57 protein-coding genes and 1 pseudogene (2 of these 58 only partly in view) are annotated in these 57,671 nt (G+C 34.3%); 30 read left to right on the top strand and 28 right to left on the bottom strand.

Features of this window, described 5'->3' with window-relative positions; translation table 11 throughout:
- On the bottom strand, positions 1–340 hold the 5' portion of the coding sequence (locus FLP_RS23360; protein WP_065451883.1) for a PSP1 domain-containing protein. It extends 1,004 nt beyond the left edge of the window; the window shows 340 of its 1,344 coding nt (coding positions 1–340); the start codon lies at positions 338–340; its stop codon lies off the left edge, out of view.
- A 369-nt stretch (positions 341–709) separates the two neighbouring features.
- Between FLP_RS23360 and FLP_RS23355 the strand changes: the two genes are divergently transcribed.
- From FLP_RS23355 to FLP_RS23335, 5 genes are read left to right on the top strand one after another with little or no spacing between them, the layout of a single operon-like run.
- On the top strand, positions 710–1,891 hold the full coding sequence (locus FLP_RS23355) for an ankyrin repeat domain-containing protein (RefSeq protein WP_065451882.1): 1,182 nt from the start codon (positions 710–712) through the stop codon (positions 1,889–1,891).
- A 30-nt stretch (positions 1,892–1,921) separates the two neighbouring features.
- Positions 1,922–3,265 carry an ankyrin repeat domain-containing protein gene (locus FLP_RS23350; protein ID WP_065451881.1) on the top strand — a complete coding sequence of 448 codons (1,344 nt, stop codon included), beginning with the start codon at positions 1,922–1,924 and terminating at the stop codon, positions 3,263–3,265.
- 20 nt (positions 3,266–3,285) lie between these two features.
- Positions 3,286–3,828 carry a BAR domain-containing protein gene (locus tag FLP_RS23345; protein WP_065451880.1) on the top strand — a complete coding sequence of 181 codons (543 nt, stop codon included), beginning with the start codon at positions 3,286–3,288 and terminating at the stop codon, positions 3,826–3,828.
- Positions 3,829–3,869: 41 nt separating this feature from the next.
- Positions 3,870–4,253, top strand: coding sequence for a hypothetical protein (locus FLP_RS23340; RefSeq protein WP_065451879.1), 384 nt, complete (start codon positions 3,870–3,872; stop codon positions 4,251–4,253).
- A gap of 30 nt (positions 4,254–4,283) precedes the next feature.
- A complete protein-coding gene (locus FLP_RS23335; RefSeq protein WP_065451878.1) occupies positions 4,284–5,327 on the top strand; it encodes an XAC2610-related protein in 1,044 nt (347 codons plus the stop codon).
- 68 nt (positions 5,328–5,395) lie between these two features.
- Here FLP_RS23335 and FLP_RS23330 read toward each other — a convergent pair whose 3' ends face one another.
- The 11 genes and pseudogenes from FLP_RS23330 to FLP_RS23280 form a co-directional block, all read right to left on the bottom strand.
- On the bottom strand, positions 5,396–5,626 hold the full coding sequence (locus tag FLP_RS23330) for a ferredoxin (RefSeq protein ID WP_065451877.1): 231 nt from the start codon (positions 5,624–5,626) through the stop codon (positions 5,396–5,398).
- Positions 5,626–6,867 (bottom strand): peptidase U32 family protein, encoded by a 1,242-nt coding sequence (locus FLP_RS23325; RefSeq protein ID WP_065451876.1) that lies wholly within the window; start codon positions 6,865–6,867, stop codon positions 5,626–5,628. Before FLP_RS23325 ends, FLP_RS23330 begins: the two co-directional genes overlap by 1 nt.
- Positions 6,868–7,224: 357 nt before the next feature.
- Positions 7,225–7,658, bottom strand: a pseudogene (gene tnpA / locus FLP_RS23320) (IS200/IS605 family transposase).
- 24 nt (positions 7,659–7,682) lie between these two features.
- A complete protein-coding gene (gene trhO, locus FLP_RS23315; RefSeq protein WP_065451875.1) occupies positions 7,683–9,041 on the bottom strand; it encodes an oxygen-dependent tRNA uridine(34) hydroxylase TrhO in 1,359 nt (452 codons plus the stop codon).
- Between the two features lie 245 nt (positions 9,042–9,286).
- Positions 9,287–9,697 (bottom strand): BrxA/BrxB family bacilliredoxin, encoded by a 411-nt coding sequence (locus FLP_RS23310; RefSeq protein ID WP_026982321.1) that lies wholly within the window; start codon positions 9,695–9,697, stop codon positions 9,287–9,289.
- 103 nt (positions 9,698–9,800) lie between these two features.
- Positions 9,801–10,592: a tetratricopeptide repeat protein gene (locus FLP_RS23305; RefSeq protein WP_065451874.1), complete on the bottom strand. Its 792-nt coding sequence runs from the start codon at positions 10,590–10,592 to the stop codon at positions 9,801–9,803.
- 6 nt (positions 10,593–10,598) lie between these two features.
- The gene (locus FLP_RS23300) at positions 10,599–11,804 is read right to left on the bottom strand and encodes a lycopene cyclase family protein (protein ID WP_065451873.1); all 1,206 of its coding nucleotides are present in this window, start codon (positions 11,802–11,804) and stop codon (positions 10,599–10,601) included.
- An 18-nt stretch (positions 11,805–11,822) separates the two neighbouring features.
- Positions 11,823–12,287 (bottom strand): thioredoxin family protein, encoded by a 465-nt coding sequence (locus FLP_RS23295; protein WP_065451872.1) that lies wholly within the window; start codon positions 12,285–12,287, stop codon positions 11,823–11,825.
- A 198-nt stretch (positions 12,288–12,485) separates the two neighbouring features.
- A complete protein-coding gene (locus FLP_RS23290) occupies positions 12,486–14,747 on the bottom strand; it encodes a TonB-dependent receptor (protein ID WP_065452022.1) in 2,262 nt (753 codons plus the stop codon).
- 236 nt (positions 14,748–14,983) lie between these two features.
- Complete coding sequence (locus FLP_RS23285; RefSeq protein WP_065451871.1) at positions 14,984–15,895, bottom strand: NAD(P)/FAD-dependent oxidoreductase; 912 nt, start codon at positions 15,893–15,895, stop codon at positions 14,984–14,986.
- Positions 15,896–15,905: 10 nt separating this feature from the next.
- Entirely contained in the window at positions 15,906–16,259 is a 354-nt protein-coding gene (locus FLP_RS23280) for a MerC family mercury resistance protein (RefSeq protein ID WP_065451870.1), read from the bottom strand.
- A 93-nt stretch (positions 16,260–16,352) separates the two neighbouring features.
- On the opposite strand from FLP_RS23280, the gene FLP_RS23275 reads away from it, so the two are divergent.
- The 3 genes from FLP_RS23275 to FLP_RS23265 all read left to right on the top strand — a co-directional run bounded on the left by FLP_RS23275 (position 16,353) and on the right by FLP_RS23265 (position 19,442).
- Complete coding sequence (locus FLP_RS23275) at positions 16,353–16,745, top strand: Fur family transcriptional regulator (RefSeq protein ID WP_065451869.1); 393 nt, start codon at positions 16,353–16,355, stop codon at positions 16,743–16,745.
- A gap of 74 nt (positions 16,746–16,819) precedes the next feature.
- Positions 16,820–18,688, top strand: coding sequence for an Nramp family divalent metal transporter (locus tag FLP_RS23270; protein ID WP_065451868.1), 1,869 nt, complete (start codon positions 16,820–16,822; stop codon positions 18,686–18,688).
- 100 nt (positions 18,689–18,788) lie between these two features.
- The gene (locus FLP_RS23265; protein ID WP_065451867.1) at positions 18,789–19,442 is read left to right on the top strand and encodes a metal-dependent transcriptional regulator; all 654 of its coding nucleotides are present in this window, start codon (positions 18,789–18,791) and stop codon (positions 19,440–19,442) included.
- A gap of 174 nt (positions 19,443–19,616) precedes the next feature.
- Here FLP_RS23265 and FLP_RS23260 read toward each other — a convergent pair whose 3' ends face one another.
- From FLP_RS23260 to FLP_RS23230, 7 genes are all read right to left on the bottom strand, one after another.
- Positions 19,617–20,015 carry a hypothetical protein gene (locus FLP_RS23260; protein ID WP_065451866.1) on the bottom strand — a complete coding sequence of 133 codons (399 nt, stop codon included), beginning with the start codon at positions 20,013–20,015 and terminating at the stop codon, positions 19,617–19,619.
- A 179-nt stretch (positions 20,016–20,194) separates the two neighbouring features.
- Entirely contained in the window at positions 20,195–20,977 is a 783-nt protein-coding gene (locus FLP_RS23255) for an enoyl-CoA hydratase/isomerase family protein (protein ID WP_065451865.1), read from the bottom strand.
- Between the two features lie 10 nt (positions 20,978–20,987).
- Positions 20,988–22,403 carry an ATP-binding protein gene (locus FLP_RS23250; protein WP_078006672.1) on the bottom strand — a complete coding sequence of 472 codons (1,416 nt, stop codon included), beginning with the start codon at positions 22,401–22,403 and terminating at the stop codon, positions 20,988–20,990.
- Between the two features lie 131 nt (positions 22,404–22,534).
- Positions 22,535–23,083, bottom strand: a complete 549-nt coding sequence (locus FLP_RS23245; protein ID WP_065451863.1) for a CopD family protein — start codon at positions 23,081–23,083, stop codon at positions 22,535–22,537.
- An 88-nt stretch (positions 23,084–23,171) separates the two neighbouring features.
- Complete coding sequence (gene hemH / locus FLP_RS23240) at positions 23,172–24,185, bottom strand: ferrochelatase (RefSeq protein WP_065451862.1); 1,014 nt, start codon at positions 24,183–24,185, stop codon at positions 23,172–23,174.
- Positions 24,186–24,329: 144 nt separating this feature from the next.
- Positions 24,330–24,707: a hypothetical protein gene (locus FLP_RS23235; protein ID WP_065451861.1), complete on the bottom strand. Its 378-nt coding sequence runs from the start codon at positions 24,705–24,707 to the stop codon at positions 24,330–24,332.
- Positions 24,708–24,734: 27 nt separating this feature from the next.
- Positions 24,735–25,607 carry a helix-turn-helix domain-containing protein gene (locus tag FLP_RS23230; protein ID WP_056247889.1) on the bottom strand — a complete coding sequence of 291 codons (873 nt, stop codon included), beginning with the start codon at positions 25,605–25,607 and terminating at the stop codon, positions 24,735–24,737.
- Positions 25,608–25,834: 227 nt separating this feature from the next.
- Between FLP_RS23230 and hemA the strand changes: the two genes are divergently transcribed.
- From hemA to FLP_RS23170, 11 genes are all read left to right on the top strand, one after another.
- A complete protein-coding gene (gene hemA / locus FLP_RS23225; RefSeq protein ID WP_065451860.1) occupies positions 25,835–27,085 on the top strand; it encodes a glutamyl-tRNA reductase in 1,251 nt (416 codons plus the stop codon).
- Positions 27,086–27,190: 105 nt separating this feature from the next.
- Complete coding sequence (gene hemC / locus FLP_RS23220; protein WP_065451859.1) at positions 27,191–28,114, top strand: hydroxymethylbilane synthase; 924 nt, start codon at positions 27,191–27,193, stop codon at positions 28,112–28,114.
- Positions 28,114–28,788, top strand: a complete 675-nt coding sequence (locus FLP_RS23215) for a uroporphyrinogen-III synthase (protein ID WP_065451858.1) — start codon at positions 28,114–28,116, stop codon at positions 28,786–28,788. The genes hemC and FLP_RS23215 overlap by 1 nt, the downstream gene beginning before the upstream one ends.
- Before the next feature lie 122 nt (positions 28,789–28,910).
- Positions 28,911–29,936 (top strand): uroporphyrinogen decarboxylase, encoded by a 1,026-nt coding sequence (gene hemE, locus FLP_RS23210; protein ID WP_065451857.1) that lies wholly within the window; start codon positions 28,911–28,913, stop codon positions 29,934–29,936.
- 86 nt (positions 29,937–30,022) lie between these two features.
- A complete protein-coding gene (locus FLP_RS23205; RefSeq protein ID WP_065451856.1) occupies positions 30,023–30,718 on the top strand; it encodes a hypothetical protein in 696 nt (231 codons plus the stop codon).
- Between the two features lie 6 nt (positions 30,719–30,724).
- Complete coding sequence (locus FLP_RS23200) at positions 30,725–31,108, top strand: hypothetical protein (protein ID WP_065451855.1); 384 nt, start codon at positions 30,725–30,727, stop codon at positions 31,106–31,108.
- Complete coding sequence (locus FLP_RS23195; protein ID WP_065451854.1) at positions 31,105–31,650, top strand: GNAT family N-acetyltransferase; 546 nt, start codon at positions 31,105–31,107, stop codon at positions 31,648–31,650. Before FLP_RS23200 ends, FLP_RS23195 begins: the two co-directional genes overlap by 4 nt.
- A 133-nt stretch (positions 31,651–31,783) precedes the next feature.
- Positions 31,784–32,686 (top strand): oxygen-dependent coproporphyrinogen oxidase, encoded by a 903-nt coding sequence (hemF, locus tag FLP_RS23190; protein WP_065451853.1) that lies wholly within the window; start codon positions 31,784–31,786, stop codon positions 32,684–32,686.
- A gap of 603 nt (positions 32,687–33,289) precedes the next feature.
- Complete coding sequence (gene tnpA, locus FLP_RS23180) at positions 33,290–33,748, top strand: IS200/IS605 family transposase (RefSeq protein WP_065451851.1); 459 nt, start codon at positions 33,290–33,292, stop codon at positions 33,746–33,748.
- Between the two features lie 313 nt (positions 33,749–34,061).
- Complete coding sequence (locus FLP_RS23175; RefSeq protein ID WP_065451850.1) at positions 34,062–35,000, top strand: DUF4421 family protein; 939 nt, start codon at positions 34,062–34,064, stop codon at positions 34,998–35,000.
- A 27-nt stretch (positions 35,001–35,027) separates the two neighbouring features.
- Complete coding sequence (locus FLP_RS23170) at positions 35,028–35,930, top strand: fructose bisphosphate aldolase (protein WP_065451849.1); 903 nt, start codon at positions 35,028–35,030, stop codon at positions 35,928–35,930.
- A gap of 75 nt (positions 35,931–36,005) precedes the next feature.
- Here the strand turns inward: FLP_RS23170 and FLP_RS23165 are convergent, their stop codons facing one another.
- Both FLP_RS23165 and FLP_RS23160 read right to left on the bottom strand, forming a co-directional pair.
- Positions 36,006–37,835 (bottom strand): hypothetical protein, encoded by a 1,830-nt coding sequence (locus FLP_RS23165; protein ID WP_065451848.1) that lies wholly within the window; start codon positions 37,833–37,835, stop codon positions 36,006–36,008.
- A gap of 3 nt (positions 37,836–37,838) precedes the next feature.
- Complete coding sequence (locus FLP_RS23160) at positions 37,839–38,471, bottom strand: hypothetical protein (RefSeq protein ID WP_065451847.1); 633 nt, start codon at positions 38,469–38,471, stop codon at positions 37,839–37,841.
- Between the two features lie 340 nt (positions 38,472–38,811).
- On the opposite strand from FLP_RS23160, the gene hemB reads away from it, so the two are divergent.
- From hemB to FLP_RS23145, 3 genes are all read left to right on the top strand, one after another.
- Positions 38,812–39,804: a porphobilinogen synthase gene (gene hemB / locus FLP_RS23155; protein WP_065451846.1), complete on the top strand. Its 993-nt coding sequence runs from the start codon at positions 38,812–38,814 to the stop codon at positions 39,802–39,804.
- A 2-nt stretch (positions 39,805–39,806) separates the two neighbouring features.
- Positions 39,807–40,208: a c-type cytochrome gene (locus FLP_RS23150; protein WP_065451845.1), complete on the top strand. Its 402-nt coding sequence runs from the start codon at positions 39,807–39,809 to the stop codon at positions 40,206–40,208.
- A 75-nt stretch (positions 40,209–40,283) separates the two neighbouring features.
- A complete protein-coding gene (locus FLP_RS23145; protein WP_065451844.1) occupies positions 40,284–40,733 on the top strand; it encodes a GyrI-like domain-containing protein in 450 nt (149 codons plus the stop codon).
- A gap of 650 nt (positions 40,734–41,383) precedes the next feature.
- Here the strand turns inward: FLP_RS23145 and FLP_RS23140 are convergent.
- Both FLP_RS23140 and FLP_RS23135 read right to left on the bottom strand, forming a co-directional pair.
- Positions 41,384–43,444: a M13 family metallopeptidase gene (locus FLP_RS23140; RefSeq protein WP_065451843.1), complete on the bottom strand. Its 2,061-nt coding sequence runs from the start codon at positions 43,442–43,444 to the stop codon at positions 41,384–41,386.
- A gap of 202 nt (positions 43,445–43,646) precedes the next feature.
- On the bottom strand, positions 43,647–45,707 hold the full coding sequence (locus FLP_RS23135; RefSeq protein ID WP_065451842.1) for a M13 family metallopeptidase: 2,061 nt from the start codon (positions 45,705–45,707) through the stop codon (positions 43,647–43,649).
- Positions 45,708–45,910: 203 nt separating this feature from the next.
- Between FLP_RS23135 and FLP_RS23130 the strand changes: the two genes are divergently transcribed.
- From FLP_RS23130 to FLP_RS25195, 5 genes are all read left to right on the top strand, one after another.
- Entirely contained in the window at positions 45,911–46,837 is a 927-nt protein-coding gene (locus tag FLP_RS23130; protein WP_065451841.1) for a DMT family transporter, read from the top strand.
- Between the two features lie 275 nt (positions 46,838–47,112).
- Positions 47,113–47,778 carry an SCO family protein gene (locus tag FLP_RS23125; protein ID WP_065451840.1) on the top strand — a complete coding sequence of 222 codons (666 nt, stop codon included), beginning with the start codon at positions 47,113–47,115 and terminating at the stop codon, positions 47,776–47,778.
- A 104-nt stretch (positions 47,779–47,882) separates the two neighbouring features.
- The gene (locus FLP_RS23120) at positions 47,883–48,122 is read left to right on the top strand and encodes a FeoA family protein (RefSeq protein WP_017495803.1); all 240 of its coding nucleotides are present in this window, start codon (positions 47,883–47,885) and stop codon (positions 48,120–48,122) included.
- Positions 48,122–50,221, top strand: coding sequence for a ferrous iron transport protein B (feoB, locus tag FLP_RS23115; protein WP_065451839.1), 2,100 nt, complete (start codon positions 48,122–48,124; stop codon positions 50,219–50,221). Before FLP_RS23120 ends, feoB begins: the two co-directional genes overlap by 1 nt.
- A gap of 6 nt (positions 50,222–50,227) precedes the next feature.
- A complete protein-coding gene (locus FLP_RS25195; protein WP_078006651.1) occupies positions 50,228–50,350 on the top strand; it encodes a FeoB-associated Cys-rich membrane protein in 123 nt (40 codons plus the stop codon).
- A 316-nt stretch (positions 50,351–50,666) separates the two neighbouring features.
- Here FLP_RS25195 and FLP_RS23110 read toward each other — a convergent pair whose 3' ends face one another.
- The 3 genes from FLP_RS23110 to FLP_RS23100 all read right to left on the bottom strand — a co-directional run bounded on the left by FLP_RS23110 (position 50,667) and on the right by FLP_RS23100 (position 53,363).
- Complete coding sequence (locus FLP_RS23110; RefSeq protein WP_065452021.1) at positions 50,667–51,320, bottom strand: HD domain-containing protein; 654 nt, start codon at positions 51,318–51,320, stop codon at positions 50,667–50,669.
- 256 nt (positions 51,321–51,576) lie between these two features.
- On the bottom strand, positions 51,577–52,569 hold the full coding sequence (locus FLP_RS23105) for an acyl-ACP desaturase (protein ID WP_065451838.1): 993 nt from the start codon (positions 52,567–52,569) through the stop codon (positions 51,577–51,579).
- 53 nt (positions 52,570–52,622) lie between these two features.
- The gene (locus FLP_RS23100) at positions 52,623–53,363 is read right to left on the bottom strand and encodes a lysophospholipid acyltransferase family protein (protein WP_065451837.1); all 741 of its coding nucleotides are present in this window, start codon (positions 53,361–53,363) and stop codon (positions 52,623–52,625) included.
- 272 nt (positions 53,364–53,635) lie between these two features.
- On the opposite strand from FLP_RS23100, the gene rnpA reads away from it, so the two are divergent.
- The 3 genes from rnpA to FLP_RS23085 all read left to right on the top strand — a co-directional run bounded on the left by rnpA (position 53,636) and on the right by FLP_RS23085 (position 56,586).
- Entirely contained in the window at positions 53,636–54,040 is a 405-nt protein-coding gene (gene rnpA, locus FLP_RS23095; RefSeq protein WP_065451836.1) for a ribonuclease P protein component, read from the top strand.
- Between the two features lie 81 nt (positions 54,041–54,121).
- The gene (locus FLP_RS23090) at positions 54,122–54,946 is read left to right on the top strand and encodes a DUF4349 domain-containing protein (RefSeq protein WP_065451835.1); all 825 of its coding nucleotides are present in this window, start codon (positions 54,122–54,124) and stop codon (positions 54,944–54,946) included.
- 2 nt (positions 54,947–54,948) lie between these two features.
- On the top strand, positions 54,949–56,586 hold the full coding sequence (locus FLP_RS23085; protein WP_065451834.1) for a S41 family peptidase: 1,638 nt from the start codon (positions 54,949–54,951) through the stop codon (positions 56,584–56,586).
- 242 nt (positions 56,587–56,828) lie between these two features.
- Here the strand turns inward: FLP_RS23085 and FLP_RS23080 are convergent, their stop codons facing one another.
- Together FLP_RS23080 and FLP_RS23075 are read right to left on the bottom strand one after the other, a co-directional pair.
- Complete coding sequence (locus FLP_RS23080) at positions 56,829–57,386, bottom strand: TlpA family protein disulfide reductase (protein WP_065451833.1); 558 nt, start codon at positions 57,384–57,386, stop codon at positions 56,829–56,831.
- A 157-nt stretch (positions 57,387–57,543) separates the two neighbouring features.
- Positions 57,544–57,671, bottom strand: partial view of a GNAT family N-acetyltransferase gene (locus tag FLP_RS23075; protein WP_065451832.1) — the end only. The gene runs 319 nt beyond the window's last position; only the last 128 of its 447 coding nucleotides appear in the window; the start codon falls outside the window, past its right edge — the gene reads right to left on this strand; the stop codon is at positions 57,544–57,546.

Raw genomic sequence — 57,671 nt, 5'->3', positions numbered from 1 at the left:
CTTCGTTACTTTCGTGGTTAACACCTTTTTTCTTCATTTGAATTTTTACCAATTCGCCTGTCAGAGTAACAATACCAATATCATGTCCCGGTGAAGCAACAGTCGCTACAATATCACCAATACTTAAAGTTAATTTTTCTGAATTTCTAAAAAATTCCTTGCGTCCGTTTTTAAAACGAACCTCAACACAGTCAAAAATAGCCTCTCCATTAGACGGACTCATGTTCGCGAGCCAGTCAAAAACCGTCAGTTTATTGCAGCTATCGGTGCCGCAAGTCCCATTATTTTTACAACCTTTTGGCGCACCGCCATCTGAGGTTGAACAACTTGTACATGCCATAATTATATATGTAGTGTTGCAAAAAAGCAACTTAAGTTCATAAATGTTTGATCGGTAAAGATAGTATTTTTTTTAGTTTGCTTTTTATGGATAAAATCTAAAGGCTTGTTAAATAAAAAAAAACGCTTTTTCTTGTGATAAATAGCTTTTTAGAGAACATTTCCCAGTTAAATATGACTACAATTACAGCTGCAACCTCCTTTAAAAAAAAACTTATTCTTGTTATTTTATGTCTTAAAGCGCACTTCAAATTTAGTTTTTTAAACTATATTCCAATTTTTCACTTTTTTAATCGTTATACTTTTTTTCCAAAAAAACACACACGAATAATAATTTAAGTTTTATCTTTCATTTATTAATTTTTTTAATATGTCTACACAAAACAAAATAGAAGAATACATTTTTCAAGGAAATTTGGATGCTGCCAGAGAATCTCTTAAAAACGGGGAATCATTTTCTGAACAATACCTCAAAAACAATTTTTCTCAAATAACCTCCATAATATGTAACGCAAAAGCAATTGATTTAGCAGAGGCTCTAATAAATGCCGGTTTTATTGAAACCGATATCTATGAAATGGACAGTTTTGACAAATCTATTTTTAGTACTATTACCCGAAATTTAAAGGATGACGAAGAATCACTTTCTTTTTTTAAAGAATTAATGTCAAAAATAGACAATCTTAATGATGAAATAAGCGATCAGACTTTACTGCGATACTTTCTTGAGAAAGGTACTCCTCCAAAAATCATAAAAATTTTGATTGATGATTTTGGAGCTGATACTCAGTATAAAAACAACGCTGGAGAAAACCTTATTTACTCGGTTATAAATACATATGGTCTAGAAACAGAGAAAACAAAAGACTATATTTCTTTGCTTATTGAAAATGGTGTTGATATTAACGAAAAAAACATTGTTGGAACTACTCCACTAATGTGTGCCGTCAAAAAAAGCAAAAAAGAACTTTTACCTTTTTTACTTGAAAATGGTGCCGATGCCAACGAAACAGACAATCTTAACAATACTGCTTTTTATTATGCTGTCGCAGAACAGTGTTCTTATGAAATGTATGATCTTTTAGCCGCTGCTGCCACGCCTGATTTTAGTATCATTAACAAAGACCAAAGAACCTTATTTACAGAATTCATTCGATCAATGTCGGATTCTGAAAGCAGCTTAAAATTTCTGGAACGATTATTATCAGATGGTGCCGATCTAAATTTCTGTGCGCAATATTACGGAAAACAAAAATCAGGATTGGATTATCTCGCAGAAAAAAAAGCCGGAATTCTAAAATTTGCATTAGACAATTCGTCAATTGACATCAATGAACAAGACAATGAAGGCAACACTTTATTGCATAAAGTGTGTCTTTTTGATGTAAATTATGATGCCGAAGCTGCAAAAGAAACTTATAGAAAAGTAAAATTATTACTTGAAAACGGTGCCGATAAAGACATTACGAACGACAAAGATGAAACAGCCCTTATGATTGCTTCCGGAGATAACCTGAAAATAAAAACGGTCGAACTTTTAATGAAATCCTAATAACAAAATTTACATAAAAAACAGCAAGATATGTCAATGTCATTTATAATTGCCTGCGAAAACGGCAACAGAAAGATAGCCGAATTACTGCTTCAGAATAAAGAAGTTGATGTAAAATATACCGACGAAAAAGGGAGAACAGCTTTGCATTACGCCGCTCACAGAGGATATTTGGATATTGTAAAAATACTCTGTGAAGATGGTGCAGATATAAATTACGAAGATCATGACGGAGAAACTCCACTGTATTTTGCCTGCCTGCAAAAACAGAAACAAACTGCTTTGTATCTTTTAGAAAATGGCGCGGAAACTACTAAAAATGACAAATACGGAAATAGTCTTTTGCATTTAGTTGTTCAGACCGCGCAAATCGAAATTGCAACAAAGTTGCTTGAAGCAGGAATTGATGTTAATTTACTGAATAACAATGGAGAAACTCCAATTTTATTGGCTTCGACAAAATTAAACAGAGAAATTATTCAACTGCTTTTAGATAAGGGTGCTGATATTAATGTCACCGATAAACAAGGAAACACACCTTTACTGCATGCCTGTTATACTAAATCGATCCCGATGGTGACAATGCTTCTGGATAATGGTGCAAATATTAATCATACGAATCATGCGGGAGAAAATGCACTTTTAATTGCTTGTTATGAAACGAACAGAATGCTTGCTAAACTTTTAGTAGAAAGAGGTGCTGATGTATTCACATCCAACAATAACGGCTATTCTCCTATTTGGTACGCTTGCGCGAATAATCAGAAGGAAATTGTCTCTTTATTTTTAGAAAATGGAGTGGATGTTAACTACAGCAAACCTTTGGATAGCGACACTTCTTCTATGAATGATTATCTTGATTGGATTGTTAGTGCTACAAATATTGCTAATGAATCTAGTTTTACACTTAACAGCAGTTATACTTATGGTGGAGAAAGCCTTCTACATGTTGCTACAAAAAAAGGCAATTTAAGCATGGTAAAATTGTTAATCGAAGCCGGTGCAAATATCAATATTCAGGATGAATCCGGGAACACACCTTTGCATTACACTGCAGCCAATGGAAAAAAAGATGTTGTTAAATATTTACTTGAAAATAAGGCAGACGCTTCTATCGTAAATATAAAAGAACAAAAGGCAATTGATTATTCGAATGTAAAAGGCTTTAATGAAATTACAGAATTGATTTTGAAATATGCTCCATCCGGAACCATAGTAACTCCAATTTATAAAGAAGAACCACAAAAAACAGATTCAGTAAGTTCTATCGAAGGAAAGAAAAAGGCATTATTAGATTTGAAAGAACTTTTGGATGCGGGAATTTTAACTTCTGAAGAATTTGAGGCCGAGAAAAGTAAAATTTTAAAAGGATAAATAACAAACAAACTTAAAAAATGAAAAAGACATTAAATAATTCCATCATATTATTAGTACTAATCGTTACAAGTATATTTTTAACCTCTTGTACAAACCTTTCCCCAGAAAAAACTTTTGAAGTAGCCGCGCTAAATTCGAATTTATTATCCCGTTTTGGAAGCAAGGATATTAATTTTAAGTTAGAATCTGAACCACAGATTTATGATGAAACTCAAAAAAAAATGATTCCATCTTCATATTACGATTATTTTAAATTTGATATTACCAATTTAGAAACTCAATTTAAAAAAATTAAAGAAATAAAGGAAGATGATGACAATCGGGAACTTCTTCAGGCATCAAAAGATTTATTCTCTTATGCAATTACTAAAGAAAAAGAAGGCTATCTGCCAATTGCGAAAATGAAGGATGAAAAAGCATCACCTGAACAAATAGAAAAAGCAATTGCAGATTTTGACGCCGCAACTCAAAGTGAAATTGATAATAAGTTTACAAAATTGATGAATGTCGCAAAAGCATATGTCGCAAAGCATAACATCAATGCTAAAATCGGCATTTAATAAGAAAGTTTCAAAGACAAAACAATCCCTATTTTGTAATAATGCAAAATAGGGATTGTTTTTCATCTGAAAATGAAGATGACGGAGTTTATTTTGCGCCGGACCTAGGCGTTGAAATAATCAAAGGAAAACTTTTTATACATTATGCCCACGGAAGATATGGATATTGGAGATATCTGTTTAGACTTCAAAATTCAGATCTTGAACTTATTGGCTACGATTCAAGCAGCAATCACGGACCTACAGTACTTACAGAAACGAGTATAAATTTTTTAACCAGAAGAAAAATAGTAAATGAAAACACAAACCCGAATATCGATAAACCTGAGATATTTGAAAAGAAGGAAGCAAAAATCAATAAAACAAAACTATTCAAATTATCTGAAATAGAAGATTTTGATAAGCTTGAAGTTTCAGAAGACTAAATAGAAAATCATTTACATAATATACCAAATATGAAACTAAAAACTTCTTTACTCCTTTTTGTTTGCGTAGCATTTTATAGTGCAAACGCTCAAAAAGCTTATATTATAAACGATTTCATGAAAGGCTATACTTTGTATTTTGCGCAACAAACCGTAAAGTCTGAAATAAGAGAATATTATAAAATTACAGAAAATCAAAGTAAAAAAATTGTACTCGAATATGGTGCAAAAGAATTGTCTAAACATCAAATAAGCAAAACAGCCAGGACAGTTGCATTTAAAAGCATTACGGACAAAAATATTCGTGTATTAGGCGATGTGAATTTTGATGGCAGGCCTGATGTTGTTATTCATGAAACCGAAGCGATAGATGATGGGTGTTATACTCCGCAGGCAACAGCACACATTTATGTTAATACCCCAACCTCTTTTATATCCAGTCAAAGTATTAGCGATGTTTATAATGGTGCCAATTGTATGCGCGGAGGCTCATTTGACATTGACACTAAAAACAAGCGACTTATCACAACGAGTCTTGGAGGAGCTGCTCTTCATGGCATCGAACACTATAGTGTTTCTGGCACCGAAGCCAAACTTTTGTCAAGCTTTGAAGAAGACGGATTTACTCAGACGCCTTTTTATAAAATAACAGGAAAGAAATGGGAAAAGAACAAATATGTCCCTTTTGCTTCTTTATCTGTTTACGAACCTGACTTGGATAAATTGCTTGTCTTTGATACAAAAAATCATAAAGGACGTATACTACTTTTTAAAGTAGATAACGTTTTATATTATGCTTTCCGACAAAATGATGAATACAAATTTGTTTCTTTTGCACATCCGGTGAGTCCGGAAAAAGCAAATAAAGCAGTATTCAAATTTAGAAAACAAAGTACCGGTAACGAATTGGAGTTTAACAGCGGTAATATTAAATATACAATATACGAAACGCCAAATTCAGTTGGAATTAAGATTAATGTAAACGGAAAAATATCTGACTGGCAAGGTATGGGCAAAAAAGGAACTTTGTATTCTTTGGCAAATGCTAAGTTTGTAAATCTTGTTAAAGAATAATTAGCTTGAAAAAAAACAAGAAGAGCCACAAATAATGTGGCTCTTTCAATTTATAATAAGCAAATAATCTAAGTCTCTTTAACTGTAATAATCTTTACCGGACAAGCTTTCGCAGCCAATTCAAAACTTTCAACGATTGTATGATTATTAGATTTCAATGTAAAAAATCCTTTTGCATCTTTCGAGTGAATCAATACCGATTTTCCGTCTTTTTTCGACATTTGAAAATGCACCGGATCCATTTCGACGCAATAATTACAGCCAATACATTTGTCTCTTTGTAAAGTTACGATAACCATTATGCTTCAACGATTTTATATAATTTATCAGACATTCTAATTCTAAAAGGTAATTTAAAAGTACAATCGTCACCTTTTGTAGCCTTTTCAGAAACCAAATCATTTACCATCATTTCGTCAATGATCATTTCCTGTGCTCCGGTACTTGGACCAGTAACTAAAATTTTATCTCCAATTTTAATATCGTAAGCTTCAATTGTAAATTGTCCCACTTCAGCTTTTGGGAAATAGTGTGTTCCTTTTCCAACATAAACCTTCTTCTGCGTTGCTGCAGATCCCGGAATATCACTCCACTCTCCTAATTCCTGACCTAAATAATAACCTGACCAAAAGCCGCGATTATAAACGGTGTTCAAAGCTTCCATCCAAACCGAAACCTTTTCTTTAGAGAATGTATTATCATAATAGGCATCAATAGCCTGACGATACGTTTTGATAACGGTTGCTACATATTCTGGCGCACGGCCACGTCCTTCGATTTTTAGAACCTGAATTCCAGAATCTATTACCTGATCTAAGAAATCCAGTGTACACAAATCTTTTGGCGACATCATATATTCGTTGTCCAATTCGATTTCAAAACCGGTTTCCTGATCGATCACTGTATATTTTTTGCGGCAATTTTGTTTACACGCACCACGATTAGCAGATGAATTATGCGAATGCAAACTCAAATAGCATTTACCCGAAACCGCCATACACAAAGCACCATGCCCGAAAATTTCGATTTCTACTAAATTTCCGCTTGGGCCTTTTATTTGTTCTTTCTCAATTTGACCTGTAATGCTTTTTACCTGACGCAAACTCAATTCACGGCTTAAAACCATGGTATCAGCAAACAAGCTATAGAATTTGATGGTTTCAATGTTTGTTACGTTCACTTGGGTCGAAATATGAACCTCCATACCAATTGTTCTTGCCATAGCAATCACTGCCTGATCTGAGGCAATTACAGCTGTAATACTGGCTTCTTTGGCTTTGTTCAGCAATGTTTTTACGACAGATAAATCATGGTCGTAAATTATGGTGTTTAAAGTAAGATAGCTTCGAACGTTTTTAGCTTCACAACGATTGGCGATTTCCTGCAAATCATCCATAGTGAAATTCACCGTTGAACGCGCGCGCATGTTAAGTTGTTCTACGCCAAAATAAACAGAATCCGCCCCATTATCTAAAGCCGCCTGAAGTGAATCAAAGCTCCCGGCAGGAGCCATAAGTTCGATTTTGTTGTTTGTTGTCATTTTTATTTATATTGTATTCCAATGGTTAAACCATTGATTATGTTATTTTGGTATGAATATTAATTGTGTTCCTGCGGTTGAAACTGCAGGCTATGTTTTTCATTTGTATGTGTGGTATTTCAAATATAACCCGTGGTTTCAACCACTGGGAACGTTCTGATGACTATCAATCTACACGATACAATAATCGTTATAGATATACATTGTTTCCCTGCGGTTGAAACCGCAGGCTATGTTTTTCCTCTTTATGTGTGGTATTTCAAATATAGCCCGTGGTTTCAACCACGGGGAACGTATTGATGTATTTTCATCGTACTCCAAATCTTTTTAGGTTAAACCAGACACACCAATAAAGATTCATTTCTCTCCCAATCCATGCAATTTTACAAAATCATCAAATTCATCTTGTCCATTTTTCTTAAGGTGATGGTGCTTTTGATTTTTAATGTAATTATAAACCACCTCTAACTGAGACTCACTAACTGAATAAGCCGTAAATCCTGTGTGCCAGGCAAATTTCTCAAGGATAAGTTCTTGTCTATTATAAAATGAGAAGAACTTCCTTTTATTTGCTTTACAATATCTGTGATAGTTTTTTGTGGATTTTGTATAAATAAAACATGCAGATGATCGGGCATTCCGTTTAGGATTCTAACAGGGCAACCGAGATCAATTAACTCTTCATAAATGAAATCATACAATTTTTTCTCAATTGAATCATCAATTAATTCCTGACGATTTTTAGTTGCCCAAATGTCATGAATCCATAGTTTGGTAAAGGATTGTGAAATCAATAAATTAGCATAAAATTTTTGCTAATTTACAATTTTATACAATTTATCTGACAAACGAATACGGAATGGAACCTCAAAAGTAACTCGATCTCCAATTTTAGCAGTAGTGGCTTGTGCTTCGTTGACGATCATTTTTTCTAAAATCAATTCCTGATTTCCTGTAGTAGGTCCTGAAATTAAGATTTTATCACCAGTATTTAATTCGTGGTTTTCTATAGTAAAAAGACCAACTTGCGCTTTTACATAATAGTGTTCCGCTTTACCAAGAAGTACTTTCTTTACTTTTATTTTTTGACGAATGTCTAGTGGCTTTTCGGCTGTAGCCAAAGAAGTATTGGGTAGTTCACCAGAATGTTTAAATTTCAAACTATCTGATTTTCCTTTTCTAAAAACTTTATTTCCAACTTGTTTTCCGGTTCTTAAACGAACCTGATCAACAAGAGGCATATGTATGATATCCAGACATTCTGTAGAACAGCAGTTTTCCATTGCAGCCTTACATTCATCACATTGGATAAACAACAAATGACAGCCGTCGTTTTCGCAATTGGTGTGATTGTCGCAAGGTTTGCCGCATTGATGACATTGAGAGATAATATCATCGGTGATTCTTTCGCCAAGACGATTATCGAATACGAAGTTTTTTCCAATAAATTTACTTTCAATACCTTCTGCTTCAATTTGTTTGGCGTAATTAATGATTCCGCCTTCTAACTGAAAAACATTTTTAAAGCCTTGGTGTTTAAAATACGCACTAGCTTTTTCGCAACGAATTCCTCCGGTACAATACATTACAAGATTTTTATCTTCTTTATGGTTCTGAAGCTGGTCGTTGATTATAGGTAAACTTTCTCTAAACGTTTCAACGTCTGGTGTGATGGCACCTTTAAAATGCCCTACTTCACTTTCGTAGTGATTTCTAAAATCTACTACAATTGTATTGGGATCATCAAGGATTTCATTGAATTCTTTGGCTTTCAGGTGAACTCCTATATCGGTTACATCAAAAGTTTCATCGTTTAAACCGTCAGCAACGATTTTATCACGAACTTTAATTGTCAATTTTAAAAAGGAATGATCATCATGTTCTACAGCTTCGTTCAATCGTATGCCTTTCATGAAATCATAAACTTCAAGAGTGGCTCTAAAAGCTTCCAAATTATCTTCAGGAATACTCATTTGAGCATTTATTCCTTCGGTAGCAACGTAAATTCGGCCTAAAGCATCGAGCTTATTCCAGGCTAAAAATAAATCATCGCGAAATTTTTTGGGATCTTGAATTTTGGCATACGCATAGAAAGACAACGTTAGTCGTTGTTTACCGGCATCATCGATCATGATGGCTCTTTCTTCTGCGCTTAAAGTGTTGTACAGTTGCATGCTATAAACAGTTTTTAAGTTTAGAAATTATTTTTTGAGGTGCAAAGGTATGAAAAAGCTTCAAAGGTGCAAGGGTTCTGAGATACTAAGTTGCTAAGGTTCTAAGCTTTTTAAATGGAATTAGTAAAAAACAAAAAAGCACTAAATTAATAGTGCTTTTTAAAATCTTTGTACCTCTGTAACCTTTGTCGCTCTGAACCTAAACCTTAGAACCTCAGCAACTCAGAACCTTAGCAACTTAAAAATTAACAAAATTCGTTAAACGCGTCTTGCAAGTTCTCAGCGATTAATTCAGCTGGGCGACCTTCGATGTGGTGACGCTCTAACATGTGAACCAATTCTCCGTTTTTGAACAAAGCCATAGATGGCGATGATGGAGGAAAAGGAAACATATGTTGTCTTGCAGCATCTACAGCTTCTTTGTCTACACCTGCAAAAACAGTAATTAAGTGATCTGGTTTTTTAGCTCCTTCTAAACTCATTTTTGCTCCCGGACGTGCGTTTCTTGCAGCACAACCACAAACAGAGTTTACAACAACTAAAGTGGTACCTTCGGCTTTGATAGCGTTATCTACAGCGTCAGCACTATGTAAATCTTGAAAACCAGCAGCAGTCAATTCAGCTTGCATTGGTTTTACCATTTCTTCTGGATACATATCTCTTTATTTTAAATTTTACTTTTGATCTGCAAAGTTACGAAGTTTAGCGGCAACTAGTTAATTTGAAGTATAAAGTTTTGTTATAGTTCGATTGAAAAAATCAAAACCTTACCTGATAAGGATAAGTCTCATATACTGTATTATCTTCATTAATTGAAAAACCCTTTGCAGCATCTGTTTTTGCCGATTCAATTAGCGCTTTAACTTCCTCTCTTTGCTTTCCTTGCTTAAGCCAGCAAATGGCTTTATAAAATTTCGCGTCCGAAAATTCCGGATAGATTTTTAAAGCTTTATCAAAAATGACAATCGCTTCATCCCATTTTTTAAGTTCATACTTAGCAATTCCTTGATAGAAATATGCCGTTGGATGTTCTAATTGCTGTCTGTTTTTATAAATATCATTTACATAATCGTCAAAAAGTTGCTCTGCTTTTGCATAATCGTTCAGCTGCAGATAGCAAAGCCCCATATAAAAACTATAGGTATGATCCATTCTATATCCGTTTCCATAAAGTTTAATGCATTCTTCTAAATCTGTGATAGCGTCTTTGTAATTTTTTGAGAAAATACATTTCATAAAACCTCTATAAGGCAGCCACTCTTTCTTGTCGTATAAAACAGCTTTATCGAGATACTGCATTCCGACTTCGTACTTTTTGCATTTAAAATAAGGCATTGCTTTTTGCTGCCATAAATAAGCAACAGTGCTGTCTTTTTTGAGACCCTGATCCAGACAAGACTGCCACTCGCTCATTTCAATATTATAATTATGCTTCTCTGCACAATTGGTCAAAAACTCTTCGACTATTGCATCATGTGCTTTGTTTGTAGAAACTTGCCCAAAAGATAAAAGAGTAAAAAAGAAGCTAAATCCTAAAGTAATATTTTTCAAAGGTTATTATTTTGTGTTAAATTTATTTGAAAGAAAAATCACTCTAAATAACGCTTTTATAAATGGTATTTTAGGACACTTTAAAATAACTTTAACATCCTCAAAAAATGTAGTTTCCTCATCCAGAAATTTAAAAATCAAAGCGGGATTTCCTTTTTTAAACATTGATGAAAAAATAGAACTTCCCAATTCGTTATGGCGATGCAGAATATCTAAAAGCAATAAATCATAAAACCAAAATCTGTTTTTTTTATGAAATTTTGACATCTTGAGCGATTCCGAAGTTTGTGAAGAAGAATTTTTATTAACCAAAAATGCCACCAGTTCAGAAGATTTTTTATCTGAATTTCTAAAGGTATAGCCAGTACTTGCCTTTGTCCATCCGCCGGCAGTGCCAATATTCAGCACGCGTTTGGTGTTTTTTTTCCAAAAAGGGAAACAAGTCATCGGAATACTTCCCTGCTCCTTTTCTATAATTTCATATTGATCAGCTCCAACATTTCTCAAATAGATTTGAATCTCATTTTCGTATTCTTCTTTAGAAAGAAGATTTTCAGAAAACAATGTATATTCCACCAAAGCTTCGGTTTTAGAAATAGGCAAAACATACATAAAACGCGTATTTCCTCTTTGCTCCACCGAAAAATCCATAAAAGTTGCTTGTTCCGGATTGAAGATTTCAGTTTCGCTTTTTATAAACCAACCTGTAAAATGCTGTTGTAAAACTGGATATGTAGTTTGACTTTCGGCGAAAGCATTTGTATAAATACTATTGAATAAATAATCGCAAGTATATCGATTGTCCTCGGTTCCAACAAAAACATGGGTTTCGAGTTCGTTGATATCGGTTACTTTTTCGTTTAAAAAAGTAATATTTTGATGTTTCGAAAGTTCATCAAAAATAAAATTATAAAAGTCTAATCCCCGAATTTGATTGTAGTGATAAGGTTTAAGTACTAAATCACGCTTGAAATTTTCATTGGCAAATAAAGCCGAATCCCATTTTTTTGAAATAACGGATTTCCATAACGTTTCCTCTTTTGCCCAAAAACACCAGGTTCTGTCATTGGTCTTTTTTGCATCTTCATCTAATAACAAAATAGATTGACCAGAGAATTTTCCGAACAATGCCATTTTGTAAACGGTCATCAAAGCAGATAAACCTGTTCCGGTAAAAATATAATTGAAGTGTGGGATTTGTGAAGAAGCCATTTTCAAAAATAAGAAATTTTATTCTTTCAATTTTTCTAAAAGCACTTTAAAATCCTTTGGGTTAAGATAACTATTGTATTGTAAGATAATCTCTCGTTTTTCATTCAAAACACACAAAACCGGATATACAATCTGGTTGTTCATGGTTCCTAATTGCAAAGCCAGTTCATGAACGCCAACATTATTTCCTGATGGTTTGTATTTAAAAGTTTGATTATTAAAAGTAATATCTCGTTTTTCCTCGGCATTAAAATCCACAAAATAAAAATCAGAATTTAGTTTTTGGATAATATCCTGATTTTTGAAAGTCGTATTTTTCATTCTTTGGCAAAACTGACACCAATCGGTATGAATGAAAACGATTATTTTTCTCTTTTGAATTTGCTGCAAACTGTCTACTTCCACAAAAGATCTGGTTTTAAGTTGACAGAATCCAATTGAAGTTACTCCGAAGAAGATTATAAGTAAAATTAGCTTTTTCATTTGTTTTTGTTTTTTTTGCCACAGATTGCTCAGATTAAAAGGATTTTTTTGCCACGAATTACACTAATTTTCTCGAATTTAATTCGCGATAATTAATAGTGTCAATTTTACTTTTTTTATTGCATAGATTATAAAGTCAATAGTATAATAATAAAAATCAGTGTAAATCCGTTTGATCAGCGTTATCTGTGTGCCATTTTACCTCAAAGTATATCGCAACCCAAAAAAACCTCGAATTGTCTGGTTTTGACCGTAAACATAAGTGGTATCAAAAGTCAAACCGTACGGATTATCCGGTGTAACCATCACTTTTCCGGCAGCATCGTATTGCACGTTTTTATCGAAAGGATCATTGGTTCTTGAAATCAAAAACGGATTATTTCGCTTTGGTGTAAAGTTCAATAGATTTTTTACTCCGCCATACAATTCAAAATTCTTCCATCCAAAATACGTAAACTGAATATTCTGAATACTATACCAAGGCGAGTTGGGATCCCTAGGATCTAAATCGCTCAACAAAGGCAATTTCATTGGGCTGTAAAGATTTCCGGTGTAATCCAGTGACAAATTCCACGGTTCTATTTTATAAGAAATGCTCCAGGTTCCGGTAAATTTTTCGGTTAAAAAAGGTCTTTCCGAAATTCCGTCCTGAACATTTTTATTATCTAAAACCGTCGCTCCCAGAATGAATTTTAATCCGTTGGTGAAATTCAAATCAACATTGGTACTAATTCCCTGACTTATCGCATAACCATCAATATTATCGTAAATGATTTTGTTGGGATCTGTTTCGTAATCTGAAATGATTTTATTGCTGAAACGGGTATAAAAAGCCGTCGTTTCAATTCCCATAAAAGTTCCATTTCCGAAATTGATTTTCTGAATATAATTCAAATTTACGTTTACAGATTTCTCAGGTTTTAAGTCATTCTGAATCACAACATCCCGCGAACCTGTCAAAGCAGCGTGATCTTCTGTAAATAAATTCACAACCCTAAATCCGGTTCCTGCGTTTAATCGAAAAATCGTGTTTTCATTTGCTTTGAACCGATACGCAAATCTTGGTGTAAAAATCGAACCGTGAATCGAATTATAATCGTAACGCGCGCCTAACAACACCTGACTTTTTGATGAAAACGTTATTTCATCCTGAACAAATATTCCAGGCAACCAGGTACTTTCGGCCTCCTTTGTGGCCGGAGTATTATCATCATAATACGAATATCGAGTAGCAATTCCTGCAAGTAAATCATTGCTTCCTATTTTTTTATCCCAAGTCAGCTGTAAAAAACCAATTTTCTGATTGGCGATATAAGAGGTTGTTCCGTAACGGCTGTCCTGATAATGCACGTTTCCAGAGAACGAAAGCATCAGTTTTTCTTCAAATGGCAATTGATAACTTCCTATCAATTCTGCCCTTTTGGTATAAATACTTTCACCGTAAATTTCGTCACCACCACGATATTTTTTATCCCAACGCACATCTCCACCCCAACGATCTTCGTACATTCCGCGTGCTGCAATTGTAAATAAACGATTATTCTCTCTTTGAAAATTCCACTTATTAAAAACCGAAATTCTTTGCGAAAGCGTCACATCTGTAAATCCGTCTTTGTCTTTATCGACAACCTGATTGTAATCGAAATAATTGATGCCTAAAAGTGTCGAGGCCTTTTTGGTTGGATTGAATTTCATCCCCAAATCGACATTGGTTTCTAAATAGGAAGTCGTAAAAACATCTGCCGAAAACAAAGGTGCATTCGTTGGATTTTTAGTAATAATGTTGATTAATCCTCCCACAGCTTCACTTCCGTAAAGAGAAGATGCCGGACCTTTTACAATTTCAATTCTTTCGACCAAAGAATTAGGAATACCGGACAGGCCATAAACTGTCGAAAGACTGCTCACGATTGGCATTCCGTCAATTAAAACCAAAGTATAAGGGCCTTCCAGTCCATTAATATGAATATCGCCCGTATTACAAACACCACAATTAAGCTGTGGCCGAACTCCGTTGATGTTTTGAAGTGCTTCGTAAATACTTGGAGTGGGATTCTTTTTGAAGAAAACAGGAGAATACACCTCAACAGGAACGGCACTTTCTAATCGTTTAACGGCTTTTAAAGTTCCGGAAACTACGACTTCATTCAGCTGGTTTTCATTATCGGTTAATTCAAAATCATAAGATTGAAAGGAATCTTTAATAACTTCTATTTTCTTCTTTATAGTTTGAAAACCTACTTGAGAAACCTGAAGGGTATAATTGCCAACCGCAACATTTTCTAATGTATAATATCCTAGACTATCTGTGATTGTTTTATGTTTTGTTCCCGTTAAATGAACATTCACCAACTGTAATTTATGGCCTTCGCCCGAAATATATCCAGAAATAGTAGAAGTTTCTTGTGCGAACGAAATCTGCAAACTAAACAAAAGCAATATCAAAAATAGTTTTTTCATCATTATAAAATTAAATTTAGACAAAACTAAAAATTATATTTCATAAATAACGATTTTAAATTTAGAAATTTATAACTTTTATCATGTCAATATGTTATATTTTACTAAAGCGAAACTATAGACTACTATTATTTAATTTTTTAAATCTCGCAAAGCCGCAAAGCCGCAAAGTATTTTATTTTACGTTTTTAAATTAAACTTGCGCCTTCACGGCTTTGCGAGAGATTTTCGATGCATCAATTAAAATCCTCTTCGATAAGATCTTTATTAATTACCGCGCCCGCAAAGGAACCTGTAGAAACTGCAATCGCCACAGATCGCATTTGTGTAGTGCAATCGCCGCTTGCGTATACGCCTTCCACATTTGTTTTTTGCATAAAATCAACTTTTAGCAAACCTTGTTCATTAATTTCACAACCTAAATCTTGTGGCAAATGACAATGCTGTTCAAAAGGCGGTCTCGCATAAATGGCTTTCACGGCAACTTTTTCATGATTTTTAAAAATGATGTTATTAATAGATCCGTTTGTATGTTCGAAAGAGTCTATTTCTTCTTCAAAAATTGATACACCGTACTTTTTAAGGATTTTAGTTTGTTCCAAAGTCAAAGTCGACTTTCCGTTGGTGCACAATCGCAGGTCTTTTGTCCAGTTCGAAATGAGTTTTGCATAATCAAATCCCATTTCGCCATTGGCAATAATGGCTGTCTTTTCATTTTTAACTTCATAGCCATGACAATAGGGACAATGCAAAACCGAAATCCCCCAACATTCATCAAAACCTTTAATTTCAGGAAATATATCTTTAACTCCAGTTGCAAATAAAATTTTTCTGGCAGTAAAAAATTTTCCGGACTGGGTTTCTATTTCAAATCCGGATTCTGTTTTAATGACATTGATGGCAAGTCCGTTATAAAATTCTACTGTATTGTAAAATTCTACCTGCGTTTTGGCTTTCGCCGAAATTACGGCGGGTTTTTCACCATCTTGTGTTATAAAGTTATGCGAATGTGGTGTTTGTCTGTTGCAGGGCAAACCACTATCAATAACCAAAACCTGACGTAAAGAACGCCCCAAACTCATTGCTGCAGAAAGTCCGCTATAGCTGCCGCCGATAATGATAACATCGTATTTATTATTTTCGATCATAATTATATATTTAATGATTACTATTTTTATGCATTTTATAATTTAATAGATGCCCGATGATCATTCCGATACCTCCAATAAAAATCAGATCGAGATGAATATCAAGAAAAAGTTCCGTTAAAACACTAATCCAGATTAACGCCATCGAAATAATCAGGATAGCAGATATCAAAAGACTGGATTTTTTAATAATTTTGAGAATTGCAAACAATCCTATTGTTGCAAAAAGCAAATCAATAATTGGGTTATGACTTAAGCCTAATGGCAAAATGGTTAAAAGCGGAAAAACCAGACAATGAACCAAACAAATGGTTGCACTTGAAATTCCTAAAATATCGTAAAAAGGTGTGGTAGATTTCTTCATTTTCAGTACATTTGCTTAATGCAATTTTGTTGCAAATATATCAATTAATTTCAATTGCAACAATGTTGCGATAATATTTTTAATTCCATAAAAATGAAAACAACAAGAAATACAGCAGCAAAGACAGCCGTTTTAGAGATTTTTGGCAAATCGAAAACCGCACTATCTCATGCAGAAATTCAAAAACAAACAGGAGATTTATGCGATCGAGTTACTATTTACAGAATCTTAGAGCGATTGGTTAATGACGACATTATACATAAAATTGTGAATCTTGACGGAACCGTAAAATATGCAAAATGTCATCATCACGCTCAACGCGTACACATTCATAATCATGCCCATTTTAGCTGCGAAAAGTGCCTGGAAATAACATGTCTTGAAAATGTAAAACCTAGCTATATCATTCCGCACAATTATAAAGTGAATGATATAAACTTTACATTGTCAGGATTATGCCCAAATTGTTTAAATTCTAACAACTAATATTTAGACTTGTCTAAAAATATTGTTGCGAGAATGTAATTTTTCTATATATTTGTTCAAACAACATTTTTACAATGGGTAAATCTTTAGAAGAAGTTCACCAATCGGTCGCAACACAACATAAAAAAACAGGTTTCAGAAAAATATTAGCCTTTTTAGGCCCGGCATATTTAGTAAGTGTAGGATATATGGATCCTGGAAACTGGGCAACAGATATTGCCGGAGGTAGTCAGTTTGGATATTCTTTACTTTGGGTTTTATTAATGAGTAACCTGATGGCTTTGCTGTTGCAGAGCTTAAGTGCCCGACTCGGAATTGTAACACAACGCGATTTAGCTCAGGCTTCGAGAGAAACCTATTCAAAATTCATCAACTACATTTTGTACTTTTTGGCCGAAATTGCCATTGCGGCATGTGATCTTGCCGAAGTATTAGGAATGGCAATTGGTATTAATTTACTTTTTGATATTCCGCTGATCGAAGGTGTTTTGATCACCGTGTTAGATACATTCTTATTGCTTTTCTTAATCAATAAGGGAATCCGAAAAATGGAAGCTTTTATTATTGTATTGGTCGCTATTATTGGTTTCTCTTTCATTTTCGAAATGATCTTCGCAGAACCGGAACTTGATAAAGTATTTTACGGACTTATTCCGTCAATGCCTAATTCTGCTGCTTTGTATATCGCTATCGGGATCATTGGTGCAACGGTAATGCCTCACAACTTATATTTACATTCTTCTTTGGTGCAAACCCGAAAATTCGACCGAACTCCGGCCGGAATTAAACAGGCTTTGAAATACAATCTTATCGATTCGACAATCGCTTTGAACCTCGCTTTCTTTGTAAATGCTGCCATTTTAATTTTGGCTGCAGCCACATTTTACAAAAACGGAATGTTTGAAGTTGCCGAAATTCAGGATGCGCATCAGTTTCTTGAACCGTTGTTGGGAACAAAATGGGCGCCTATTTTATTTGCCGTCGCCTTAATTGCCGCAGGACAAAGTTCGACCGTAACCGGAACTTTAGCCGGACAAATTGTAATGGAAGGGTATTTGAATTTAAGGATTCAGCCTTGGGTTCGACGTATAATCACCCGCTTAATAGCTATTGTTCCGGCCGTAGTCGTGATTTTAATTTATGGAGATGGCGTAACCGGAAAATTACTAATTCTGAGCCAGGTCATTTTGAGTTTACAATTAGGATTTGCGATTATTCCGTTGATCCACTTTGTGAGTGACAAATCTAAAATGAAAGGTTTCCATATTTCAAGAACCACACAAATTGCTGCCTGGATTATTGCTTTGATTATCGTTTCGCTAAATGCAAAATTGGTTTACGACGAAATTACTTCATGGCTAGACAATTCAAGTCATCCACTTATTCTTTGGTTTACCGTGGTTCCGCTTGCTTTTGCCTTCCTTGCTTTGTTATTGTATATCATCGCAAAACCTTTTATCGCAAGAGCAAAATCGAATATCGAGAATCATTCGCCTCATCATTTAAAGTTGGTTTACACACCAAAAGAAAGTTACGGCAAGAAAAACATAGCCATTTCTGTCGATTTTTCGAAAGCCGATGAAGCTGCACTGAACAATGCCTTTGAATTGGGCGGAATCGACGCGCAATACACCTTAATTCATATTGTAGAAACAGTTGGTGCCTTAATGTACGGACAACATGTAGACGATCACGAAACTACCATAGACGAAAAATTGTTATTAGAATATAAAGAGATGCTTTCGCAGAAGGGCTTCAGGATCGCAACAGAACTTGGTTTTGGAAAACCTAACACCGTGATTCCGAAGATTATTAATGCAGGAAGTTTTGATATTTTAGTCATGGGAACCCACGGCCACACTGGATTAAAAGATATTTTATTTGGTACAACCGTAGACAAATTGAGACATAAAATTTCAATACCTTTGTTGATTGTTAAATAAAGCTTCTGGGATACTAAGTTGCTAAGTTTCTAAGATTTTTTCTTAAAGAATCTTAACTTAGAAACTTAGTATCTCAAAAACTTAGAAACTTAGAAAAAAAATGACTTTCTCAGAAGAAAATTATCTAAAATCGATATATCATCTTACTACTTCTAACGATGCAGAAGTAAGCACGAACGCTATTGCGGAAATGATGGAGACTAAAGCTTCATCGGTTACGGATATGCTTAAAAAGCTTTCTGAGAAAGATTTAGTAAATTATAAAAAATACCAGGGTGTTTCTTTGACCGAAAATGGAAAACTCGCCGCTAAAATGATTGTTCGAAAACATCGTTTATGGGAAGTGTTTTTGGTTGAAAAATTGAATTTCTCCTGGGATGAAGTGCATGATATTGCAGAACAACTGGAACACATCAAATCTGAACAATTGATTAATCGTTTGGATGATTTTCTTGGAAATCCTACCGAAGATCCACACGGCGATCCAATTCCGGACGCGAACGGAAGAATCGTTAAAATCGAAAAACACTTGCTTTCTGAATTAACAGAGAATCAAACGGGAGTTTGTGTGGGTGTAAAAGATACTTCATCTGAATTTTTGAAATATCTCGACAAACAAGGAATTGCTTTGGGTTCGCAGATTGAACTTTTATCTAAAGAATCTTTTGATTTATCTGTTAAGATTAAAATCGATGGTCGTGAATTGTCTATTTCGAATAAAATTGCTTCTAATTTGTTTGTGAAGCTGGTTTAGGGTAGTTATTCCGCAGAGATTCGCGAAGGTTTTTCACAGAGGAACGCGAAGGACTGATTTTTTTCGTTTGTCAGACTGAGCGAAGTCGAAGTCTCGCAAAGTGATTCAGCGAACCGGGCTTCGACTTCGCTCAGCCTGACAAACTGAATGCTATAGCTTCAATATTAGTAAAACCTAAACAATCCCCTTTTCTATCATTTCTAACATCACAGGCGAAGCATTTTTAAACGTTGGTTCTTGTTCGATAATACTTCCTGCATTTTTCTTGTTTACTTTAAAAGTCACATCATTATCTGTGGTAAATAACAAAGCGGTCAAAAACGGATTTTTGATGTAAGTTCCCAAAACCAATAAAGCCTCGTCTAAAGTATGAGTACTTTCGATTTCTTCGGTTTTATAACGGGTTGTTAAGGCGATCGAATAGGTATTGTCTTCGTTTATCGCCAAACGGAAATAGATATTTTTAATCTCGGTATCACCGATAGTTTTTGCCAGCGTTAGTTTGGCAAAAGTTCCGGCTTTGATGCTTTCTTTGACATGTTCACAAAAAAGAGCAAATATTGGTTCGTACATTTTTTTAAGGTTCTAAGGTTCTGAAATGCTAAGTAACTGAGTTTTTAATTACGTTGAGCCGCTTTGTGTTGTTTTACCACAGAGTTGCACAAAGATTTCGCAAAGTTACACAAAGCTTTGTATTAAACTTTTTCTTTGTGACTCTCTGTGAAATCTTTGTGCAACTCTGTGGTACAATTTTATTTTCCTGTAAATTCAGCTTTGCGTTTTTCTAAAAATGCTGTTGTTCCTTCTTTAAAATCCTGAGTTCCAAAACACTTTCCGAATGACTTTATTTCAGTTTCAAAACCATCTTTACCGTCTTTATAATTGGCGTTAATAGCTTTTATGGCTTTATTGATGGCAAATGGAGCATTTTTTATGATTTTTTGGGCTATTGTTTTGGTAAAAATCAAAAGTTCAGCTTGTGGCACTACATGATTTACTAAACCGTATTGTTTGGCTTCTTCGGCAGAAATCATGGCTGCCGTCATGATCATTTCCATTGCGCGTCCCTTGCCTACTAATTGTGGCAAACGCTGTGTTCCTCCGTAACCTGGAATCAAGCCTAAAGTTACTTCAGGCAATCCCATTTTTGCGTTATCCGAAGCTACTCTAAAATGGCACGCCATTGCTAATTCTAATCCGCCACCAAGAGCAAAACCGTTTACGGCAGCAATTACTGGTTTCTTTAAGTTTTCGATAAAATCAAAAAGTGATTCTTGTCCTTCGGAGGCTAATTGGGCTCCTTCAACAATAGTATAATTGGCAAATTCTGAGATATCAGCTCCTGCAACAAATGCTTTTTCGCCAAATCCTGTCAGTATAATGACACGAACGTCATCGTTTTTGCCTAATAATTTAATGGCTTTACTCAAGTCGCTGATAGTAGCTTTGTTTAAAGCATTTAACTTTGTAGGTCTATTAATGGTTACGGTTGCAATTTTGTCTTCAATCGAGATTAAAAGATTTTCGTAGTTCATGACGGTGAGTTTATGAGTTTGTAATAGGTAGAGAAACTCTAAATGTGGTTCCTTTTCCGTATGTTGATTCAAAGGTAATTGTTCCTTTGTAATTTTCGATAATGTTTTTTATAATTCCGAGGCCAAGTCCCATTCCGCTTGTTTTGGTGGTAAATTTTGGTTCGAAAATCCTGCTGGTGTCTTGTTTTTGAATTCCAACTCCGTTGTCTTTTACGGCGATTTCAACATTATTGTTTCTGCGTTTTACAGTTACAACAATCGATTTATGAAACTGACTTTCCGGAATAGCCTGCGTTGCATTTTTAACGAGATTCGTAATAACGCGAATCAATTGCGTACGATCCATTTTTGAGATGATTTCTTCTTCTTCGCTTTCGAAAACAATATAATCTTCGTTAAAAATATCCAGGGCCAATTCAACAACCTCAACCACATTTAAGGTTTCGTTTTGCTGTGCCGGCATCGAGGCAAAGTTCGAAAATGCCGAAGCCACCGCCGTCATGGTATCTATTTGCTGAATTAAAGTTTCAGAATAATCGTTTAATTTTTGTTTTACATCCGGCGCTGTCGGGTCAAACTTGCGTTGAAAACTCTGCACCGTCAAACGCATCGGCGTAAGCGGATTCTTGATTTCGTGTGCGACTTGTTTGGCCATTTCGCGCCAGGCTTCTTCGCGCTCGCTTTGGGCTAGTTTTATGGCACTGGTTTCCAATTTATCGACCATTCCATTATACGCCTTTATAAGGAAATTAACCTCTTTACTATTCGCTTCTAAAACAATTTTCTCATTTTTCTGATCCAGATTGGTTTCTTCTAAACGATCTGAAATGGTTTTCAATGATTTTGTGATATAAGTAGAAAGGAAATAGGCCAATGCAAAAGCCACAACTAGCATAAACGAGTAAACCTGACTTAAACGAATCAGGAAAGTATTCAATTCGTTGTCATAATAGCCGTCGTCTTCCAGATACGGAAGATTCAAAATTCCAAGCGGTTTGAATTTTTCGTCTTTGATTAAACTGTAAGAAGATCGGTTTTTGACTCCGTCTATGGTTTTGATATCTACAAAACGCTTTTCGATAGAAGAACGCACCAGTTTTAGGATATATTCCGGAATTGGCGGCGCTACTTTATCTACCGCAAAGGATTCTTTTGAAGATTTTAATAATTTCCCCCCAAGGCTGTAAATATTGATTTCGATTTTGTGAATTTGGGCCAGTTCGTGAATTTTATCTTTGAAAATAAGATCCAGATTCCCTGTTTTTAAAGGATATGTTGTCGTAGAAAGTACATAATTGATATGCTCTTTTACAGCATTTTCTTTGCGCTCAAGACGTTCCTGATGGTACTCTTTGGCTTCATTCTTAAACTGAATAATAGAAATGGAAGCCAATAAAAAAGATGCTACAACTATCAATACAATCATCGAAAGGAAAATCCTGACACGCAATGAAAGCATCGACATTTTGAAGTTATTCAGCATATTTTTTAGTATTCAGTCTCAGTATTCAGTCTCAGTCTCAGCATAAAACTGAAAACTGAGACTGTGACTGAAAACTATTTTCTCTCTCGTATTCTTTTGTAAAATCGGAAACCCAGCATTATTAAAACTGAAAATAAAATGATTCCAATTACACCGAAAATCCAGTTGATGGCACTTTTTAAAATTACTAAAAAAACCACTGCAAAAAGTATTATCGTTGCGCCTTCATTCCATAAACGCATAAAATTGTTGGAATATTTTACCTCATTATTTTGTAATTGCCTGAAAATCTGATGGCATTTTAAATGATATAAATATAATAAGAACACAAAAACCAATTTAACGTGCATCCAAGGCATTTTAAGCCAGCCTTGTCCTAAGTCTGTAAAAAACAACATCCAAAACGCAAAAATACTCGCCAAAATTGCTGATGGCCAAGTAATAATATACCATAAACGGTACGTCATTATTTTGTATTGCGCTTGTAAAATCTCTTTTTCAGGAGAAGGTTTTTCATTGGCTTCGATTTGGTAAACAAACAAACGCACAATATAAAACAAACCCGCAAACCAGGTTATTACAAAAATAAGATGCAATGATTTTAAGTAGTTATAGTATTCCATGCTTTTTGTTTCAAGTTTGAAGTTTCAAGTTTTTTTTAAAGTTGATTTTCACTCAACAATCTTTTTTCTTTACTCTTTACTCTATTTTCTATTTAGCCCATTCGTTAATCCAATTTCCAACAGTTTCACACCATTCATCATCGTCATTCAAACACGGAATTGCCAAGAATTTCTCTCCTCCGTTTTTTTCAAAATCTTCTTTGGCACGCATGGCGATTTCCTCAAGAGTTTCTAAACAATCAGATACGAAAGCAGGTGTTACAACTGCAAGATTCCTGATTCCTTTACCTGGCATTTTATCGATTTCAACATCGGTATAAGGCTCTAACCATTTATCTCCCGCCAAACGCGACTGAAAAGTCAGGCTGTACTTATCTTCAGGAAGTCCTAATAATTTCACGACTTGTTTTGTGGTTTCATAACATTGATGACGGTAACAGAAATCGTGTGCCGGCGAAGGTGTATTACAGCAAGAACCATCAATTTTACAATGTGATTTGGTTACATCGGTTTTACGAATATGACGTTCCGGGATTCCGTGGTACGAGAATAATAAATGATCATAATCAAAACCTACTAAATGTTTCTGAATCGAATCGGCTAAATTCTTGATGTAGTCCGGTTTGTTATAAAACGCAGGAACATCTGTAAAAGTCATTTGTGGAAATTTCTTTTTACGAATTTCTTCTGCTTTTACTAAAATAGTCAAAGTCGAAGCCATTGCATATTGCGGATACAAAGGGAAAAGCAACACTTCGGTAACGCCTTTATCGTGCAGTTCCTGAAGTCCTTTTTCGATTGTCATACTTCCGTAACGCATAGAAAGTGCCACCGGAACATTTACCAGAGGTTGTACTTTTTTCTGCATTCTTTCTGAAAGTACTACCAAAGGAGAACCTTCTTCCCACCAGATTTTTTTGTACGCATGAGCTGATTCTTCCGGTCTTTTTCTTAAAATAATTCCACGAACTAACAAAGCTCTTAATAAATACGGAACATCAATCACGTATTTATCCATTAAAAATTCGTCTAAATACGGTTTTACATCTTTTGGTTCCGGACTTTCTGGAGATCCTAAGTTTACTAATAATACGCCTTTCATTTATTCTTTGCTTTAGGCTTTAAGCGCTAGGCTTTAAGCATTTAATTTGTTTTTAAAAATTTCGTCAAAAGTATTCTTTGTTCTTTTTTAGAAATATGATAATTATTATTTTTTATTTATTGTTGAATATCTAAAATTGATTTGTTAGAAATTTTCATGCAGAAATTCTGTTCTTATAAATTCAATAGATTGTTTATAATAATCGTTATTATCCCAGTCTCCAATTTCAATTTGAGTTTTCCAATTATTTAAACAGATCACTTCACAATCAGGTTCTAATTGAATAGAGAAGAGAATATTTCCGTCATTATAAATCGCATAACTATCTTCAAGTTGAGCACCAAAAACATATTTTTCAGTACTTTTTGTTGCTTTGTAGTATTTTAAATATTTGAAAACTTGAGGCAATTCCTTTTTAATTAGATTATAAATATCTTTACCAAATCGATTATAACGCATTAATACTTCGTCAAATTTTTCTTCTACGTATTCTTGGTGATCACCTAATATTTCAGTTTCCATTATTATTGACACTTTTAAATAATTGATTTACACATTCGTATTAATTGACATCAAATACTTCTTTGGAGTTGTAGCAAATTTCTTTTTGAAAGCCGCTATAAAGTGACTTCCTGTGCTGTATCCAATTTTCAATCCAACTTCGTTTACATTATAAGATCCGCTGTCGAGAAGTTTGCGGGCGAAATCCATTTTGTAATCAAACAGGAAACCATAAACCGTGTCGCCGTAAATTTGTTTGAAACCCATTTTGAGTTTCTTCAAATTCAAACCAATTTCGTCTGCTAATTCCTGTAATCCTGGAGGTTCGGCCATATTGGCTATGATAATTTCTTTGGCTTTTCGGATTTTTAGAACGTTATCTTCATCAATCAAAAACGGACATTGTTCTGCGTTTGGATCTTCTGTTCTGTTGAAATACAAACTCAACAATTCGTATCCTTTTCCTTTATAATAAAGATTTTTTATGGATGGATGTAAGTTATAATGAAATAGCTGACTCAAAACTATCGCCATCGACGGACTTATATTTCCTTCGTTATAATATTTTTTGTCCTTATTATCAGGACTTAAAAAAGTAATATAATCTGCTTCCGCAGAAAACAAAGCGTGAAATTTCTTGATGGATACAATAACAGAAATGACCCATGAATTTGGAGCGAGTTCTAAATTCAGCGGTAATTCTTTCTGTGGATTGTACAAAAGCAATGATTTTTCTTCTTTTAAATCTAAAGCATAACTGCCCTGATTGAACAAGAATTTAGCATTCCCTTTTATCCCGAAATGAAACTGTATCAGGCCACTACCCACTTCGTGTTGTCCGAAAAAGGGCTCTGAACTGTCATTTTGAAAACGAATAAGCGTAAAGTCGTCTTCAATTTTAATAATTTCCTGAGAACTCATAGCGATATTTTTTTAGTACAAAAATCAAGATAATTACAATTTCTTATTTAGAATCACTCTAAACAAATCATTTCTAATCAATTGATTTTGCTACAAAAATACTTCTTTTTGCATAAAAACAGCCGTTTAGAAACAAAAAATCACGCAGCGATACAAAAAGTACTTTCAGCGTTACTTTTATAAAGACTATAGTGATAATTTTGTTGCACTTTTATGAAAGTGAATTTATGGAAAACAATAACGTACCTAAACATCTTTATTTTTACTCAGTTGGTCTGAGTTATAAAAAAGCCGATGCTGAGGTAAGAGGTAAATTTAGTTTGGATGCAATTGCAAAAACGCGTTTGCTTGAACAGGCTAAAGAAGAAGGAATAGAAAGTTTAATTGTAACTTCAACCTGCAACAGAACCGAGATCTACGGTTTTGCAGAACATCCATTTCAATTGATAAAACTAATTTGTGATAACAGCAACGGTTCAGTCGATGCTTTTCAGAAAGTTGGTTTTGTTTACAAAAATCAGGAAGCCATTAATCATATGTTTCGCGTAGGAACTGGTTTAGATAGTCAGATCTTGGGCGATTTTGAGATTATTTCTCAAATCAAGACGAGTTTTGCACATTCAAAATCTATGGGTTTAGCGAATGCTTTCTTAGAAAGATTGGTAAACGCTGTAATTCAGGCGAGCAAAAAAATCAAAAACGAAACTGAAATTAGCTCAGGCGCAACATCGGTTTCTTTTGCATCTGTACAATACATTCTTAAAAATGTAGAAGATATTGGCAATAAAAATATTTTACTTTTCGGAACAGGAAAAATCGGAAGAAATACTTGCGAAAATCTTGTAAAACATACTAAAAACGAACATATTACTTTAATCAACAGAACGAAAGACAAAGCTGAGAAATTGGCCGGAAAACTAAATTTGATTGTTAAAGATTATTCGGAGTTACACTTAGAACTTCAAAAAGCAGATGTTGTGGTTGTCGCAACCGGAGCTCAAAACCCAACGGTTGACAAAGCAATTTTGAATCTAAAAAAACCTTTATTGATTTTAGATTTATCGATTCCTAAAAACGTAAACGAAAACGTTGAGGAATTAGAAGGCGTTACCTTAATTCACATGGATTATTTGTCTCAATTGACAGATGAAACTCTTGAAAACAGAAAATTACACATTCCGGCTGCCGAAGCGATTATCGAAGAAGTAAAAGAGGAATTTGTTACCTGGACAAAAGGAAGAAAATTTGCTCCAACTATAAATGCTTTAAAAGAAAAACTGAATGCTATTAAAGTTTCAGAATTAGATTTTCAAAGCAGAAAAATTGCTGATTTTAATGAAGCTCAGGCGGAAATCATCAGCAACAGAATCATTCAGAAAATCACTACTCATTTTGCCAATCATTTAAAAGACGACGATACCATGGTCGATGAAAGCATCGAATGGATCGAAAAAGTCTTTAAAATAAAAGCATCTTAAAAATAAATTTTCCACCATATAAGTCATATAAGTTCATTTAACAGAGTTATTTACGCAGTGCTTAAATTTACTTATATGACTTATATGGTGAAGAAATAATAAAAAATGGCTGAAAAAACAATCAGAATTGGAACTCGCGATAGCGAACTAGCACTTTGGCAAGCACATACTGTCGAAAAAAAACTAAATGATTTAGGTTATAAAACCTCGATTGTTGCAGTAAAATCTACAGGCGACATTATTCTTGACAAACCGCTTTACGAACTCGGTATCACCGGAATTTTTACGAAAACTTTGGATATAGCTATGATTAATGGCGATATTGATATTGCTGTTCATTCTATGAAAGATGTTCCAACAGCTTTACCAAAAGGTATTGTTCAGGCGGCAGTTTTAGAAAGAGCCAATGTTTTGGATATTTTAGTTCATAAAGGAAATCCTGACTTTGCGAATCCAAGTACTATTGCAACCGGAAGTTTACGTCGTCAGGCACAATGGTTCAATAAATACCCTAATCATACCGTAGTTGATTTACGTGGAAATGTAAACACTCGTATGCAAAAACTTGAAGACAATAACTGGGACGGAGCTGTTTTTGCTGCTGCTGGTTTAGAGCGCATTAACCTAAAACCTGGCAACTATATCAATTTAGATTGGATGATTCCGGCACCGGCGCAAGGAGCAATGCTTGTTGTAGCAATGGAAAACGACAATTATACACTAGATGCACTTTCGCAATTAAACCATATCGAAACTGAAATTTGTACCTATATCGAACGTCAGTTTTTGAGAACCTTAGAAGGTGGTTGTACGGCGCCAATTGGGGCTTTGGTAACTTATAATGAAGACGAAGATACTTTGCATTTTCAAGGTGTTTTACTTTCGATTGATGGAAAACAAAAACTTGAAATCGATAAAAAGGTCGATATTGCCGAATGGAAAAAGCTAGGTTTCTTCGCAGCTCAGGAAATCTTAAACAATGGAGGAGCAGAATTGATGGCATCTATTAAAGAATCTTTAAAAAAATAATGAGTAAATCAATTCAAATATTATCTACAAAAAAGCTATCGGGCGAACAAAAACAGGCATTGGTAAAAGCCAATATTGAAGTTGTCGAAGCTGATTTCATTCAAACCCAAAATAAATCTTTCGAATTAAAAGACCTCAACGAAAATCTGATTTTCACGAGTCAGAATGCGGTTCATAGTGTTTTAGCTGATCCGAAATCTGAAGCACTGAAAAGTAAAAATGTATTTTGCGTGGGATTAAAAACCAAGATTCTTTTATCAGAAAATGGTTTTAATGTTGTGGCTTACACCGGTTATGCAGCAGATTTAGCCGAAATCATCACTTTAATTTACCGCAACGAAAGCTTCACCTTTTTTAGCGGAAACTTACGTAGAGAAACATTACCAAAAGCGTTAAAAGATGCTGATGTAAAACTGAACGAAATTCAGGTTTACGATACCTCATTAACGCCACAGAAAATAAAAACTGCCGTTGACGGAATCTTATTTTTTAGTCCTTCCGGCGTTGAAAGTTATTTGAAAGACAATACAATTAAGAAAGAAAAGTGTTTTTGCATTGGAGAAACCACTGCAGAAGCTTTACATAAAATTACAAAAAACATCATCATTGCAGATCAGCCAACGGTTGAAGACGTAATCGAAGATGTAATTGTTGAATACAGCAATAAGCTTTAAGCCTTAGGCCATAAGCACAAAAATTTATATAGCAATACGCTTTAGGCTTTAAGCCGTAAGCAAATAATAAAACAGAAAACAACGCTTAAAGCCTAAAGCTTAAAGCCTAAAGCAACAAAAAAATGTTAAAAAACGACCTATTTTTAAAAGCATTAAAAGGAGAAACGGTTCAACGTCCCCCAGTATGGATGATGCGTCAAGCCGGAAGATATTTACCGGAATTTATCGCTTTGCGTGATAAATATGATTTCTTTACCCGTTGTCAAACTCCTGAGTTAGCAGCAGAAATTACAGTTCAGCCTATTCGCAGAATTGCACCGGATGCAGCTATTTTATTCTCGGATATTTTGGTTGTTCCGCAAGCAATGGGAATCGAAGTTTTGATGAAAGAGAATTTTGGTCCATTTATACCAAATCCAATTCGTTCAATGGCAGATGTTCACAGAGTTTATGTTCCGGATATTCAGGAAACTTTAGGTTATGTAATGGATGCCATTAAATTGACTAAAGAAATGCTGAACGACGAAGTGCCATTAATTGGTTTTGCTGGTTCGCCCTGGACCATTTTCTGTTATGCTGTTGAAGGAAAAGGTTCTAAAAGTTTTGATACTGCAAAAGGTTTCGCTTTCTCAAACCCTGCTGCAGCGCATACTTTATTACAAAAAATTACAGATACTACCATTTTATATCTTAAAGAAAAAGTAAAAGCGGGAGTTGATGCCGTTCAGATTTTTGATTCCTGGGGAGGAATGCTTTCTCCGGTTGATTATCAGGAATTTTCATGGAAATACATCAACCAAATTGTTGAGGCTTTGGCAGATCATGCTCCGGTTATTGTTTTCGGAAAAGGATGCTGGTTTGCTCTTGGTGAAATGGGAAAAAGTAGAGCTTCGGCATTGGGTGTAGACTGGACTTGTTCGCCTAGAAATGCGCGTTATTTGTCTGGTGGAAACATTACTTTACAAGGAAATTTTGACCCTTCAAGATTGCTTTCTCCAATTCCTACCATCAAAAAAATGGTTCATGAAATGATCGACGAGTTCGGAAAAGATAAATATGTTGTAAATTTAGGTCACGGAATTTTACCAAATATCCCTGTAGACCACGCAAAAGCGTTTATCGACGCCGTTAAGGAATACGGAAACTAAACAGAGTATTCAGTTTCAGTCGCAGTTTTCAGTCTACTTTTAAGCTGAAAACTGAGACTGAGACTGAAAACTAAAAAAAACCTTAGATGTTCGCAAACCTAAACTTCAGCAGAAACTCGCCCTTTTCTTTTGTAGAATATGCATTTCAGGCGTATTATGCGACTGTGTTTTTGATGGTTTGGCTGCATCCGGAAGAACATCCGGTGAGTCTTATAAATGATTTGGCTGTTCTAATGGCTTTCGAATTTATCATGGTGCATTCAGGAGTTTTTATGGCGGTTATGCCTAAAAAATTATCGCTTTTTGTGTTTTTTCCCATGTACGGATTGTTTGCACTGGCTTTTCATCATTCTGTCATTAATACCAATATTTTATATATTTATTTGCTAACGGTTTTAAACCGGATGCGATTTGCTTTTTCTGATCTCAGTCCGGAAGTTCGGGCTATGCAAATGGGTAAATCTGCTGCGAAAGCAATGTTTTATTTCTTTTTGATTTTTGCAGTTTGTTTTGGAAATAGTATAATTCCGCAATTTGGATTAACCGAAGAATTTTTAGAAAAATCCAAGTATTTTGACACTGTAAAATCAAGCGGATTGTTTATAGAAAAGCCGTATGTACCAATATGTATGGGCTTCATATATTACTCTTTGCCGGTTTTATATTTTATTTATAGAACTATCAAAAGTTTTGGAAGAAATAACAATGATACTTTTCAGCAAGAAAAATTAATTTTCAGCAAAACAACCTATAGTCAGAAGTTTAAGTCGGATAAAAGATAAAAAATCATGCTCAACAAAGGTTTAAGAGACGAAGAAAGTATTAGAATAGAGAACACTCTCAGAACTTTACATGCGTTAATTTTTGTTCCAAAGTTTTGGAATGCCGAAGATACGAGTCTTATAGATGAACAGCTAAAGAATTTTGGTTTAAGCCTGGAAAGAACAATTGAAATTCCTGAAGAAGAACTGATTCTTCTTTTACAACAATGTCATCTTGACTGGAATCAACAAGAACAATTTGCAGATATTTTAATAGGATTGTCACAAGAAAAACAATTTGATTTTTTAGGAAAAGCACTTGCTATTTACCAATATATACAAAAAGAAAGCAAAGTTTTTTCTTTTGGAATAAATACTAAAATTGCTTCGGCCAAAAATAAAAAGCCATGAGTTTTATTGATTGGAAAATAGACCGAATTGAAGATGTTTTGCCTAAAGAATTTTATAATTTAATAGATAAAAACAGCAATTATATTGGAAAAACTTTCCCGGTAACTCTTGCCAATTCAGATTCATTAAAAAAAGCAGAAGATTTTCTGGAAATCAGCCGTAATAAAGAAAAAACCAAGGAAGGTTTTTATTTTTACGCAAGAGATATCCAAACCAACAATTTAATTGGTTATCTATGTGTAAAAACCATTGATTACCGCATTTCAAAATGTGAATTAGGTTATTTTGTTGATGAAGATTATCAGGGAAAAGGAATAACATCAAAAATGGTTCTGGATGCACTTGCATTTTGTTTCAACGAATTGAAGATGAATAAGGTTTTTATCTGTACTTCAGAAATTAATTTAGCAAGCCAGCGAATTGCATTAAAACATAATTTTAAACAAGAAGGAATTTTGCGGGACGAATTTAGAAATGGTGACGGCGAACTGCAAAACACTGTTTATTTCGGATTACTCAAATCAGAATATAATAAAACATAGATTTCTTAAAAACATGTCGAATAAGTTGGTTAAAAATTGTAACTAACTGCAAATTTTAAGAAAAAACAGGTAAAAAAGTAGTCAATAAATTAAATGCTATTGATTATTTGGAAAACAAAAAAGAATTGGAACAATGAAAGATAAATTTTACGCCTACATACAAAAATTACAAGACCAGATTTGTGCCGGATTAGAAGCTGTTGACGGAACTACAAAATTCCGTGAAGATCTTTGGAAACGACCTGAAGGCGGAGGCGGAAGAACCAGAGTTATTGAAAACGGAAATGTTTTTGAAAAAGGCGGTGTCAACATTTCGGCCGTTCACGGAAAATTACCGGAAGCCATGCAAAAGATGTTTGGCGTTGGTGAAGCCGATTTTTTTGCCTGCGGATTAAGTTTGGTTTTACACCCAAAGAATCCAATGACTCCAACGGTTCATGCCAATTGGCGTTATTTTGAAATGTATGACGAACAAGGAAAAGTAATCGAACAATGGTTTGGCGGCGGACAGGATTTAACGCCTTATTATTTGTTTGAAGAAGATGCCAAACACTTTCATCAAACCTGTAAAACAGCTTGCGACAAACACAATCCGGAGTTTTATCCGAAATATAAAAAACAATGCGACGCTTATTTCTGGAATGCACATAGAAAAGAAGCCCGCGGAATTGGCGGTTTATTTTTTGATTATTGCAAAGCAAATGAGCAAATGTCGATGGAAGACTGGTTCAACTTTGTAACCGAAGTTGGTGATAGTTTCTTAGAAGCTTATGTGCCGATTGTAGAAAGAAGAAAAAACCTGGAATATACTCCTGAAAACAGAAATTGGCAGGAAATCCGTCGTGGTCGTTATGTTGAATTTAATTTGGTTCATGACAAAGGCACTTTATTCGGTTTAAAAACCAACGGAAGAATCGAAAGTATTTTGATGAGTTTACCTCCTCATGTACAATGGGTTTACGATCATCATGCAGAAGCAGGAAGTGATGAAGAGAAATTAGTAAATGTATTAGAAAATCCTGTGGACTGGATTTAATACAATTAAAACTTATAGTGGCAATCTTTTGATAGAGGTTTTGTAAATTTATTTTATTGAAAAATTATTAAATAATATGTCGCTCCTATGGAGCTCGAATGTAATAACTAATGTTTTTCTATAAATATTACGCTTCTCCAAAGCTATTAAAAATTGTAATAGTAAGTTTATTGAAAAATCCCGACGGGACGATATTTATAAAACTATAATTCCGTTTCGTTGGAGCTATAAAAATTACAGTAGTAACTTTATTGAAAAATCCCACCAGAACGATATATTTATAGAAACTATAAGTATTCCGTTTCGTTGGAGCTATAAAAATTACAGTAGTAACTTTATTGAAAAGTCCCACCAGAACGATATATTTATAGAAACTATAAGTATTCCGTTTCGTTGGAGCTATAAAAATTACAGTAGTAACTTTATTGAAAATTCCCACCAGAACGATATATTTATAAAAACTATAAGTATTCGGTTTCGTTGGAACTATAAAAATTAGGTAGTAACTTTGTTGAAAAGTCCCAGCGGGACGATATATTTATAGAAACATATGGGTTTATTCTATTGAACCCCAGCGGGGTGACATATAAATCAAAACTTAATATGGCAAACACCTATTCTCAATTATATATTCATATTGTATTTGCGGTAAAAGGCAGGCAAAACTTAATCGCAACGGTTTGGAAAGATGAAATCTATAAAGTTATCACAGGAATCATCACCAATAAACAACAGAAACTCATTGCTATTAACGGAATGCCTGATCATATCCACATCTTAATCGGATTAAAACCTGATAAATCTATATCAGATTTAGTTCGGGATATAAAAGCAAATTCGTCAAAGTTCATAAATAATCAAAAATGGATTAATGGAAAATTTGAATGGCAAACAGGATTTGGAGCTTTCTCATATAGTCACTCTCAATTGACAAATGTTATTAATTATATCCAAAATCAAGAACAACATCATAAAACAAAAACGTTTAAAGAAGAGTATGTTGAGTTTTTAAAATTGTTTAATGTAGAATTTAAAAATGAATATTTATTTGAGGATGTTTGATTTTTAGGATTGTAAATAATTATATTCCGCTCCTCTGGAGCTCAAATTCTGTACATCTAATTTTTTCTATAAATATATCGCTCCACTGGAGCTCAAATTCAGACCCAACAATATTGCTATAAATATGTCGCTCCGCTGGAGCTTTAAAAAAAATAAAAACGGCTTTTTTTCTAAAAAATTGAAATCCCATTTGGATGAAATATTTATAGAACTTTATGAATGTACATTATTTAACCCCATCGGGGGTGACATATTTTAGATCATCAAAATTAAAATGCATAAATTAGCTATAGATTTTAATTGAAACAAAAAAATGAATCTAAAACTGATTTATATAGTATTCTTTGGAAGCGTTTTTGGGTGTTTTGCCCAAAATGATTCGCTGCAAAATCCCTATTTTAAATCGTATAATGATAATATTACCACCAGTGTTTATTACTTAGACACTTCTAATAGTTTTCAGATTGCTTCAGGAGCTCAAAATTCAGAAACATTTCTTAATCTTACTCCCAATAGAAGAGAACAGATTGGTTTTAATCTAAACTATAAAATCATTGATATTTCTGTTGGTTTTGCACCAAAATTTCTTGGTGGCAACAAAGGCGATTCAAAATCGAAGCATTTTAACTTCAATACCCGTTTTTATTATAAAAAATGGATGCAGTCGTTTACTTACATCAATCAAAAAGGATTTTACATCAGTGATGATAATATAACGGCACAATTGCCCAATATGCGTACTACGAAAATTGGCGGATCAACGTCGTATGTTTTCAATGATAAATTCTCTTTTAAAACATTGGTGAGCCAAAACGAATGGCAAACCAAGAGTTCCGGAAGTTTTATTCCAACTTTCTCATTTTACTACACCAATATAGACTTAAACACTCTCGATACACCACCAGGAGATATTTATGTTTTTACTTTAGCTCCATCCTATTTCTATAATTTTGTAATTAGTAATCGGGTTTTAATTGGTGCCGGAGTTGCTTTAGGTGTTGGAATTAATGATATCAACGGAGATACATCTGCTTTGTATCAAGGTGATTTTAATTTAAAATTGGCGTATAATAACGATCGTTTCTTTGCTTTTGCAAGTATGAATGCAACAAGTTTTGCTCAGGACGATAAGGTTAGTCCGAGATTGAATGATAATATTGTTACTTTAAAACTTTCTGCAGGTTACCGATTTGATCCGCCAAAAAAAGTAAAAGAGGTTTATGATAAAGTAAATCAGAAAATAGGTTTGTAATAGCCATTAAATTTAAAACAAAACATTATGAAAAATAGAGAACGATACATAGCCCAACTAAACCGTATGCATTCCGGAAAAGGATTTATCGCAGCACTGGATCAAAGTGGCGGAAGCACACCAAAAGCATTAGCACAATACGGTGTACAGGAAAGCAGTTTTACGAACGATGAAGAAATGTATACGCTTGTACATGAAATGAGAACCCGAATTATAAAAAGTCCTGCCTTTGATCGCGAATATATTCTGGGCGCTATTTTGTTCGAAAATACTATGGATCGTAAAATCGACGAACAATGGACAGCCGACTATTTATGGGAGAAAAAAAACATAGTTCCGTTTTTAAAAGTCGATAAAGGACTTGCCGACCTTGCCAATGGCGTACAGTTGATGAAGCCTATATCTAATTTAGATGAATTATTGACTCGTGCTGTAGAAAAAAATGTTTTTGGCACTAAGATGCGTTCTGTAATTAAAGAAGCCAACACAGCTGGAATTCGTGAAGTAGTCGAACAACAATTTGCTGTGGGTTTACAAATCTTCGAAAAAGGACTTATTCCTATTATCGAACCTGAGGTTGATATTTACAGCGCTGATAAAGAAAAGTCAGAAGAAATTCTAAAAGAAGAAATCAAAAAGCAGCTTAATTTACTGGGCAAAGAAGTAAAAGTAATGCTGAAATTGTCTATCCCGACTGTGAATGATTTTTACCAAGAATTAATGTCAGATCCGCATGTGGTGCGTGTTGTGGCATTGTCCGGCGGATACGGTCAGGATGAAGCCAATGATAAGCTTTCGCAAAACCACGGATTGATTGCCAGTTTCTCGCGAGCATTATCCGAAGGTCTTTCAGCTGGTCAGTCTGATGCTGATTTTAATACTAAATTGGGCAAGACAATCAAAGAAATTTATGCTGCTTCGATCACATAATCAAATACTCTTTAATAAATAAAAAAAATCCCCGAAAATTGAGAACTTTCGGGGATTTGCTTTTTATAATTTAAACTATTTAGAAGTTAATTCCTGAGTCAAATCTAAAGTTTGAAGAATGATATTTTTATCAGATTTCAACGAGTTTAACTTAAATCCAAAAACCAATTTATTGTTGATTAACTTTTTAGGAGATTCAAATGTGATGTCTGAAAATTGTTCCGAAAACTTGCTGAATTTCCCTAAATCCGCAGGGTTAGCTTCGCCAGATTTACCAAATGCATTTATTAGTTCAGCCATATTTAGTTTTCCAAACATATAATTTTTCCTCAAATCTTTTTTGGCTTCGCCGGAAAATGTACCGTTACCGGCATTAAAATAGTCCAGTGTATTGGCTATTACAATAACATCTTTGTCTTTTTTGATGAAAATATCCCCGTATTCTTTGGTTCCGGTAACAACATAGTAATTGTCTTTTTGCACCAATACTTTTTTGCGAACGCCCAACTGCATCAATTTATCAGCAAAAGTAGGATGCGTCGAAGTAAAAATCACAGAAAATAACGGGACTGATTTTTTAGTCTTTTTATCGGTTACTTTCTCTTCATAGTTTTCATCGTATTCGTATGATTTTGTCATCACTTCAATTTCCTTGAAACCGTATAAAAATGCACTTAAATCACCATCAAAAAGTGTTGCAGCAGCTTCTTCATCAACAATTGTCGAAATTAAATCAGTAACAACGGCAATATCCTCTTTTACCAGTTTTGGACTTTGAAATATATCTGCCATTAGAGATGGGAAATTTTCCAGCGCCGCTTTTGTATTTAAATGATACGACATATAACCCAAAGGCTTTTGTGCAGGGAAATAATTAAAAACATTCTTGTTTATTTTTCTATTCGTGACTTTACTCACCACTTCAGCAAGCTCCGGCGAATATTCGACAACTTCTTCTACACGCGCATTATTATTGTCAAAATAAAAATCAAGATTAATACCTTTTATAAAATTTCCAAAACTTTTCTGCATAGGCAAGAATTTATCGTAACCTCCAAAAATGGCCATTGGATAATTGGACATAGAATATAAACTTGTCATTGCAGCGCTATAATTGATCCAGGACGAAATATCGGCATTAGCGTTTATTTTTTCTGAACTTGGTGCAGTAAATCCATTTTCGAACAATGATTTTATAATCTGATTCAGCTTTTCTGTTTGTTCCAGATTAAAAGTAGCTTCCTGAATCGTGTACGGTGCGCTTGCGGTATACTCTTGTTCGCCATTGTACGGAACCGGAGCTTCTTCAACCACAATTGGAGCATCATTTATTGGCGCATCTATTATGATAGAAGGCTCTTCCATTGTTGTTTCTTCGTAGACCTCATCAACAGCAACAGAATCTTGCCAAACGGTTTGACTTTCGGTGGTATAAAACCTCGAAGGAAGTCTTTGGGTTAATTCCAGAATAACCAGGTAATTATCGTTCCATGCAAATGTTTTGTTCTTGCCTCTTGCATTAAAAACAGCATATTTACCCAGATCCTGAATCTGTACATCTGCAGCTAAGCCATTCCCAAATTCCTTTATTATAAATTGTTTGACCGCTTCTTTGCTTTTTACAGGAATTGTAACCTGATAGTACGGAATACTGTCTGAGAATTTTCCGTGAATGGTTATTTTTTGATCTAACTGAATAAGCTCGGTATATTTTGTAAAATCCAAATCAGGTTTTTTAGCACTGTATTTGGCTATAATAGGATGATTCAGAATTTCGGCAACGCTTACTTTTTTAGAAAGCTGATTTCCGTTAAACTGAACAAAATAATCGTATTCGTTTTTATTAATTTGTCCAAAAGTCAAATACGTGGCGAATAATAAAAATAAAGTATAAAAATGCTTCATAAATCAGGGAGTTAATTGGATTGTATTGTTCATTAAAGCCGATTTTTTAAATACGCTGTACATACTTTGTTTTAAAAAAACGGTCTTTTTGTTTTGTGAAATTTTACTGTTTGGGTTTTGTACTGCCTGTACATCTTTATCGAATGTATAAATGGCAATAATATTGGCTGCTTCCAGATCTTTCTTTTTCTTAGGATCTTTAACCACTTTTTCGGGAACCGGATAAGAAGCAATTCTTTCGAAATTTTTTTCGCTTCCGCTAAAGTGAATCTGATCGCGCTGATTGTTTATCGTATTCACAACCGCATTCAATGCTTTTAGATTGGCATAATTGAGTTTGATAATGAAAACATAATTGTCAAAATCAGTCTTAGTCGTTACGTTTGTAATTCCGTCGATTTTTGAAGCTTTTGTTTTAAAATCTTCCAGTTTTTTGGTGATTTCCTGTTCGTTAGGAATTTTTACGCCATCGACTTCTTCCAGCCACATTGCTGATTTTGTCTTAAACCAGGATTTCGAAAAGTCGACCATGAGGGTATATTCACCACTTTGATCGTCGTGGTGTTTGATTCTTTCTGTTATTTCAAAGCAACTTGTTAAAAGTAAACAGCAGCATAAAGCGAGAAATTTCTTCATTAGACAAATTTAACTGGAAAATTTTTAAAAACCATGAGATTAAAAAATTCCTGAAACTTATTTATAAAATGAAAAACACAAGAACGTTTTGAGAACCTTTAAAATTAAAGTCTAAAACTAAAAAATCAGTAAATTTTTAGATAATATTAACGGATTCTGTCCAGAGCTAACAACCTTATTCTGTTCATTTTTCTTTAACTTTGCGACACTTATTAAAAAGCGATACAATCTTCAAAAAAAAACAAAAAAACAACTGTAGTTTTTAGAACAAGAATTAATCAATCTGCTTTCAAGGAAATAGATTAAATCTGAAATCTAAAATCTAAAAATCTAAAATTATATGTTCCCATTACAAAGAAACCGCCGTTTAAGAACCAATGAATCTATTCGTTCTTTAGTTCGTGAAACAAGTTTGAGTCCACAGGATTTTATGCTTCCCATGTTTGTTGCCGAAGGAAAAGATGTAAAAGTAGCTATTCCGTCAATGCCGGGAATCTATCGTCATTCGTTAGACAACACCATCAAAGAAGTAAAAGAGGCCTGGGCTTTAGGAATCAAAGCGGTGAATATTTATGTAAAAGTTAGTGACAATTTAAAAGATAACAAAGGTGTTGAAGCCTGGAACAAAGATGGTTTGATGCAACAAACGATTCGCGCCATCAAAGATGCTGTTCCGGAAATGATTGTGATGCCGGATGTGGCTTTAGATCCTTATTCGATTTATGGTCATGACGGAATTATCGAAAATGGTCAATTGGTAAACGATGCAACTGTTGATGCTTTGACCCGAATGAGTTTAAGTCATGCCGAAGCCGGAGCAGATTTTGTGGCACCAAGCGACATGATGGACGGAAGAGTTTTAGCAATCAGAAAAGCATTAGAAGAAAACGGACATCACAATGTGGGAATCATGAGTTATAGTGCCAAATATGCTTCGGCATTTTACGGACCTTTTCGTGATGCATTAGATTCTGCTCCGGTAGATTCTCAAAATATTCCTAAAGATAAAAAGACGTATCAAATGGATTACGCAAATAGAATTGAAGGAATTCGCGAAGCATTATTAGATGTTGAAGAAGGTGCAGATATCGTAATGGTAAAACCGGGGATTGCTTATTTAGACATTGTTCGTGAGGTAAAAAATGCCGTTCATGTACCAGTGGCGGTTTACCAAGTATCTGGTGAGTACGCTATGGTAAAGGCCGCAGCAGAAAGAGGATGGTTAGATCATGACAAAATTATGATAGAGCAACTATATTGCATTAAGCGTGCGGGTGCCAGTATCATCTCAACTTATTTTGCAAAAGAAGCAGCTTTACTATTAAATAAATAATCATGAAAAACGTATTATTCTTATCCGCACTTTTAGCTTTTACATCTTGTAAAAAAGAAGCAACTGAAGAATCTGTTCAGGATCCTACAGAAAATTATTCAGAAGGACATTCGGCGGAAGCCAAAACTCCGGAAGCATTAGGAAAACAAATTTTTGAAGGACAAGGAAATTGTATTTCTTGTCATCAGGTTGATCAAAAAGTAATTGGGCCAAGTATCAAGGAAATTGCCAAAATCTATAAAGATAAAAAAGGCGATATGGTTACTTTCCTAAAAGGAAATGCTGAACCAATCGTAGATCCGAGTCAGTTTGCGGTTATGAAAACGAATTTACCTATTACTCAGGCAATGTCTGATGAGGAGTTGAAAGCGATAGAAAGCTATATTTACAGCAATTTAAAGTAGTTTTAACGATTCCTGCTGACATACTGTTGTCATTGCATCGTTTTACATTTACAGCTTAATAAAAAATAGCGCAAAATGATAATTCAAAAATTCAATTTAATTGGTATTTCGGTAAGAACGACAAACGAAAATGGTCAATCCGGAAAAGACATTCCGGCACTTTGGAGCCAATTTATGAGCGAAGAAATTCAAAGTAAAATTCCAAATAAAGTTTCGGAGGATATTTTTTGTATTTATACTGATTACGAAAAAGATCATACCAAACCTTACACTACTATTTTAGGCTGTAAGGTTGAAAATTTAGATGTTGTACCTGAAAATATGATTGGTAAAACAATTGAGTCAGCCCATTATGAAGAATTGATTGCTAAAGGAAACTTGTCCGAAGGAATTGTTTTTAATAAATGGCTGGAAATATGGAACTCAGATTTAGATCGAAGTTTTACGGCAGATTTTGAAGTTTATGGTGAAAAGACTCAAAACCCGGAAAAAGCAGAAGTTACTATTTATATCGCACTTCAATAAAATATAGAAACAAAAACGGCGCTAAAATTAGCGCCGTTTTTTATTTAATATATTGTTAATTCCATTCATACATTCCCTTTGTCAACTCATATATCTCTTTACTCACATATAAATTCCCTTGTTCCATAGGAACATTTCGTCGGTAGAAAAATTATATTGTGATCGTTATTTTACGTTCCGTAGGAACGTTTGATTTTGACATCATCATTTTTTTAAAACAATCTAACACATCAAACCTTCCTACGGAACGTAAACTTGGGTCGCTATTATTTTTCTACCGACGAAACATTCCTACGGAATGATTAACAGGTATAAAAAAGTGAAAAACTTTGTTTTTATTTTTATATTCAGTTGTTCCATAGGAACATTGCATCGGTAGAAAAAATATATTGTAATCGTTATTTTACGTTCCGTAGGAACGTTTGATTTGACATCATCATTTTTTTCCAGCAATCTAACCATATCAAACGTTCCTACGGAACGTAAACTTGGCTGGCAATTATTTTTTCTACCGACGAAACATTCCTACGGAATGATAAACAGGGGTAGAAAAGTGAAAAACTCTGCTTTTATTAAACAAATAATCATAGAAAAGGGACTTTCTCGAAAATCGAAAAAGCCCCTTTTTTATATCATAACACAGTAAAAAATTACCAGATTTTAACTCTCTTCTCAGGTTCAACATACATTGCATCTCCTTTTTTGATTCCGAAAGCCTGGTAAAAAGCATCTACGTTCTGGATAGGCACAACCGCTCTGTACATTCCTGGTGAATGTGGATCAGTTTTAACCTGACTTTTGATAGCTTCATCTCTTGATTTTGTTCTCCAAACTGTCGCCCATGAAATAAAGAAACGTTGTTCCGGCGTAAATCCGTCGATTAATCCAGGATTACCATTTGCTTTCAAATACAATTGCAATCCGTCGTAAGCAGCGTTAATTCCGCCTAAATCACCAATATTTTCACCTAAAGTAAATTTACCATCTACGTGAATTCCAGGTAAAGGCTCTAAAGCGCTGTATTGATCAGCAAGCTTTGTACCTAATGCAGTAAATTGTTTTAAATCATCAGCAGTCCACCAGTCAACAAGGTTTCCGTCTGCGTTGTAACGTGCACCAGAATCATCAAATCCGTGAGAAATCTCGTGTCCGATTACAGCACCAATTCCACCATAATTAACCGCTTCGTCAGCCTGGTAATTGTAGAAAGGTGGTTGTAAAATCGCCGCTGGAAAAACAATCTCGTTGTAAGACGGGTTGAAATAAGCATTTACAGTTTGCGGAGACATTCCCCATTCTGTTTTATCAACCGGTTTACCTAATTTCGCTAAGTTTTCTGCGTAAGCCCATTTTGATATATTTCTTGAATTATCAAAATAAGTTCCGCCTTCGTTAACATTTTTAAGTTCTAGTTTAGAGTAATCTTTCCATTTATCAGGATATCCAATTTTAATGGTCAGTTTCTTCAATTTTTCGATTGCTTTTGTCTTAGTTTCTGCAGACATCCATGGCAATGCATTGATTCTGTTTTCATAAGCCAACATTACATTAGCAATCATATTCTTTGCTTTATCTTTTGCTTCAGCAGGAAATAATTTTTCTACATACAGTTTTCCTAAAGCTTCTCCGGTTACACCGTTGATAACCTGCAATGCAACTTCTTCACGCGGACGTTGTTTCAAAGCACCTGTTAGTGTTTTCCCGTAGAAATCGAAATTTGCATTTTCAATATCAGTAGATAAAGTCGAAGCTGTTCTGTTTAATAATGTCCATTTAAGGTATTCTTTCCAGGCTTCTACTTTCTTTTCTGTTAAGGTTTTTTCTAACGCAATCATATAACGTGGCTGTGCTACATTTACTGTATCCAGTTTTGCCATACCAATTCCGGTAAAATATTTATCCCATTGAATAGAAGGTGTATTCTTTTTTAAGTCAGCAACAGCAGTTGGATTGTATTGTTTTCTACGGTCTCTGCGCTCAACACGATCTAATCTTGGAGCAGACAATTCAATTTCTAACGCAAGGATTTGTTTTGCACTTTCTTTTGCTTTTGCCGGAGATTCTCCCAGATACTGCATCATTCTTGCTACGTGTACTTCGTATTTCTCACGTTTTTCTTTCGAATCCTTATCATCTGCGTTGTAGTAATCTTTATCAGATAATCCTAAACCGCCCGGGCTTAGATTAACCGAGTTTTTATTACTGTTTTTTGCATCAGCACCCACATAAACTCCAAAGAAACCAATTCCTCCCTGAGGCTGCATTTCGATGAAGAAATTTTGTAAATCGGTTACGTTTTTAATCGCATCGATTTTCTTTAAATAAGGCTGAAGTGGTTTTACTCCATTTTTATTACGTCCTACAGTATCCATAATCGTATTGAACAAAGCAATTGCTTTACCCTGATCTGTATTCGATTTGTACTTAGGATCTTTTGACGCTTCTTTTAAAATGGCAAGTGCATCATTATCTGTCTTTTGACGTAGTTCATTAAAACTTCCCCATGAATTTCTATCACTTGGAATTTCAGTTTTTTCTAACCAGGATCCGTTTACGTAACGGAAGAAATCCTGACCCGGACTTACTTTCTTATCCATATTAGAAAGATTAATTCCCGGCTCTTTTGGTTTAGCATTTTGTGCTTCGATTGTAACACAACAAAGCATTGCTGAAAATGCACAAAACACAGATTTGTTAAGCTGTTTTATCATTTTTATTTATTGAATTAGTATATATACAAACGTATTGTTATTATTTTGAATTCTATGTTAAATTTTATCAATAATTGATTTGAGAATTTATGTTGAACTATTTTAACCCAAAATGTCTTCTAAAATATTTAAAATTTACTTTTTAGAATAATGTCATAACAAAAAACGACGCTTTATCAGCGCCGTTTTTATTAATTATGAATTACCAGATTTTAACTCTTTTATCCGTATCAACATACATTTTTTCTCCTTTTTTGATACCGAAAGCATCATAAAAAGCATCAACATTTTGAAGCGGAACGTAAGCTCTGTACATTCCTGGAGAATGCGGATCTGTTTTTACCTGATTTTTAATTGCTTCATCTCTCGTTTTAGTTCTCCATACGGTTGCCCATGAAATAAAGAAACGTTGTTGCGGAGTGAATCCATCAATTAATCCAGGGTTTGGATGTGATTTTAGATACAATTGTAAACCATCATAAGCAGCATTGATACCTCCTAAGTCACCAATATTTTCACCTAAAGTAAAATTACCGTCTACGTGAGTTCCCGGCAATGGCTCTAAAGCGCTGTATTGATCTGCCAAAGCTTTACCAAGTGCTGTAAATTGTGTTAAATCTTCCGGGGTCCACCAGTCTACCAAATTTCCTTCGGCATTATAACGTGCTCCTGAATCATCAAAACCATGAGAAATTTCATGACCAATAACGGCTCCAATTCCACCATAATTAACCGCTTCGTCAGCCTGATAATTGTAAAATGGAGGCTGTAAAATTGCTGCAGGGAAAACAATCTCGTTATAAGATGGATTGTAATACGCATTTACAGTTTGCGGTGACATTCCCCACTCTGTTTTATCAACAGGTTTGTTTAGTTTTTCGATTCCTTTTTTGAAATTCCATTTGTTCAGGTTACGGGCATTATCAAAATAACTTCCACCATCTGCTACACTTTTAATTTGAAGTGCAGAATAGTCTTTCCATTTATCCGGATAACCTACTTTGATCGTAATTTTATTTAATTTTTCAATCGCTTTTACTTTGGTAGCCGCAGACATCCATGTTAAATTGTTGATACGATTTTGGTACGCCAAAATAATATTATGAATCATATCTACTGCTTTGGCTTTAGCTTCTGCAGGAAATACTTTTTCAACATATAACTTACCAAGTGCTTCACCTACGGTATTGTTTACTACTTGTAATGCTTTTTCTTCGCGTGGTAATTGTTTTATAGCTCCTCTTAAGGTTTTACTGTAAAAATCAAAATTAGCAGTTTCAATATCTGTTGATAATTTTGTAGAAACGGTGTTTAATAAATCCCATTTTAAATATTCTTTCCACTGTGCTACTTTATTTTCACTAAAAATAGTTTGCAAAGCTTTCATATATTTTGGCTCCATTACCACTACAGTATCTAATTTTGCAAGGCCAAGACCCGTAAAATAAGCATCCCATTTAATGGCCGGCGTTATTTTTTGAAGTGCAGCAATTGTCATCGGGTTGTATTGCAAACGGCTGTCTCTGCTTTCTACACGATTTAATCTCGGCTTAGATAATTCTGTTTCTAAAGCTAAAATTGTGGCTGCGCTTTGTTTTGCTTTTTCTGGCGATTCGCCAATAAACTGCATCATCTTCGCTACATGAAGCTCGTATTTTGCTCTTTTTTCTTTAGAGTCTTTATCTTCAGCAGTGTAGTAATCTTTATCCGGTAAACCCAACTGACTTACACCAAGAGTTACAGAGTTTTTAGAACTGTTTTTTTCATCGGCACCAATATAGATTCCGAAAAAAGCAGCTGTACCTTCCGGTTCAACCTCAACTAAATACTTTTGAAGATCAGCAACGTTTTTAATGGCATCAATCTTTTTAAAGTAAGATTGCAAAGGTGCAATTCCGGCTTTGTTTCTTCCAACGGTATCTAAAATTGTTGAAAATAAATTAACGGCTTTTCCCTGATCGGTGTCTGATTTATATTTTGGATTTTTAGATGCTTCTTTCAGGATAGACATTGCATCTTTGTCTGTTTTCTTAATCAATTCATTAAAACTTCCCCATGTCGTACGATCACTCGGAATTTCAGTTTGATTAAGCCAGGTTCCGTTCACATATTGAAAAAAGTCCTGACTTGGACTAATTTTGGTATTCATGTATGACACATTAATACCCGGTTCCTTTGGAGTTGCATTTTGAGCTTTAACAGCTGTAAATGAAACTGCTGCAAAAAAGGCGCAGAACAAGGGTCTGCTAAGTTGTTTTTTCATTTATATTTAAGTTTTTGGTCGTTATACAAACGTATTCCTAATATCTGAAACGCTATGTTAAAATTATTGAAATAATCGCAAAAAAGTAACTTATCCTAACATTTTAATGGATATCATCGAATATTTTCATGTATTTATTACCGGTTTCTAACTGAATATTAGAATAGTTTTTGGAATATTTGTTACAAATAATTTCAATAAAAGTGAGAGCAAAAATACAAAATGCCGTTTCCGGAAGAATCGATGCCATCGGGTTACCGATATTGGCGTTATGTTGGGTAAGTTTTTTTTGGGGAACGACCTGGCTTGCCTCAAAAGAGGGTGTTAGATATATGCCAGCTTTGCAATTGGTAACCATTCGTCAGTTTTTAGGTGGAATTTTATATGTAGTTTATTTTTTAATAAAGAAAGAACCCTGGCCAAAAGGAAAAGAATGGCGAACAATATTCGTATTAGCAATTTTAAACTTTATGCTTAGTAATGGCTTAAGTACTTGGGGCGTTAAATATATGAGTAGCGGATTAGGAGCAATAATTACTGCGCTTTTCCCCATCTTTATCATTATTATTAATTTTTTTAACGGCTACAAAATTGCAAGAATGGCTTTGCTTGGAATTTTAATTAGTTTTGGAGGTATTTGTATTCTTTTCATCGATTATATTGCTGATATATTAAAACCAGAATTTCAATTCGGGATTATTTTAATGACTATATCTACTATTACATGGGCTTTTGGAATTTTACAAACAAAGAAAAAAGCAGCAAGTTTTAACCCTTATTTTAGTTTAGGATTACAGATGCTGATCTCAAGTATATTTTTATTTGGAATTACTGAAGCTGCAGGAATTAATATTCCATTTGCTGAAATCCCAATGCCTTCATGGTGGGCAATTGCTTATTTAGTTATTATTGGTTCGGTTTTAACTTTTATCGCTTTCATCTATTCATTGAAAAATCTTCCAACAGAAATTAGCAGTATTTATGTTTATATCAACCCGATTGTGGCTATGGTTTTAGGGTCTTTTATTTTTGGAGAAATACTTACAAAGGCCGTTGCAATTGGCGCAGTTGTCACACTAACCGGAGTTTATTTGGTCAATAAATCTATTAGAAAGGTTAAATTGAAATAGTTAGCCACGAATTCACGAATGATTTTTACTCTTGCAAGATAAATGACAACCTTGTCATCTCGACCGAAGGGAGAGATCACACGAGAAATTCTATCCAGAATGTCGCCAATTTTGGTCGAGCTTCTAGTGTGATCTCTCCCTTCGGTCGAGATGACAAACTAAACTACAATTAAAAGGATAATCTATTTCTTAAACAATAGCCCAAACTTGTTAAAAACCAACCTCAACTAGTATTTTAAAATGTGCTTTTCGTATTTTTGCGCCAAATTATTTTTATGAAATCGTTTCTTTATAAATACCGCAAATTTTTTATTGTTCTAATAGTATTTTCAGCTGTAACCATCTCTTTATTTTATTCGGCTTTAAAGCCACAAAAAACATTGCCCATTTACAATCCGGCTGATGTAAATCCTGAATTGGTAGACAGCACGATTCAATACAAAAGCAAATATCATACGATTGCCAATTTTAAATTTGTAAACCAGAACGGAGATACGATTACGCAAAAAAATTACGAAGGTAAAATTTATGTAGCCGACTTTTTCTTTACGACTTGTGGTTCGATTTGTCCAAAAATGACAACCAATCTTGAAGATGTTCAAAAAGCAATTTTGAATAATCCAAAAGTAATGTTGCTTTCCCACACCGTTTTTCCTGAAGTTGACAGTATTCCGGTTCTTAAAGAATATGCCATTAAACATCATGTTGTAGACAGCAAGTGGAATTTGGTTACCGGAGACAAAAAAGAAATCTATACAATGGCCAGAAAATCTTATCTGGCGGTAAAATTAGGTCGCCCTGATCAATTGTACGATATGGTACATACCGAGAATTTTGTTTTGGTCGATCAAAAACGACGTGTTCGTGGTTTTTATGACGGAACGAATAAAGAGGAAATTCAACGCCTTTTAGAAGACATCAATTTCTTGTGTCAAGAGTAAAATCCCTTATTTTTAGAAATATTTAGCATTTACAAAAGTGTTAAATGCCTTGAAATAAAGAATAATTGCCTACTTTTGCAATCTAAATTCAATCTAAATAAGCTTTGCAAAATACTATCCATACTCTAAAAAAAGGCGAGAAAGCCATTATCAAAGATTTTGATATCGATCTTATTCCTCTAAAATTATTAGAAATGGGTTGTTTGCCGGGCAACTTAGTCGAATTGCTTCAAATTGCTCCTTTTGGAGATCCATTATATTTAGATATAAATGGTTCGCACGTAGCCATTCGTGTTGAAACTGCTCGTGAAATTGAAGTTGAACTTATCAAAACCAATTTGTAATGAGCATTCAAAATATCAATGTTGCCCTTATTGGGAATCCTAATACAGGAAAAACTTCCGTTTTTAATCAGCTTACAGGACTTAATCAACAAGTAGGGAATTATCCCGGAATTACGGTTGAGAAAAAAATTGGCTTCTGTAAATTACCGCAAAACATTAAAGCCAATATTCTGGATTTACCCGGAACCTATAGTCTGAACGCAAGTTCTATGGACGAAAGTGTGGTTATTGAACTTTTATTAAACAAAAACGATAAATTATATCCGGATGTAGCGGTAGTGGTTACAGATGTTGAAAATCTGAAACGAAATTTACTGATTTACACTCAAATAAAAGACCTTGAAATTCCGACGATTTTAGTCATTAATATGTCGGACCGTATGGAAAGCAAAGGAATTACTTTAGATATTCCGTATCTGGAAGAAAAACTAAAAACTAAAATTGCCTTAGTAAGCTCGCGTAAAGGTTTAGGAATCGATGCATTAAAGGAACTCATTGTTTCTTATAAAACCATTCCGAATGAACCTTGCCTGAATGCTTCGGTTATTGACGAAGAATATTTTCAAAAATTACAGCATGCTTTTCCTAATCAATTATTGTATAAATTATGGTTGGTGATTACGCAGGATGTGAATTTTTCGAATTTAGATCGAAATGAAATCAGAAGTACTTTTACTAAATCTCATTCAGAATTAAAGCGTTTACAGCAAAAAGAAACCATAAAACGTTATCAATTCATCAATGATGTTTTGAAAGAAGGCTTAAAAGTGGACGCCTCGATGGCAAAAGATTTTAGAGCCAAACTTGATCGTGTTTTAACACACAAAGTTTGGGGTTATGTCATTTTCTTAGCCATTTTATTTTTGATTTTCCAATCCATTTTTAGCTGGTCAACAATTCCAATGGATTTTATCGACAGCACTTTTGCTTCTTTAAGCAGTTGGGTGGCTCAGGAATTACCAAGCGGCATCCTGACTGATTTACTCTCGCAGGGAATTGTACCGGGAATTGGCGGTGTTATTATTTTTATTCCTCAAATTGCCTTTTTATTCCTGTTCATTTCGATTCTGGAAGAAAGCGGTTATATGAGTCGTGTTGTTTTTTTGATGGATAAAATCATGCGTAAGTTTGGACTATCCGGAAAAAGCGTCGTGCCTTTAATTTCAGGAACGGCCTGTGCGATTCCGGCAATTATGGCGACCAGAAATATCGAAAACTGGAAAGAACGTCTTATTACGATTTTGGTAACTCCGTTTACCACTTGTTCTGCAAGACTACCTGTTTATACTATTATTATTTCATTGGTAATTCCTGAGGAACGCTTATTTGGTTTTCTAAATGTGCAAGGTTTAGCCTTGATGTTGTTGTATTTATTAGGTTTTGGAACAGCCATTCTTTCGGCCTATATCTTAAATAAAATATTAAAAATAAGTGCCAAAACGTATTTCGTAGTCGAAATGCCAAGCTATAAATTGCCTCTTTTCAAAAACGTTGCAATTAATGTTGTCGAGAAAACAAAAGCTTTCGTTGTTGGAGCCGGTAAAATCATTTTGGCGATATCTGTTATCTTGTGGTTTTTAGCATCATACGGTCCCGGAAAAGATTTTAACGAAGCCGAATCTATCGTAAAAGAAAGATTTGTGGATAAACCTCTTGACGAAACTGAATTTGAAAACGAAGTGGCTTCTCAAAAATTAGAGAACTCGTATATCGGGATAATGGGTAAAGCCATTGAGCCAGCCATTTCTCCTTTGGGTTATGATTGGAAAATAGGAATTGCCATTATCAGTTCGTTTGCTGCGCGTGAGGTTTTCGTAGGAACACTTGCTACGATTTACAGTGTAGGAAGCAGCGATAACGAAGCGACCATAAAAAGCAAAATGCAGGAAGAAATAAATCCTCAAACAGGTCAGAAAATCTTCAATTTTGCTTCAGGAATTTCATTGTTATTGTTCTATGCTTTTGCCATGCAGTGCGCCAGTACATTGGCCATTACCAAAAAAGAAACCAACTCCTGGAAATGGCCTGCCATGCAGCTTTTCCTGATGAGCGGTCTTGCTTATTTTGTAGCGCTGTTTGCGTATCAACTTTTAAAATAAACGATCATGGTACAAGAAATTATTGCCTTTGTCATATTATTTATCGCCGTTGGTTTTTTGATCAAAAAATTCTTTTGGAAATCTAAAAAGAAGAAAGATTGCGGCGAAGGAAATTGTGGGTGTTCTTAGAGGAAGGTTCTGAGTTGCTGAGATTCTAAGTAGCTAAGTTTTTTTACCACAGAGATTCACAAAGGTTTCACAGAGAATCACAAAGTATTTATATTGTTATTGTCAGACTGAGCGAAGTCGAAGTCCGCAAAGATTTTGTACCACAGAGATTCACAGAGGTTCACAAAGATCTTTTTGTATTATTCTGAAGCTTTGTTGCGCGAAAAGCTCACAAAGCAATGTATAAATTTAGATTAGAATTAAAACATAAAAAATGGCTTCAATTATGAAGCCATTTTTTATTACTGAAAACTGAGACTGAGACTGAGACCGTAAACTATTTAATCCCCTCCCACTCTGCATAGAACTGAGCCAGGAATAGCTCCATAAAACGATGTCTTTCGGCAGCGATTTGTTTTCCGGTTTCGGTATTCATTTTATCTTTTAGGAGTAAAAGTTTTTCGTAAAAATGATTTACGGTTGGCGCATTATTCTTTTTATATTCTTCTTTTGTCATATTGGTTACAGGAGCGATTTCAGGGTCATATAAGGCACGATTTTTAAATCCGCCATAATTGAACGCTCTTGCCACTCCTATTGCGCCTATTGCATCTAAACGATCCGCATCCTGAACGATATTCAATTCTATAGAAGAGAACTTCTTTTCGAAATTTCCGCCCTTAAAAGAGATGTTTTCGATAATGTTTACTACATGCTGAATAATAACTTCTTCAACATTTTCTGATTCTAAAAATAAACGTGCTGTTTTTGGTCCGATGGTTTCATCTCCATTATGAAATTTACTATCGGCAATATCGTGGAGTAAAGCTCCTAACTGAACAACGGTAAGATTACAATCTGTGTCTTTTGCAATTAAAAGTGCATTTTTATAGACGCGCTCGATATGAAACCAATCGTGTCCGCCTTCGGCATCATTTAGTTTCTCTTTTACAAAAACGATTGTTTTGTTTATCAGGTCAGAATTATTCATAGTTTGTTTTGTGTTTATCTGCTTGGTTAATGGCACACAGATTTTACGGATTAAACGGATTTACGCAGATTATTTTTTAATTGCGTCTTTCGAAAATCCTTATTGAATAAAAAATGTTGATTGTCAAAGTTTTTCAACCTCAACAATCAACAATATGTTTTAATTGTCAATATCAGAAATCAATTGCAATATCAATGTCAATTGCAATATCAAAAATCAATTTAAATTTTAATCTAAAATCTGCAATCTAAAATTTTTACAATCTCGCTGGTTCTACCCATTTAAATATGTGTGATTCCTGTGGAATTACCAATCTCTCAGAGATTCTGGCCATACGTCCTGGTAATTTCATTAAATAATCACGAGCTTTTTCGGCTTCGTCTGTCAAACCCGACATCTTATCAATTTCCCACTTGTCCATTAATTTTTGCATGATATCAACATAATCGCTTGCGGTGTAAACCCCAATACGTTGTGCTGAATCAGAAAATTGCTCGAAAGCTGAACTGATCTTTTGACCTGATTCTCTTAAGAAATGTGCTGGCATAACGATTTTTTGTTTCATCATGTATTGAAACGCCAACATCATTTCGCTGGGATCAACTGCAAAAATTCTCGTAACAAATTCGCTATATGCATGGTGATGACGCATTTCGTCACCTGCAATCATTTTACACATTTTAGACAACTTGTTATCACCAAATTTTTTCGCCATTTGAGCTACTCTATTGTGCGAAACGTAAGTTGCTAATTCCTGGAAACTAGTATATACAAAGTTTTTGTACGGGTCAGATCCAGTTCCAATATCAAAACCGTCGTTGATTAAGTGCTGTGTTGTCATTTCGATTTCACGCATATTCACACGACCGGACAAATACAAGTATTTATTCAGCAAATCACCGTGGCGGTTTTCTTCTCCGGTCCATTGACGAATCCATTTTGACCATCCATTTCCACCATTTTCGATCTGATTTATACCTTCAACATCCATTAACCATGATTCGTATGTTGGCAACGCTTCCTCGGTGATGGTATCACCTACAAGCGTAACCCAGAAATCATATGGTAATTCTTTGGCAATTTCACGTAACTCTTTTACCTCCTCAAAGAAATTATCTCCTTCAGAATTAGGCAAAAAGTCTGACGGTTGCCAAATTTTTTCCACTGGAATTAAATACTGTTCAACGAAGCTATCCACGTTTTTTTCTAAAAACTGCATTACTTCTAATCTAATGTTTTTTATAGACATTACTTATTTAAGATTGGGACTTTTGTTTCGGTTTTATTGCTGAAATCAAAAATCTATTTATACTCGTTTACTCCTTCTACAACTGCCTTCTCTGTCATCTCCATTAATTGGGCAAAATCATAATCCTTTACGGCGATTGCTTTATGAACGGTAAAGGTAAGGCGATTTCCTAAAGTTACAGGAAAAAGGCCGTATTTTACCATTTTCCATGAATTATTAATACTCACTGGAACAATGTACGCTGATGGCGCATATTTACATAAAATTTTTAAACCATTTTGGGCAAATTCTTTTGGTTTTCCGGTTTTACTACGGGTACCTTCAGGAAAAATTACTGCAGATCTATTGTACTTTTCAATATATTCAGACAAGCCTTTAATTGTTGGTATGGCTTGTTTAGGGTCTTTTCGGTCTATTAGCACAGATCCTCCGTGACGCAAATTATAAGACACGCTGGGAATCCCTTTACCTAACTCTTTCTTACTCACAAATTTACAATGAAATCGTCTAAAATACCATATCATTGTTATAATATCGTACATACTTTGGTGATTCGAGACAAAAATTAATGGAACACCAGTTGGAATTGTTTCTCTATTTTCGATTTTATAAGTTGTTCCTATTAGATTTGTACATCTTAAAAGGCAGAAATTTAAATAATCTACACTTTTTTTGTGCGCCTGATAACCAAAAACATTCAGACAAATCCATTGTATTGGATGAAAAATCAATAAAACTGAACTAAAAAACAAATAGTATATTACAGATATAGGATACGAAATTATTTTTTGCATGCTTTTGAAAATTAATGCCCAAAAGTAATAAATAAATTTTTAGCTGTATAAAAATTATATAACTAGCTAAATATAAAACACATACCAAATATTTTTATTATAAATCGTACAAAATTTACACAATTATAATAGTTAAAAACTTCAATTCAACAAATATAAGTCTAATCTCTGCGTCATTATTTATAGAAACTCAGGTTTAATTTATAAAAAACACATCTGCATTTGCAATACAATTGTACCTTTGCCCTAAATTGCAATTTTTTCTGAATTAAATGAATTTCACATACCCAAAAAAGGAACGCTTAAAGAGCAAAACAACGATAGGTTTACTGTTTTCTGAAGGAAAATCGGTTTCTAAATATCCGTTGCGTTTGGTTTACCGTCAAGCGGAAGTTGATGCAGCAGAAAAAATCAAGATGGGAGTTTCGGTTTCTAAGAAATACTTTAAGAGAGCCGTTGATCGTAATTATTTCAAACGTGTTTTAAGAGAAACATACCGTTTGAATAAACATTTGCTTTTAGATAACGTTCAGGAACCTTATTCTTTGATGTTTTTTTATCAAACTAAAGACAAACTATCGTACGAAGAGATCAATACCAAAACGATTCAATTGTTCGAGAAATTTCTTCTGCAAGTAAACAAAACCAATGATTCTGAAGATAAAACTGGTTTGTAATCCTTCGATGACAAGTTTATTTATCAAATTAGACTAAGAATTATAAAAAAATTGTAGTTTTAGATTTAATTTGAAATAGATATGAAATATATTTTCTTTTTATTCTTTGTCCTTTTGACTTTTTCAGGTTGTGCTAAACACGAAGCACCAATTGAAGACATGGCAATTAGCGCCGTCAAGCTTTCTCCAAAAAATGAATCTGCAAGTTCAGAGTTAAAAGATGACATGGCCGAACCTGCTTCTCCTCAAATTCCACAAAAAATTATTAAAGAAGCTTCGCTCAGATTTGAAACCAATGATCTTCAAGATACTTTCGATCAAATCCAAACTGCAATTGCAGCGAATAAGGCCAACATACAAAATGATTCTGAAGGAAAAGATTACGATAACGTTTATAGAAATTTAACTGTTCGGGTTCCTAGTCAAAATTTTGATTCTTTTATAAATGCTATTTCAAAAGGGGTTTCTTATTTTGAAAGAAAAGATATTACTTCGCAAAGTGTTACCGAACAATATATTGACTTAACGACAAGACTAAAAACGAAACGAAAACTTGAAGAACGTTATCTTCAAATTCTTCAAAAAGCAACCAAAATAAGTGAAATTCTGGAAATTGAAAAACAAATTTCGGCCATTCGCGAAGAAATTGAAGCTAAAGAAGGACAATTGAAATATTTAGAAAGCCGAGTTTCTGAAAGTACTGTAACCATAGAATTCTACAAAACGATTGCTCAAAAAGAAGGCGTTAAAGCTTCGTACGGATCTAAAATATGGACAGCGATTCAATCCGGTTTTTTTAGCCTTTCAGAATTTTTAATATCCCTTATCAGCCTTTGGCCCTTTATTATACTGGTTTGTGTAATTGCCTATTTTATTAGAAGAAGATTTAAAAGAAAAAAATTATAATCATGTATCCTTATTTCAAAAAGAAATTCATCATACCTACTGTTGCGGCAGGATTTTTATTTATTGGAACCAGTTTCAAAGACGACTTTTTTGAGATTGCCAAACAAATCGAAATCTTTACGACATTGTTTAAAGCCGTTAACACGAATTATGTCGACGAAACGAATCCGGGCGATTTGATGGACAAAGCCATTAAAAGCATGTTGGGAAGTTTAGATCCGTATACGGTTTACTTTAACGAGCAGGATGTTGTCAATTTTAAGATCAATAATACCGGAGAATATACCGGAATTGGCGCTTTGATATCCAGAAAAAAAGATCGCTTGATTGTTCGCGAACCTTATAAAAATTATCCTGCTGATAAAGCCGGACTAAAAGCGGGTGACGAAATCATACAAATTGGCGATGTTTTGATTGCTGATTTTAAAGATGATGCTTCGCAATTACTAAAGGGAACAAAAAACACCAAAATCCAGATCAAATACCTGCGTCAGGGAAAAACCTTTACAACGGAGTTGATTTTGGATGAAGTTGATATTAAATCGGTACCGTTTTACGGTAAAATCGATGATAAAACGGGTTATATTGTTTTGGCTCACTTTAGCCGTAAGGCATCCAATGAAGTAAAAGAGGCCTTGGAAAAACTTAAAGCAGATGGAGCAACACAAATTGTTCTTGATTTAAGAGGAAATCCCGGTGGTTTGCTTAACGAAGCTATTGATATTTGTAATTTATTTGTTCCAAAGAACGAAGTAATTGTAACTACAAAATCGAGAATCGAGAAACATAATAATACTTATAAAACGACCAAAGAACCTGTAGATACTCAGATTCCGCTGGCTATTTTAGTCAACGGAAGAAGCGCTTCTGCCTCTGAAATTGTTTCGGGTGCTTTGCAGGATTTAGATCGCGCCGTGATTTTAGGAACCCGCAGTTTCGGGAAAGGTCTGGTACAGCGTTCTGTTGATTTGACTTACGGAACTCAGCTAAAAGTAACCATTTCCCGTTATTATACGCCTTCGGGTCGTTGTATTCAGGCTTTAGATTATGCACATAAAGATAAAAATGGTGTTGCTCAAAAAACGGATGCCAAAAACTTTAATGCTTTTAAAACCCGCAAAGGAAGAACGGTTTATGATGGCGGTGGCGTTTTACCGGATATCGAATTAGACGAATCTAAAATGAGTCCTATTACAACTGCATTATTAAAAAACGACGGAATTTTTGATTATGCTACAACGTATTACTACAAAAATCCTAATTTGGGAGATAAAATTCCAACGATTTCTGATGCTGATTATGTAAGTTTCAAACAATATCTAAAAGCGAATAAAATTAGTTTTGATACGGAAACAGAAGTGGCATTGAGGAACACTTTGGCTGCAGCCAAAAATGAAAAAATCGACGAAACGATAGCTCCGGAATATCAGCAATTACTGGCCGCTCTTGAAAAAAGTGAAACGACTTTGTTAGATAAAAACCAAAAAGAGATTAGAAACCTGATTCAGGAGGAATTAATTAAGAGATATCAATATCAGGAAGGTTTGTACCAATATTATATTAAAAATAATTCTGAGATTAAGAAAGCGGTTGGCGTTTTAAACAATCAGACGGAGTATAAAACGATTTTGAAAATGTAACATTTGAAAATGTAACATTTAAAAATGATCTTTAAATAAAAAGTCAAAATTTTATATTCTTTCTCTAAAAACAAATGACCCTACTTTTTATAGGGTCATTTGTTTTTTTGTCTATTGCTATTCTCCTGCAAACGACAAATACAATTCTTGCTTATTAAAAAGTACTGTTACCACGATTTTGAAACCATAAATTTTGAAAGATTTAATAAAAGTGAATATAAGGAACTTTCTAATGACAGCTTTTACTTAAAAGTTGGTTCCGGAGGTCTATTTGAAACAGTATTATCCGATACTAATATTTCTTTTCCTTCCAGAAATTTATTCAAAACGACATCATTTAATAACCAAGGTTGGCCTATCCATCTTAATATTCCCTGATTGTCAATTAAAAAAGTTCTAGGTATAGCATAACCTCCTTGATCATCATCAACTACAAAATCATTTAGGGCTTTTTTAGTTTGATCACTAACTACAATTGACTTGAACTTTACTCTTTCTAGTGTTTTCTTCGTTTTTACAGGAGATTCATCTGTTATAGAAACAAATACGAGATCCTTTCTATCCTTGAATTGTTCTTGCATTTTATTTAGATTGGGAACTTCTTCTAAACAGCTTGTACACCAGGTTGCCCAAAATTCCAGCAGAATATATTTGCCTTTAAGATTTTTATCTTTGGGAGCATTTGCTAAATAATCTGTGATATTTAAATCCGGAACCTTATCGCCTACTTTTAGTTTAATTTGACTAAAAGTGTTCTGAGACAATACTAAAACAAAAACGAATGAAAGAAATTTTCTCATAGTTATTTTTTTATCTAATTTAATTAAAAATATAACTCAAAACTGATCGAATAAAAAACCTCTAATTACGTAAAAGCAAATAGAGGCTTAAACTCCTTTGAAACCAAAAGCTACAAGATGTAAATAAAAATATTCAGATGTGTTTTTGTACAGTTAATTATTCCCTAATCATCTCGATATGCGGAATATCATCTTCAAGATACATTTCACTGCTTTGAACAAATCCGTGGCTCTCGTAGAATTTCTTTAAATACAGTTGTGCACCAATAGTAATTTTATCTTTAT

Origin of the sequence: Flavobacterium piscis (assembly GCF_001686925.1) — a bacterium.
Taxonomy (GTDB): domain Bacteria; phylum Bacteroidota; class Bacteroidia; order Flavobacteriales; family Flavobacteriaceae; genus Flavobacterium; species Flavobacterium piscis.
Note: the sequence above shows the minus strand (reverse complement) of the source record. Positions and strands in the feature narration are given on the sequence as shown.

Excerpts from the sequence above, each read along its gene's own strand:
- FLP_RS23355 (WP_065451882.1), top strand. The coding sequence starts at position 710 with ATGTCTACACAAAACAAAATAGAAGAATACATTTTTCAAGGAAATTTG.
- FLP_RS23350 (WP_065451881.1), top strand. The coding sequence starts at position 1,922 with ATGTCAATGTCATTTATAATTGCCTGCGAAAACGGCAACAGAAAGATA.
- FLP_RS23345 (WP_065451880.1), top strand. The coding sequence starts at position 3,286 with ATGAAAAAGACATTAAATAATTCCATCATATTATTAGTACTAATCGTT.
- FLP_RS23340 (WP_065451879.1), top strand. The coding sequence starts at position 3,870 with ATGCAAAATAGGGATTGTTTTTCATCTGAAAATGAAGATGACGGAGTT.
- FLP_RS23335 (WP_065451878.1), top strand. The coding sequence starts at position 4,284 with ATGAAACTAAAAACTTCTTTACTCCTTTTTGTTTGCGTAGCATTTTAT.
- FLP_RS23330 (WP_065451877.1), bottom strand. The coding sequence starts at position 5,626 with ATGGTTATCGTAACTTTACAAAGAGACAAATGTATTGGCTGTAATTAT.
- FLP_RS23325 (WP_065451876.1), bottom strand. The coding sequence starts at position 6,867 with ATGACAACAAACAACAAAATCGAACTTATGGCTCCTGCCGGGAGCTTT.
- trhO (WP_065451875.1), bottom strand. The coding sequence starts at position 9,041 with ATGCAACTGTACAACACTTTAAGCGCAGAAGAAAGAGCCATCATGATC.
- FLP_RS23310 (WP_026982321.1), bottom strand. The coding sequence starts at position 9,697 with ATGTATCCAGAAGAAATGGTAAAACCAATGCAAGCTGAATTGACTGCT.
- FLP_RS23300 (WP_065451873.1), bottom strand. The coding sequence starts at position 11,804 with ATGGCTTCTTCACAAATCCCACACTTCAATTATATTTTTACCGGAACA.
- FLP_RS23295 (WP_065451872.1), bottom strand. The coding sequence starts at position 12,287 with ATGAAAAAGCTAATTTTACTTATAATCTTCTTCGGAGTAACTTCAATT.
- FLP_RS23290 (WP_065452022.1), bottom strand. The coding sequence starts at position 14,747 with ATGAAAAAACTATTTTTGATATTGCTTTTGTTTAGTTTGCAGATTTCG.
- FLP_RS23285 (WP_065451871.1), bottom strand. The coding sequence starts at position 15,895 with ATGATCGAAAATAATAAATACGATGTTATCATTATCGGCGGCAGCTAT.
- FLP_RS23280 (WP_065451870.1), bottom strand. The coding sequence starts at position 16,259 with ATGAAGAAATCTACCACACCTTTTTACGATATTTTAGGAATTTCAAGT.
- FLP_RS23275 (WP_065451869.1), top strand. The coding sequence starts at position 16,353 with ATGAAAACAACAAGAAATACAGCAGCAAAGACAGCCGTTTTAGAGATT.
- FLP_RS23270 (WP_065451868.1), top strand. The coding sequence starts at position 16,820 with ATGGGTAAATCTTTAGAAGAAGTTCACCAATCGGTCGCAACACAACAT.
- FLP_RS23265 (WP_065451867.1), top strand. The coding sequence starts at position 18,789 with ATGACTTTCTCAGAAGAAAATTATCTAAAATCGATATATCATCTTACT.
- FLP_RS23260 (WP_065451866.1), bottom strand. The coding sequence starts at position 20,015 with ATGTACGAACCAATATTTGCTCTTTTTTGTGAACATGTCAAAGAAAGC.
- FLP_RS23255 (WP_065451865.1), bottom strand. The coding sequence starts at position 20,977 with ATGAACTACGAAAATCTTTTAATCTCGATTGAAGACAAAATTGCAACC.
- FLP_RS23250 (WP_078006672.1), bottom strand. The coding sequence starts at position 22,403 with ATGATTGTATTGATAGTTGTAGCATCTTTTTTATTGGCTTCCATTTCT.
- FLP_RS23245 (WP_065451863.1), bottom strand. The coding sequence starts at position 23,083 with ATGGAATACTATAACTACTTAAAATCATTGCATCTTATTTTTGTAATA.
- hemH (WP_065451862.1), bottom strand. The coding sequence starts at position 24,185 with ATGAAAGGCGTATTATTAGTAAACTTAGGATCTCCAGAAAGTCCGGAA.
- FLP_RS23235 (WP_065451861.1), bottom strand. The coding sequence starts at position 24,707 with ATGGAAACTGAAATATTAGGTGATCACCAAGAATACGTAGAAGAAAAA.
- FLP_RS23230 (WP_056247889.1), bottom strand. The coding sequence starts at position 25,607 with ATGAGTTCTCAGGAAATTATTAAAATTGAAGACGACTTTACGCTTATT.
- hemA (WP_065451860.1), top strand. The coding sequence starts at position 25,835 with ATGGAAAACAATAACGTACCTAAACATCTTTATTTTTACTCAGTTGGT.
- hemC (WP_065451859.1), top strand. The coding sequence starts at position 27,191 with ATGGCTGAAAAAACAATCAGAATTGGAACTCGCGATAGCGAACTAGCA.
- FLP_RS23215 (WP_065451858.1), top strand. The coding sequence starts at position 28,114 with ATGAGTAAATCAATTCAAATATTATCTACAAAAAAGCTATCGGGCGAA.
- hemE (WP_065451857.1), top strand. The coding sequence starts at position 28,911 with ATGTTAAAAAACGACCTATTTTTAAAAGCATTAAAAGGAGAAACGGTT.
- FLP_RS23205 (WP_065451856.1), top strand. The coding sequence starts at position 30,023 with ATGTTCGCAAACCTAAACTTCAGCAGAAACTCGCCCTTTTCTTTTGTA.
- FLP_RS23200 (WP_065451855.1), top strand. The coding sequence starts at position 30,725 with ATGCTCAACAAAGGTTTAAGAGACGAAGAAAGTATTAGAATAGAGAAC.
- FLP_RS23195 (WP_065451854.1), top strand. The coding sequence starts at position 31,105 with ATGAGTTTTATTGATTGGAAAATAGACCGAATTGAAGATGTTTTGCCT.
- hemF (WP_065451853.1), top strand. The coding sequence starts at position 31,784 with ATGAAAGATAAATTTTACGCCTACATACAAAAATTACAAGACCAGATT.
- tnpA (WP_065451851.1), top strand. The coding sequence starts at position 33,290 with ATGGCAAACACCTATTCTCAATTATATATTCATATTGTATTTGCGGTA.
- FLP_RS23175 (WP_065451850.1), top strand. The coding sequence starts at position 34,062 with ATGAATCTAAAACTGATTTATATAGTATTCTTTGGAAGCGTTTTTGGG.
- FLP_RS23170 (WP_065451849.1), top strand. The coding sequence starts at position 35,028 with ATGAAAAATAGAGAACGATACATAGCCCAACTAAACCGTATGCATTCC.
- FLP_RS23165 (WP_065451848.1), bottom strand. The coding sequence starts at position 37,835 with ATGAAGCATTTTTATACTTTATTTTTATTATTCGCCACGTATTTGACT.
- FLP_RS23160 (WP_065451847.1), bottom strand. The coding sequence starts at position 38,471 with ATGAAGAAATTTCTCGCTTTATGCTGCTGTTTACTTTTAACAAGTTGC.
- hemB (WP_065451846.1), top strand. The coding sequence starts at position 38,812 with ATGTTCCCATTACAAAGAAACCGCCGTTTAAGAACCAATGAATCTATT.
- FLP_RS23150 (WP_065451845.1), top strand. The coding sequence starts at position 39,807 with ATGAAAAACGTATTATTCTTATCCGCACTTTTAGCTTTTACATCTTGT.
- FLP_RS23145 (WP_065451844.1), top strand. The coding sequence starts at position 40,284 with ATGATAATTCAAAAATTCAATTTAATTGGTATTTCGGTAAGAACGACA.
- FLP_RS23140 (WP_065451843.1), bottom strand. The coding sequence starts at position 43,444 with ATGATAAAACAGCTTAACAAATCTGTGTTTTGTGCATTTTCAGCAATG.
- FLP_RS23135 (WP_065451842.1), bottom strand. The coding sequence starts at position 45,707 with ATGAAAAAACAACTTAGCAGACCCTTGTTCTGCGCCTTTTTTGCAGCA.
- FLP_RS23125 (WP_065451840.1), top strand. The coding sequence starts at position 47,113 with ATGAAATCGTTTCTTTATAAATACCGCAAATTTTTTATTGTTCTAATA.
- feoB (WP_065451839.1), top strand. The coding sequence starts at position 48,122 with ATGAGCATTCAAAATATCAATGTTGCCCTTATTGGGAATCCTAATACA.
- FLP_RS25195 (WP_078006651.1), top strand. The coding sequence starts at position 50,228 with ATGGTACAAGAAATTATTGCCTTTGTCATATTATTTATCGCCGTTGGT.
- FLP_RS23110 (WP_065452021.1), bottom strand. The coding sequence starts at position 51,320 with ATGAATAATTCTGACCTGATAAACAAAACAATCGTTTTTGTAAAAGAG.
- FLP_RS23105 (WP_065451838.1), bottom strand. The coding sequence starts at position 52,569 with ATGTCTATAAAAAACATTAGATTAGAAGTAATGCAGTTTTTAGAAAAA.
- FLP_RS23100 (WP_065451837.1), bottom strand. The coding sequence starts at position 53,363 with ATGCAAAAAATAATTTCGTATCCTATATCTGTAATATACTATTTGTTT.
- rnpA (WP_065451836.1), top strand. The coding sequence starts at position 53,636 with ATGAATTTCACATACCCAAAAAAGGAACGCTTAAAGAGCAAAACAACG.
- FLP_RS23090 (WP_065451835.1), top strand. The coding sequence starts at position 54,122 with ATGAAATATATTTTCTTTTTATTCTTTGTCCTTTTGACTTTTTCAGGT.
- FLP_RS23085 (WP_065451834.1), top strand. The coding sequence starts at position 54,949 with ATGTATCCTTATTTCAAAAAGAAATTCATCATACCTACTGTTGCGGCA.
- FLP_RS23080 (WP_065451833.1), bottom strand. The coding sequence starts at position 57,386 with ATGAGAAAATTTCTTTCATTCGTTTTTGTTTTAGTATTGTCTCAGAAC.